Source organism: Candidatus Coatesbacteria bacterium, from assembly GCA_014728225.1.
Classification (GTDB): domain Bacteria; phylum RBG-13-66-14; class RBG-13-66-14; order RBG-13-66-14; family RBG-13-66-14; genus WJLX01.
This window is the reverse complement of the sequence record WJLX01000089.1, coordinates 1-41,823: the sequence shown is the minus strand read 5'-3', so window position 1 is coordinate 41,823 and position 41,823 is coordinate 1. Positions and strand designations below refer to the sequence as shown.

Genomic DNA, 41,823 nt, shown 5'->3' with positions numbered 1-41,823 from the left:
CTTGACATGCCTGTCGGGATTACTCTTTAAGCCATCTGCCACATCGCCTCCTTTACTTGTGGCATGATAGCATCCTGGTAACTCTCGTGACTACAAGATTATCACGATATATGATGATCCATAAGCGTTAAGGTATCCCATGAAGAAATTGCGGCAGCTAAGGCGCCCGGTCGTGCTCGCTGAACAAAACAGCTAAGCGGCCCGCGTCCAACCGTCTTCAAGGAACGACCACTCCACCCGGCCGCCGCGCCGCGGGACCCCGCGCCCCCCGCGACGCAACCCGCCCAGAAGCGGTTTAGCCGCCGGAACCGGCACGGTTTTTTCGGAGGCGCACCGCCGCCGCCGTCCGCCGGGGCGCCGAGATGCAAAAACCGTGCCGGTTCCGGCGGGCGACCGGGCGAGCACCGCTGACCCGAAAGGGGGTCCCGCGGCGCTGATGAGCGGTAGGCGAGCGCATACGGTCTCCCGACACCGGAACCGGGAACACCACCGCGCTCTCATCCGTAAGCAGATATACGATCGCCACCCGTGATAACAGACGACAACGCCAAACGGCCTCATACCTTTTTTCGTTTCGTCCCGCGCGCCAGTAGCTCAGTGGATAGAGCAACGGTCTCCGGAACCGTAGGTCAGAGGTTCAATCCCTCTCTGGCGCGCCACCTCATCACCCTTGTCCGGAACAGGATCGAACCACTGCGGTCGGGGGCCTCAAGCGAAGCCGCCTAGCACTGATCGAATCCCCATACCCTCCCCCACCCCGCAGGAAATCCGCTCCGACCGTCGCCCGTCGTTTACCGGCGCCGGTTTTCCCGGCAACCGCGGGGTGCCGCCATGCCCATGCTGATCGTTCGGATAGCCGTTATCGCCCTGATGGGCGGTGTGGCCGGCTACTACTTCAACTACATCTCCCCGGACACCCCCTTCGCCTACCTGATCGGCGGCGCCCTCGGCGTGGGCGCGGCCGTCATTTTTGTCACCCTCGAGATCTGGCTCGGCTCGCGTTCCCGGCGCCACGTCATCGCCGGAGCCATCGGCCTGGTCCTCGGTCTGGGCATCGCCGCCCTGCTCTCGACCCTACTGATCGTTCCCACCAACCCCGTCACCCACGCCATCATCACCCTGGGTCTATCCATCGCCTTCGTCTACCTCGGCGTGGTCCTGGTGGTTCGCAAGCTGCCCGAACACTGGTTCGAGAGGGCGGACCTCGAGCTCGGCACGGGCGGCACGAGGAAAATCCTCGACACCTCCGTGATCATCGACGGCCGCATCAGTGACCTGACCAAGTCCGGCTTCCTCGAAGGCAGCCTCGTCGTGCCCAAGTTCGTCCTCAACGAGCTGCAGTTGATCGCCGATTCCTCGGACACGCTCAAGCGCAACCGCGGCCGTCGCGGCCTGGACATCCTCAACGAGATGCAACAGGAACTCGGCGACCGGGTGGTCATCGAGCCCCGCGACTTCCCCGAGCTCGACGAGGTAGATTCCAAGCTCGTCAAGCTGGCCATGACCACGGGCGGCAAGATCGTCACCAACGACTACAACCTCAATAAAGTCGCCGGTCTCCAGGGCGTCGAAGTCCTCAACATCAACGAGCTTTCCAACGCCATCAAGCCCGTCTACATCGCCGGCGAGCGGATGCGGGTCAAGCTGATCAAAGAGGGCACCGAACCCGGTCAGGCCGTCGGCTATCTCGACGACGGCACCATGGTCGTCGTCGACCGCGGCAAGGACCACATCAATAAAGAGGTCGCCGTCGTGGTGACCAGTGTGCTGCAGACCTCGGCCGGCCGGATGATCTTCACCAAGCTCGAACGCTCCTGAAAGTCGGCGCCGCCCGCTCCGGCGTAAAAAACTAGGAAAAACCCACCTTGACTGTGGGTATTTAATCTGCTAGGAAAGGTTGTATCTTATGGATCGGGCGCGGCCCGATCATGCAACGACGTCGCATTCCCTCCCGTTACGAAAGGCCCGCATGGAGCTGGACCTGGAAAACCTCGGCGCCCGGGATCCCCTGCGTCGCCGTGTCGAGGAGCTCTCCGGCGAGCACCTGGCCGATTGCTACCAGTGCGGCTGCTGCACCGCCGGCTGTCCGACGGCCTACCAGATGGAGCACGGTCCCCACCGGGTGATCCGGCTGCTACAGCTCGGCGCCGGCGAGGAGCTTCTCGAACTCGACACCCCCTGGATCTGCGCCAGTTGCGAAACCTGCGCCACCCGCTGCCCCAAGGGCGTCTCCATCGCCGAGGTGATGGACGCCCTGCGGCAGATCGCCCGGATGCGCGGCGTCAGCCCGCCCAATCCCAACGCCCGGGTCTTCAACGACCGCTTCCTGGGTACCATGCGCCGCCATGGCCGGGTCTTCGAACTCGAGGTCGGCCTGTTCTACAACCTCTCCTCGGGTAACTTCTTCAACCATATCGCCCAGTTCCCCGCCCTGGTCTTCAGCGGCAAGATGAAACCGATCCCCGACCGGGCGCCCAAGAAGGCCCGGAAGCGGATGCGGCGGATCATGGACCGCGTGGCCGAGCTGGAGCGCGGCGGGGAGGTCGACCAGTGAAACTGGCCTACTACCCCGGTTGCACCGGCGCCGGTACCAGCCGGGAGTTCGAGAAGTCGACCCGCCTGGTTCTCGAGCGCCTGGGCGTCGAGCTCGAGGAGGTTCCGGAGTGGATCTGCTGCGGCGCCTCGCCGGCCCACCAACACTCCAAGCTGCTGGCGGCCGCGCTCAACGTCTACAACATGGCCCGGGCCGCCGAGATCGGCGACCGCGTCTTCACCACCTGCGCCATGTGCTACAGCCAGTTGGCCCGGGTCAACCACCTGCGCAGTAGCGAGCCCGAGCTGTTCGCCCGGGCCGCCCGGGCCGCCGAGGTCGACTACGACGGCGACGTCCGCGTCGTCCATCTGCTGGAGGTCCTGGCCGAGTTCGGCGACGATAAGCTGCGCGAGCGGGTGACCAAACCCCTCGAGGGGCTCAAGGTCGCCTGCTACTACGGCTGTCTGCTGACCCGGCCGGCCGAGTACGCCCGCGCCGGCGGCGACACCGAGAACCCGCGCTCGATGGACGCCCTCGTCGCCGCCCTCGGCGCCGAGCCCGTCGATTGGACCCACCGCACCGAATGCTGCGGCGCCTCCTTCACCTTCAGCCGCGAGGACGTGGTCAACCGCCTGTCCGGCAAGGTGCTGCGCGCCGCCCGTCGCGCCGACGCCGACTGTATCGCCGTGGCCTGTCCGATGTGCCAGCTCAACCTCGACCTGCACCAGCGCGGCGCCGCCCGGGAGCTCGAGCTCGAGCAACGCTTCAAACTGCCCGTGGTCTTCGTCACCCAGCTCATCGGCCTGGCCTTCGGCTTCAGCGGCCGAGAACTGGAGCTCAACCGCCACTACACCAAGACCAAGCCCGTGCTGAAGAAACTGGGCTAGGGGAGGCCGCCATGGATGTCCGTATTGGCCAGGGTCTTATTTTTGTGCTAGTTATGGTTACGGCTGCCTCGGCCGGGGAGTGCCTCTCCGATCCCGGCGTGGACTTCAGCGGGCGGGAACAGCTCCTCAACGACCGGGAGCCCGAACTCGCCAACCTCCCCCCCGAACCCGGGTATCCGGCATCGGCGGAAGACGGCTGGACCGGACGCTGTCTCGTCGGCGTTTTCGTCGCCGCCAACGGCGAGGTCATGCAGGTGCGGATCATCGAGAGCTCGGGCAACGACGAAGCCGACACCGCCGCCCTCGAAGCCGCCCGGGAGACCGAATGGAAGCCCGCCGTCGAGGACAACGCCTTCGTCGGCAAGGAGGTCGAGCTGCCCTTCACCTTCAACCCCTGACGCGATCGCGACGCGCACCCGCGGGAAGGCATCGCCCTCATCCCTACCGAACCCTATCCAAGGGGGTGCGTCATGCGAAACGGGGCCGAGGGAAGTCAAGCCCTGTCGTTCATCCTGGCCCTGGTCCTGCTGACGGCGATCGGCGCCGCGGCCGACGAGGACGAACTCGTCCGCCCGGCGATTCCATCGCCGACGATGGCCGGGACGGTCAGCCAGGCCTCCGATCCGCAACCCATCGGGGGATTGCCCAACCCCACCTATCCTGAGGCCGCCAAAGCCGAAGGCTGGGCGGGCGCCTGCAAGGTCCAGCTCAAGATCTCCGCCGAGGGCGAGATCCTCGAGATCACCCTCTTCGAGAGCTCGGGCCGCGAAGACGCCGACGCCGCCGCCCTCGAGGCTGCGGCCGCCACGGAGTGGAAGCCGGGCACCGACAGCGCCGGCAAACCGATCACCCAGCACGTCACCGTGACCTTCACCTTCGACCCGGGCGACTAAGCGCTCCGGCGACCGACAAGCGACCAAGACCTCCGTCGAGACCCCTCGACGACAGGGGTCGGATTACGCCCGGAACGCCCCGCGGCGTACGACCCCGGCGGGAGCCCGCCGGTCAAATCCGGCCCCCACACCGTTCAGCAAGGCAACTGCCTACGGCTCAACAATCCGGATAATCGAGCGGTTGACGTTTGGACAGAGCACCCGTTTTCAGCTTGGTTAACAACGATTAACAACGATCTTCCGGATTCAAACAACAATTGACTGAGAAAACGCCAGTAGGTGTCCAGCAGAGCGCCCGCTCGCTGTTGGGTAAGCAAAACAACCGTCCGGTTCAAAGAACTAGTGACTTTAGAAAACGCCAGTAGGTGTCCAGAAGAGCGCCCGCTCGCTGTTGGGTAAGCACAACGGCCGTCCGGTTCAAAGAACTAGTGACTGAGAAAACGCCAGTAGGTGTCCAGAAGAGCGCCCGTCAGCGTAACCTGCTGGCGGTCCAGCGTACTCACCTGGCCGGGGAGCGGACCTTCCTGGCCTACCTGCGTACGGCATTGGCCTTCGCCGGCGTCGGACTGACCCTGCTCAAGTTCTTCGCCGACGAGGTTTTCTTCGTCGTGCTGGGTTGGGTTTTCATCCCGGTGGGTCTTTTGCTGGCGGTTGTCGGCTTCCAGCGCAACCGCAAGGCCCATGAGATAAGCAAGGCGCTCTGCGAGCAGGATCCGGTCGAGTCCCGCGAGCTCCTGGGTTTCACCGACGACACCGAGGACGAGTAACCGCTAATCGGGAGAGCGACTCCATGTCCAAACGCATCGGCGTCTTCGTCTGCCACTGCGGCAAGAACATCGGCGACACCGTGAACTGCCCCGCCGTGGCCGAGGCGATGCGCTACCTGCCCGGCGTGGTCTACGCCGAAGACTACAAGTTCGTCTGCTCGGCCCCGGGCCAACAGCGGATCGCCGACGCCATCGCCGAGCACGAACTCGACGGCGTCGTCGTGGCGGCCTGCAGCCCGCACATGCACGAAAAGACCTTCCGGGCCACCGCCGAGGCCGCCGGCCTCAACCCCTACATGCTCGAGGTGGCCAACATCCGCGAGCACTGCTCCTGGGTCCACCACGACCAGGCCCTGGGCACACCCAAGGCCGTCGAGCTGGTACGGATGATGGTGGAGAAGACCAGACGCGACGAGCCCCTGGAACGCATCCGCGTCCCGGTGACCAAGCGGGCCCTGGTGCTGGGCGGGGGCATCGCCGGTATCCAGGCGGCCCTGGACATCGCCGCGGCCGACCGTGAGGTCGTGCTGGTCGAGCGCAGTCCCTCGATCGGCGGCCATATGTCCCAGCTCTCCGAGACCTTCCCCACCCTGGACTGCTCCCAATGCATCCTGACGCCGCGGATGGTCGAGGCGGCCAAGCACCCGCGGATCACCCTGCTCTCCTGGGCCGAGCTGGAGAAACTCGAGGGCTACGTCGGCAACTTCACCGCCACGGTGCGCCAGAAAGCCCGTTACGTCGACGCCGACAAGTGCACGGGCTGCGGCGCCTGCCAGGAAAAGTGCCCGGGACGGATGCCCAACCCCTTCGAGGCCGGGCTGGGTGAGTTCGCGGGTAAGTGGCGCGACGCCGGCGAGGTTACCAGGGGCGCCGTCACCAAGGCCGTCAACAGCCCCTTCCCCCAGGCCGTCCCCAACGTACCCGTCCTGCACCCCGAATACTGCCTCAAGTTCCAGAAGGGCACCTGCGGCGTCTGCGCCAAGATCTGCCCCACCGGGGCGATCGATTACGAGCAAACCGACGAACTGCTGGAGTTCGAGGTCGGCGCCGTCGTCGTCGCCACGGGCTACGACCTCTACAGCATCGGACAACAGCCCGAAAACTCCCCCTACACCGGCTACGGCGAGTACGGCTACGGCGTCGATCCGGACATCATCGACTCCCTGCAGTTCGAGCGCCTGGTCTCGGCCTCGGGACCGACGACGGGGCAGCTCAAGCGGCCCTCCGACGGTCGGACGCCGAAGACGATCGCCTTCCTGCAGTGCATCGGCAGCCGCTGTCCGGAGAAGGGGATCGAGTTCTGCAGCAAGATCTGCTGCATGTACAGCGCCAAGCACACCATGCTCTACAAACACGCCGTCCCCGAAGGCCAGGCCGTCGTCTTCTACATGGACGTCCGCGCCGGGGGCAAGCGCTACGACGAGTTCACCCGTCGGGCCGTCGAGGAAGACGGCGCCCTCTACCTCCGCGGTCGGGTCAGCCGGCTCTATCGCGAGGACGACAAGCTGATCCTGCTGGGCGCCGATACCCTCTCCGGCGAGCAGGTCCAGACCGCCGTCGACCTGGTCGTCGTCGCCCCCGCCGTCCTGCCCCAGGCCGACAGCCGGGAGCTGGCCCAGAAGCTCGGCGTGAGCTACGATCGCTACGGTTTCTACGTCGAGGCCCACCCCAAGCTGCGCCCCGTGGAAACCTCGACCGCCGGCATCCACCTCGCCGGGGCCTGCCAGGGGCCGATGGACATCCCCGAAGCCGTCGCCCAGGGCTCCGCCGCCGCCAGCAAGGTCCTGGGGCTGTTCGCCTTCGACGAGCTGGAGCGCGAACCCGTCGTCGCCCGGATCAACGAGACCTCCTGCATCGGCTGCTGGGACTGCCTGCGGGCCTGTCCCTACGACGCCATCAGCGAAAAGGACATCAACAACCGCGCCGGCGCCGTCCTGCGCCGGGTGGCCGAGGTCAACCCCGGACTGTGCCAGGGCTGCGGCCTGTGCAGCGCCGTCTGTCGCTCCAACAGCGCCCAACTGGCCGGCTTCAACGACAAGCAGCTCTACGCCGAACTCCAGGCGCTCTGAGGCCCAACCGGAGGTAACCCATGCAAAAACCTCTCACCTGTTGCGTGCTTCTCGGCGTTACCCTGACCGTAGGCTGCGCCGGTGACGACGCCGACGGGCTCGACGATGCCGCGGCGCTGATCGAGGAGCTCGAAGCCGCCGTCGCCCAGGTCGACGACCGCCCCCTCGAACAGATCGAAGTCGGCCGCCTCGAGGAGATCGACGCTGAACTCGGCGCCACGCCGGAACTCGACGACAAGTACGAACGGGCCAAGGCCCTCGTCGATCAAGTCAAGGCGGCCGAGGGCGAGGAATCACACTCCGACGCCGTCAACCGAGCCTACGGGCTGGGGATGAAGCTGGCCCTGCTGGAGCCGATCTTCAGCACAAAATAACCCGATGACTCCGACAGGTACCGCCGCCCCGCCCGAGAGCCTGGATAGCAGCCTCCGACAGCCCGCGAGGCCGTCGAAAACCAACAGCGCCGGAACTGGCACGGTTTTTGCGGAGGCGCAACGTTGTCGCCGCTCCAACGGGCGCCGAGATGCAAAAACCGTGCCAGTTCCGGCGCCGCGGCGGCCGACGGTTGCGAGCGGTTGTTTTCCAGGCTCTCGGGCCAGAGGGCCAGCGGCTCGCGGCGGGGCTTGATTACCAGCAGCGGCCGGTACTTACGCTCGTCCATGTAGAACGTCGGATTAACGAACCCCACCGGCGAGGGACCAAGTGAACGCAGAGACGAAGCAAGAGTCAATCGACCAGCAGGGAACCGATCCCGGCGTCTGGCAGCCGCGGATCGTGGCCGTGGTTTGCAACTGGTGCACCTATCTGGGGATGGACCTGGCGGGCACCAGTCGGCTGGAGTACGAGCCCGAGGTCCGGGTTATCAAGGTTCCGTGCACGGGTCGCGTAGATCCGCTGATGGTGGTCAAGGCTTATGAGAACGGGGCCGACGCGGTGCTGGTCTCGGGCTGCCACCCGGGCGACTGCCACTACACCAGCGGCAACTACCACGCCCGGCGGCGCTGGACGGTGCTGCGCGAGCTGCTGGACCTCCTGGGCCTGGACCTGCGGCGGCTGCACTTCAGTTGGGTCTCGGCGGCGGAGGGGGTCAAGTGGGTCGAGCTGATCGACGACATAACCGAGAAGACGCGGAAACTGGGTCCGTACAGTGAGTATCAATCCTTGGGCCGCTAGAGCCTTGACGAGGAGCCGATGAGCGACATCGACGCCCGACCGGTCTATTCACGCCTCTTCGACAAAGAGATCACCGGCGTCTTCACCGAGGCCCTGCGACGGGCGGGGAACAAGACGCGGATGGGCCTGTTCCTGGCCCGCACCCTGGGCCATCAGCGCCGGGCGGTCGAGCGCCGGGTCCACTGGGAGTCCGCCGGCGTCCACGTGCCGCCGTTGATCATCTGCAGCGTGACCAACCGTTGCAATCTGCGCTGTCCGGGATGCTACGCCGCGGCGCACCAGCGTCCCGGGCTTCCCGATCTGAGTATTGAGCGCTTGAGGAGCATCTTCCGCGAGGCGGCGGAGCTGGGCGTTTCAGTAATCTTCCTCGCCGGGGGCGAGCCCTTCCTGCGGGAGGGGGTTTTCGAGGCCGCCGGTGAACGGCCCGAGATCATCTTCCCCGTCTTCACCAACGGCTCGCTGCTCGACGACGGCTGGATCGAGCGTCTGGCGCGGCGGCGCAACATCATCCCCGCCCTCTCCCTCGAGGGTTTATGCGAGAAGACGGACGCCCGCCGCGGCGACGGAACCTACACCCGCACCCTGGAGCTGGTCAGGCGCCTGGCCGCCGCCGACGTCTTCTGCGCCGTTTCCCTGACTCTGACCCGGGACAACTTCGCCGAATGTACCGGCGACGCCTTCGCCGCCGAGCTGACTGAGGCCGGCTGCCGGCTGTTCTTCTACGTCGAGTACGTCCCGGTCAAGGCCGGCACGGAGGATCAGGTGCTGGGCGCTGAGCTGCGGACGCGGATGATCACGCGGCTGGCCGAGCTGCAGCGCGAGCACAAGGCGCTGTTCATCGCCTTCCCCGGCGACGAGGAACCCTATGAAGGCTGCTTGTCGGCGGGGCGGGGCTTCCTGCACATCGGCCCCGACGGCGGGCTGGAACCCTGTCCCTTCGCACCCTACTCCGACGTCGACCTGGGGAAGACGAGCCTGCGCGAGGCGCTGAAGTCCGAGTTCCTGGAGAAGGTCCGTACCGCCCACGACCGGATGACCGAGTCCGAGGGCGGCTGCGCCCTCTGGACCCACCGCGACTGGGTCCAGTCGTTGCTGCGGCCCGAGGTCGACGAAACCGAACGGGAGAGCGCGTGACGGCCCGCGTCGTCGTCGTCCACGGCGGACCGCGCCGCGGCGTCACCTGGGACCTGGTCCGGCATCTCGAGGAGCGCATGAACGAGCTGGGAGCGGTGGAGTTCGACTACCTGCACCTGGCCGATCACGACCTGCGCAGCTGTCGGGGCTGCTTCACCTGCTTCGTCCGTGGCGAGGAGCACTACCCGCTGGACGACGAACGCTCGGCGCTCGAGGAGCGTCTGCACGCGGCCGACGGCGTGGTCTTCGCCACTCCGAACTATGCCGGCGGGAGGCGGCGGGGCTGAAAACCTTCCTCGAACGCACGGCATTTCGCATGCACCGGCCGCGTTACTTCGAGCAATTCGCCGTCTTCGTGGTCACCTCGGGCGGGCCGGCGGGGATTAAACCACTCTGGCGGGGCTCGAATCCTTCACCGCGATGGGTTATCGCAAGACGGCCGTCCTGGCCCGGCCGCTGATCCATCCCGCCGCCCGCGACCTGCTGGAGGCGGCCGCGGATCGTCGCCGGACCTCCCGGGCCGTCGATAAGGCGGCGCGACGCTTCCTGCGGGCCCTGACGGAAAAACCGCCGCGGCGCGACGGCCTGGGCGACCTGATCCATTTCGCCGCCCTGAAGGGCACCCTGGTTTACGGCCGCAGCTACTTCGCCGCCGATTACCGCCACTACACCGAGCGCGGCTGGCTGAAACCCGGCATCGACTACTTCTGTCCGGGGCGCCTTGGACCGGGAAAGCGCCTGCTGGGACGCCTGTTCTACCGGCTGATCCGCCGCCTGACCCGCAGCGCCGTGATCGATAACGGTCACGATCACGCCGAGATCCTCCGCCTGGAAGCCGGGGAATACCCGTCGACCCACCGCAGACCGTCACGAGACGCATGAGCTTCATCTACGCCAGACCCAGCCTCTTCGGACGCCTGCGCCGCAAGGTGCGCCGGCTGCTCAAGGGGCGGCGCAAGGGGACAAAAGTGGAGAAGGAACTGCAACAAACGGCCCGCCGGCTGCTGGAAACCGGCGAGGCCGACGTCGTCATCGGCTACACCCTGACCCGGGACGGCACGGGCCGTCGCCCCGTCTTCGTCGACGAGCCCCACCGGGTCGAGGACCTCGTCTTCGACGAGCTCTGCCACCAGAACCTGACGACCTACCTGACCAAGCGCTACAAGCTGCTGCCTGCCCGCTGGAACCGTCCCGCATTGGTGGTCAAGGGCTGCGACGCCAAGGCCGCCGTCGGCCTGCTCCAGGAAGCCCAGCTCGACCGCGAAGGGGTGACCCTCGTCGGGGTGGCCTGCGAGGGCGTCGAACAAAACGGCGAGCGACCCCACAAGTGCGAGATCTGCGACGTCCACCTGCCGCGCCGCGTCGACATCGTCGTCGGCTCCACCGCGGAGCAAGAACCGGCGCGGGAGTATCGGGCCGGAGAAGAGGTCGCCCGGCTGAAGGAAAAAAGCCGCGAGGAGCGCTTCGCCTTCTGGCGCGAGCAGTTCGCCAAGTGCATCCGCTGCTACGCCTGCCGCTCGGTCTGTCCCTTGTGCTCCTGCGAGCGCTGCATCGCCGACGCCAACCAGCCCCAGTGGGTGCCCTCCAGTGCCCACGAGGTCGGCAACTGGAGCTGGAACATCGTCCGGGCCTTCCACCTGGCCGGACGCTGCATCGGCTGCGGCGAATGCGCCCGGGCCTGCCCCGTCGACATCCCCCTAGACCTGCTCAACCAGCACCTGCGCCAGGTGGTCAGCGAGCGCTTCGACTACGTCGCCGGCCTGGATCCCGAGGCCGTCCCGCCGCTGGTCACCTACCGCGAAGAGGACGCCGAGGAGTTCATCCGCTGACGAAGCGGGAGACCTTTGACGACGACCTTCCGTCAGGGGGCGGTCCACTGGATCCCGCGCCGCCGGAACCGGCACGGTTTTTGCGGAGGCGGATCGTCGCCGCCGTCCGCACCGCCGCCGAGCTGCAAAAACCGTGCCGGTTCCGGCTCGCCGATGACCGTTCGACGCCGGTGAACCGTAGTCAAAGGTCTCCCGCGGCGGGTCCGGTAACTCAACGAAGCCTTCAAAGCCTGACCGCCGTGCGCTATGCTCGTCTCGGAGGCGATGGCGTGGCGTCGGAGTATTCACACGAGCGACAATACGAAACAGGGGGTTTGGGATGGGGGATGTTTACAGTTGCCCGAACTGCGGACACGAGGTTGATCTCGACGAAGCGCATTGTCCCAACTGCGGGCATAATTTCGAGGATTCGTATTCGACCTCTGCGGATATCGGCCGGGTTTCGACCTCGCGGCGTCGCAGGGCGTCTTCGGGACAGAGCGGCGGCTGCCGCTCGGGGATCCTCAAGGCCGTCGTCTGGCTGGTGATCATCGCCGCGGCCGTTCTGGGGCTGGTCGAGGTGCTGAACATCCCCTTCGCCGACGGCGAGGAGCCCTGCTGGTCGCCCGACGGCCATTACCTGGCCTTCGTCCGCGAGGGCGAGATCTACATCGTCGACCGCGAGGGTGACAACGAGCGCTTCCTGACCGCGGGCCGCTTTCCCGACTGGTCGCCCGACGGCGGGCGGATCGCCTTCCACGACAGCGTCGACGGGGACAATGAGATCTTCGTCATCAACGTCGACGGCTCCGAGCGGCGCAAGCTGACCGATAACGAGCAGCACGACGAGTTTCCGCGCTGGATGGGCGACGGCGGGCACATCGTCTACGCCCACATGCCGCTGAGCGACAAGGAGATCCACTGGGTCGACGTCGACACGGGCGCCACCGAGCACCTCTCCTACGGCACCCCGCCCCTGGACGTCTCCCCCGACGGCAGAATGCTGGCCTACAACAAGGACGGCGTACTGGTGATCGAGCTGCTGTACAGCGAGTACGGACCAAACGCGATTTCAGCCTTTGACCGTGAACGGCGGGGAATACCCGAGCCGGACTGGCCGCTCAACACCGACAACGAGTGGGAGCTGCGCCGACGCTTCGACTTCCCCGGCCGCAGTTGGCCGCGCTGGGCCGAGGACAGCGACACTCTGGTCTACGTCCGCTCCGGCAAGGTCTACGTCGCCGACGGCTTCGAGGCCCACGGCCTGGACTTCTTCGACGATCCCATCGGCAGCCTGGAGAACGTCGAAATGGGCGGCCAGCCCTTCCTGGAAAAAAACGGCGAGACGGTGACCCTGGTCTCCTCGAGCTTCCTCGGTTTCTTCTCCGGTGTCTACCGCATCGAGGAGGACGACTACGAGTACAACACCTCGGGCTACGACTGGGGCGGCGAGGACGAGCCCGTCGACCTCAACGTCAATTACGACGGGGGTGGCCGATGAAGCAGGACGAGGAGCTGAAGCGGGAGATCGCCCGGGGCAGGGAGTTCCTCAAGGCCCACGACTGGCGTCGCTGGGAGGGGCTGCAGACCGATCAGCAGCGCGAGGTTCCGCTCCCGCCGTTCCAGAAGCCAATTCCCGCCGATGTCGATCCCGCGAACCTGCTCGAGCTGCCGGCGCCCGAGGAGCTCGAGCCGGGCTCGATGCCGCTGCGCGAGGCCGTCGAGAATCGACGCAGCCGGCGGCGGTTCAGTGACGCGGCCCTGACCCTCGAAGAACTGTCCTTCCTGCTCTGGGCCACCCAGGGCCTGCGCCGGGTGGTCAACGGCTGGAGCTTCCGCACCGTTCCCTCGGCCGGTTCGCGCCATCCTTGCGAAACCTACCTGCTGATCGAACGGGTCGAGGGGCTGACCAAGGGGCTCTATCGCTTCCTGCCGGCGGGCCACCGCCTGCTGCGGGTCAAGGAGGGGCCGGGGTTGCGACGGCGCGCCGTGTTGGCCCTGGTCGGCCAGGATTTCAACCCCGCGGCGACCTTCTTCTGGACCGCCGTCCCCTACCGGATGGAGTGGCGCTACGCGGCGGCCTCGGCCAAGATCATCGCCCTGGACGCCGGCCACGTCTGCCAGAATCTCTACCTGGCCTGCGAGGCCCTGGGCTGCGGCACCTGCGCCGTCGGGGCCTACGACCAGGCCCGGGCCGACGAACTCCTCGGCGTCGACGGCGAGGACGAATTCACCGTCTACGCCGCCCCCGTCGGCCGCCCGCTCGGGGAAGGCGACTAACAACGAAACGAACGGACAAGCCAATGATCGAACGCAAGCTCAGCAACCTCCGGGACCTGGTCGAGGCCCTGTTCGCCGCCGGTGTCCGCGTCGTCGGCCCGCGCAGCAAGGGCGCCCACGTCGTCTACGACGTGCTCGAGGACCCCGCTGACTACACCGCCGATTACATCAGCCCGGCCAACTCGCCCAAGGAGTTCCTCTTCCCGCGCAGCGAGCCGATCCTGGACTTCCGCTACGACGCCGCGAACACCGCGCTGGACGACCCCCTGGAGACCACGTACCCGGAGACGGTCATCCTCGGCGTGCGACCCTGCGACGCCCGGGGCCTGGCTTCGCTGACCGCCGTCTTCAGCGGCGAGTACCGCGACGAGTTCTACCTGCGCCGCCGCGCCGCCACGACCATCGTGGCCGTCAGTTGCCTGGAGTCCGACGCCGACTGTTTCTGCAGCGCCGCCGGTGGCGGGCCCGACGATCCCGCCGGGTCCGACCTGCTGCTGACGCCGTTGAAGAAGGGCCTCTACGCCGAGGCGGTTACCGACAAGGGCGCGGCGCTGCTTAAGCGGTTCGAGAACCTGTTCGCCGATGCGCCGGACCGCGCCGTGCGCGACCGCGCCACGGCCCACGTCCACCAGACCCTGCGCGCCGACCTCGACGGCCTGGCCGAACGGGCCCGGCAGCGCCTGGCCGATCCGGCCGCCTACGACGATCCCCGCTGGAGCGAGATCGCCTACCGCTGCCTGTCCTGCGGCGCCTGCACCTTCGCCTGCCCCACCTGCCACTGCTACGACATCGTCGACGAGGGCAAGCTCGGCTCCGGCCGGCGCAAGAAGAACTGGGACGCCTGCCAGTTCGATCACTACACCGCCCACGCCTCGGGCCATAACCCCCGACCGCGACAGCCCTTCCGCTGGCGCAACCGTTTCTTCTGCAAGTTCCGCCTGTACCCCGAACGCTGGGACGTCGCGGGCTGCGTGGGCTGCGGTCGCTGCATCCGCGTCTGCCCCGTGGGCCTTGACATCACCGAGGTTTTACCTTACACTTTGATAAAAGTTGTTTCAAGTTAAGCATTAAGAAGGGTGAAAACATGACAAACGCACCGAAAACTCTAAATGCAGTAATTGAAACATCTGTAAAAGTAAACTTAAGGCAAGTTGATTATTCTTTTAACGAAATGGCAGATATGTATAATGAAGCTGAACTCATAGTTAATCCAGAATTTCAAAGACTGTTTCGCTGGGATAAAGAAAAACAATCAAGATTTATAGAATCATTATTATTAGATATGCCATTGCCGCCTATATTTGTTATTGAAACAGAAGATTATAAATACGAGTTAATCGATGGTCTTCAAAGGATTTCTACGTTTTTACACTTTCGCTTTTACAACCCAAAAACGAGAAATCAAGATGATACGCTTAGATTAGAAGGATGTGATATAGTAACAGAATTAAATGGTAAAACGTATAGCGACCTACCAGCTGCATTACAGACGAGATTAAAGCGCAGACCTATACGTGTTCAGGTAATTAGAAAAGAAAGTGATAATACTTTAAAGTATCATATGTTCAAGCGTTTAAATACTGGAGGTGAAATACTCAGCGAGCAGGAGGTAAGAAATGCAACAATCAGACTATTAAATGATACATTTATTAATTTTATAAAATCATTAACAGATAATGATGATTTCAATACATGTGTTTCTATCGTATCTGACAATAAGAAAGAAAAAAAATACATAGACGAATTAGTGTTAAGATATTATGCATTTAAAAACTATCGAGATAATTATACTCATGCTATGGACCCATTTTTAACAAATTATCTTGAGTATGTTTCAGATCCATCTATAGAAGCAGCTTTTAATTATGAAGAAGAAGAAGATAATTTTAAGAGAACTTTTTATCTATTGAATGAACTTGCTGGTAAATATGCCTTTGCAGCTTATGAGGGCACAATTCTAACAAGACGTTTTAGATCCTTACAGTACGATTCAATATGCATAGGCATACAAAACCATCTTGATTATATTGAAAATAATATTACAAAAGCAAACGAGATATATAATAATATGAAAAAGGATGAAGAGTTTATAGAATTAACGACCGGGGGAGGATTAAACTATTTAGAACATCTTAAAAGACGTATTCAGTACGTTAATAAATACTTTATTGAAAATAAATAGGAGCACACATGTATCACGTAGATGCATATGAAGAGCTAGAAAATGAACATTTAAGAAGATTTGAAGAGTACACAAAAATAAAAAACATATTATATAAAGATAATACACACATCGAATATGTAAATAAATATTTGATCGTTATTCTTCAGGCATTTGTCGAGGGGTATGTAAAAATTGCATTTGAAATATATATAAAATATGTTAATCTAAACAGAATTAATGTGAATTGCATAAATAGATATTTATTAACACTTACATTATCAAAAGAACTAACAACGCTCTGTGATACAAACAAAAAAAGTAAGTTGTTCAAACGTAAGCTTCCTGAAGATAAAAAATTACATTTATTAGCAAGACAGTATAATTTCATAAATGAATATGAAAATATACAGAATCATACAGTTGAAATTAGAAGTGAAGATGTTACAGGTTTTAATTTGTTATTTCCTAATTCTATAAAGCGAGCTCTTTTTTTATTAGGTCTTGACTATGATTGGATCGATGAATACAAATGTATACTCTACAAGATTATCAATAAGAGAAATGATATTGCTCATGAAATGATGGGTGATGAAGTCGAAGCTAATGAATACAATGATTTAGAGTCTAATATTTTTAAAATAATGGAAGAAATTAAGCTATTAATATATCTTTCCCTTAAAAACGAAAGATATATTGATGATTCCTGACAACATCTACCGTCCCCGGCTGGCCGAGATCACCTCGATCACACCGGAGACGCCGGACATCCAGACCTACCGGCTGCGCTTCGTCGAAGATGACTACCGGGAGTCCTTCAGCTTCCAGACCGGGCAGTTCGGCCTCTACTCCAGCTTCGGCGAGGGCGAAAGCACCTTTTGCATCGCCAGCTCGCCCACCCGCACGGGCTACATCGAGTGCACCTTCCGCGAGGTCGGCCGGGTCACCGGCGGCCTGGCCCGTTCCAACGTCGGCGACGTCGTCGGCTTCCGCGGGCCCTACGGCAACCGCTTCCCCGTCGACGAGATGCGGGGCGGCGACGTGCAGCTCGTCGGCGGCGGCATCGGCCTGGCTCCCCTGCGCAGCTTGATCTGGTACCTGCTCGACAACCGTGACGACTACGGCGCCCTGAGCATCGTCTACGGCGCCCGCTCCACCGCCGACCTGGTCTACAAGCGCGAGCTGAAGGAATGGGCCGCCCGCGGCGACGTCGACGTCGCCCTGACCGTCGATCCCGGCGGCGAGACACCGGACTGGGAGGGCGAGATCGGCTTCGTCCCCACGGTGCTGGAGAACCATCTGCTCGAGGGCGACAACACCTGGCTGGTCACCTGCGGACCGCCGATCATGATCAAGTTCGTCTTCCAGGCCCTGACCGAGGCCGGCTACGACCCCAACCGCGTCGTCACCACCCTCGAGAACCGGATGAAGTGCGGCCTGGGCAAGTGCGGGCGCTGCAACGTCGGCGAACGCTTCGTCTGCCTGGACGGCCCCGTCTTCACCCAGGCCGAGGTCGAGGCCCTGCCCGCGGATCTTTAAAAACCCCCCGCCGCCCCGATTACGCTTAACGGCCCCGCCCCGGGGCCGTTTGCTTATCCCGTACTGGCTCCCAGCCTCGGACAAAGAAAAATAACAAATGCCGACGATGGTCTGTTGCCTCGCTGTCCACGGGTATGGGAGAATGCCAATCGGTCACTCGATGTTCCGGCTGAGAAAAGACAGGAGGGGGATCATGGGCGACAGTCCGCTGTGCAAAGCAATGAAGCAACTGGGGTTCTCGCTGGTCAAGCAGCCCCGGAGGATCGAGCTGCTCCGTCTGCTCGAAAGGGACGGCGATGCGCTCTTCGAGCTGCACGATCTACCGGATATCTCACCGGATATCGGGGTCTGCGATCTGGCGCCCGATGGGCTGGACAATATCTCCGATCTATTCGCTGGGAAGCGGAGCAAACGTTTTGGTGGTGAAGCGGCCGTTGCGGCCTTCGAAAACCGGCTCATGAGTCTGGGGGTCATGAACCCGACAATCAAAGCGGAAGCATCGAAGGTTAAGAGTGTTGAATTCTACTTCACCAATGTCCAACGCCAAGCGGTCCTCCCGGGCAAGGTCAAGGCTTGCCTACACCGTGTCAACTTCGAATCATGGTTCATCGACGACTACTTGAACACGAAGCTGTACTTGATCACGGCGGTACTCCAGTCCAACGGCTTCGCCATCGCCACCGCGGAGAGCTCCACTCTCGATCTCGATGTCTTCGGCTGTGCCGGGTTGCACGCCGAAAGCAGCGCCGCAGGCCTATACACCTTCTCCAACCCAAAACAGTGGAAGGTCTTCGCCGTTCAGGCCCACCCCGCGGTGCTGCGCAAGGACAACGGTCACAGAATGGAGCTACAGCTGAGTGATGCCGTCCCGGGTGAGGTAAAAGCCCTTGGACCACCTATCGTCGGAGAAGTGGAGCTGCCCTTCGAGGTCGAGATCCGACCCAAGGGCGAGTAGTCGAGACAGCGTGCCGGATGAAAACGGCGCCCACTGGGGCGCCGTTGTTTCCACTTCGCATTCGGGCAGGTTAGAAAAACCGTTCCATTCTGGAAGTCGGTTCGACTCATACGGTGGGGCGTTTATTCGTTCTTTTCGTGGAAGATATAGTGCCGCTTGCGGTCGATGCTCAGCAGGTCGCGGTTCTTGAGTTCGTTGACGAAACGGCAGACCGTTTCCCGGCTGCAACCGGCCATGTCGGCCAGCTCCTGATGGGTCAGCTGGATGGTCAGCTTCGTCCCCGCGGGATGGGGCACGCCGTAGTAGTCGCGCAGGCGGATGAACAGGGACTCGATCTTCTCCCGGCTGGTCTTGAAGGTCAGGTCCTCGATCTGAGAATCGGCGTCGCGCAGCCTTTGTGACAAGACCTTGATGATCTTGATCGCCAGGCTGGGCATCTGCTCCAGCAAGGGGATGAAGTCGTCCTTGTGCAGGGTCAGGCTGGAGACGTCGGACATGGCCTCGACGGTGGCGCTGCGGGGCATGCGGTCGAGGACGGCCAGCTCGCCGAAGAAACTGCCGTTGGAGAGGATATCGAGAATCTTCTCCCGTCCGTCCAAGCTGCGGCGGGTGACCTTGACCTGACCGATCTCGATGACGAAGAACTCGTCGCCCTTCTCCCCTTCGGTGATGATGATATCGCCCTTGTTGAAGCGTTTGCGTTTCAACAGATAGTAGATCCGATCGATTTCACCTTCGTCGAGGGCGGAAAACAGCGGGATTTGTTTAAGGTCGAATTCGGTATTCATCGTACCGCCTTGTCACGGGTGACATCTGTTCAGTCAGAGGTGGCCACAGCTGGTTCATCTTGATTCTATACCTTTTTCATATTTATATCTAATTCACCGTGCGCTGCAACACAGAGCCGACCATTTTTTACGATCGTGTAACCAGTTAGTCGTCCCGCAGCCAGCGGATTGTTGAAAATTCTCAGGGATCGTAGCCAACACCTGCCTGGAGCCCTCATCCCCTAACATAGGCACGTCAGTGCTCCGGGAGACCGCTGAACAGCAACGGCCCGGATCGCGGCCACCGATACTGCGCCCCCCGGAACCGGCACGGTTTTTGCGGAGGCGAACCGTTGAACAACGCTCCAACGGTCGCCGAGATGCAAAAACCGTGCCGGTTCCGGGGGGCTGTGGGGGCAGGGCTGACAATGTCGGTATCGCTGTTCAGCGGTCTCCCGTAGCGGGCGCCGACTCGAGAGCGGCGCAGAGTGTGCGCAGATCGCAGCGTCGGCAGCCTTCGGGGGGATACTGGGCCAGGACATCGGCAAAGGGGGTGGCGGCCAGCTCGGCGGCGCGTTCTAGTAAAGCGGCGGCACGGGCTTTGACCCCGGCGGGTTCGAGGGGCAGGAGACCGCCTCCCGGGGCGGAGAACAGCAGGCCGACCCGGTTCAGGGTGCGTTGGTAGAGCTTCTCTACGGCCAGGGCGTACACGCCTAGTTGGATATCGTAGCCTTGCTGGGTGGTCAGCTCGTCCATCGAGGTACCGTCGAGGGCGTTGGACTTGAAGTCGTAGATTTCGAGGTATTTAGACGTTGCGACTAGGCAGTCGATATAGCCCAGCACCAGGCAGCCGTGCAGTTCCAGGCGCAGGGGCATCTCGAAGGTCGGTTCGAGGGAGCGGATGTGCCGCCAGTCCTCGAGGCCGGTCAGGCGGTTCAGGTGACGGGTCAGGGCGCCGGCCCATTCCGGCGGGGCGTCGAACTCCGGGCCGTCGTTGTCTTCGAGCCTTCCCTGGCGCTCCCAGGCGCTGAGCAGTTCCACGATCCGCTCCTCCGGCAGGTCTGCGCCGCCGCTGAACTCCAGCAACCGATGCAGGGCGGTGCCGAAGGCCGCTCCGTGCTGCATTTCGCTCGCCACTTTTTCCCGGGAGTGCAGCTCGGCGGCGCTCCCTGTCGACAGGCGCAGCAGACGGTGGAGGTAGAACCCCAGCTCGCAGTCGGCCAGCTCGGCGAGGGCCGAGGGCGAGACCGGCGGTGGATCGGCGACGGACAGGGGGTGTACGAGGTCCAGCTTGACGCGGCTTTCGTCGAAGGCCTCCCGGGACGCGGTGATCGGAGTGGGTAGCTGGAGTCGCCGCCGGCGGGCGACGGGGGTTCCGTGGCGCAGCTTCACCTCGTCGCCGGTTCCCGGTTCGAAGAGACAGCCCATCCAGGCCGCGGGTTTGCCGCCGGCGTACTCACCGGTCAGGTTGGCCGTCTGGCCGAGCTTGGACTGGAGGAGCAGCAGGTGATCACGGGTCCGGGTGCAGGCGACGTAGAACAGGCGTTTCTCCTCCAGGACGACGGCGCGGTCGGCGGCCCGGCCGAGGGCTTCGCCGAGGGCGGTCCACTTGAGCTTGAAGGGGGCGGCGTTGTCGCGCACCTGAACGACCAGGCGGCGCTCGCCGGCAGGGTCCGATTCCAGACGGGCTCTACCGTCACTTCCGATCCGCGGCGCCTTTCCGAGAAAGGGCAGCAGGACTACGGGGAATTCGAGCCCCTTGGCGGCGTGCATGGTCATGAGGACCACGGGGGCGTAGGGGGGTGGCGGGGCGTCGAACTCCCCGGAGTTTTCATTGTCGCGCAGCCACTCCAGGGTCGCCGCCGGTCCGGTCAATTCACCGGTGCGTTCCCGGGCGGCAATCAGTTCGACAAGCTGCTGCAGGCAGCGCCAGGATTCACCCCGGCCCCGGGCGCGCAGCCCGGCCTCCAGGCCGGTATCGCGCATTATCTGGTTGATCAGGCGGGAGGTTCCGCCGACGGCGGCGGCCCGGCGCCAGGAGCGCCAGCGCTGGTGGAAGTCGACCCAGGACGGTCCCAGTTCGGCGGTTTGGTCGCTGAGCACCAGGCCGATCCAGGAACGGTCGCGCTCGCGGGCCAGGTTGCGCAGCCTCAGCAGATCATTGTAGTCGAAGCCGCCGCAGGGCGACAGCAGCAGGGCGGCCAGGGAGACGCCGTCCCGGGGGTCTGTCAGTGCGCCGAGGGCGGCGCGCAGCCAGCCGGCCTCGGGGCCGTTGAACAGTCCACCCCGTCCCAGGGCGTAATCGTCGCCGCGACCGAGCAGGTCCAGGGCGCCGGCGAGCAGGGCCAGGCGGCCGTGGGTCCGGGCCAAGACTCCGACGAGGGGTCGGCGTCGCTCGTGGACCGCGTCGTCGGGGTAATCCGCCAGGGCGGGGATCCCGTCCAGACGACCGGCCAGCAGGTCGTCGACGGCCCGGGCGGCCAGCAGGGCCTCCTTGAGGCTCTGGTCGTTTTTGAAGGGTGTGGCGGGCTCCAGCAGTTCGACGGAGCCGCCGGCGCGATCCTCTCGGGCCGCCGCCATCAACTGGGGCTCCACAGCGGTGGAGCTGTGCGGCCGGGCGCTCAGCAGCTCACGATCGGCGCCGAAGAGGGCTTCGAAGAACGGATTGACGAACTTCAGCATCGCCTCGCGGGAGCGGTAATTGTCCTTGAGCTTGCAGCCCAGGCCGTCGTGGGCGACGAGTTCGGCCTCGGCGCGACGGAAGACGGTGTTATCACCGCCGCGGAAGCCGTAGATGGCCTGCTTGCGATCGCCGACGATGAACAGGGTCCGGGAGCCGTCGGCGATCTCGTCCTCCGCGGGCAGCCCCAGGGCGCGGATGATCTCCCACTGGCGCGGATCGGTATCCTGGAACTCGTCGACGAGGAAGTGACGGAAGCGCCGACGCAGGCTGCGCACCAGGGCGGGGCGCTCGGCAAGCCCGGCGGCGGCGCGGTCGAGGAGGTCGTCGTAATCGGCAATGCGACGGGCGACCTTGAGCCGCTCGTACTCGGCGGTAACCTCGTCGAGCCAGGCGAACAAGACGGCGGTCAGCTCGTAGGCCCGCTCCTCGTCCTCGAGGGTCGGCGGGGCTTCGGGCAGGCCGGCGGACGCCTTTCTGATCTCGCTGAAGATGTTGCAATCGTGGAGCTTATTCTTGTTTATCCCCGGCGGGCTCTTGCAAGCCCGCAGACGCTCCAGCTCCGCCGTCGTCAGCGCCGTCGGATCGGTGAGCATCCGCCGCAGGCTCTCCCGTATGGCCCGCAGGGCCTGCAGAGCGCTCTCGCCGTTGAGCTCCTTGTCGGCCAGCAGTCCGACGACGGCCTCGTCGGCCAGCAGCTCGTCGATCAAGCCGCGGGGATCCGGAGGCAGCTTGATTAAGAAGCGGGAATAGACCGCCGTCAGGGAGCGGTGGTAGAGCCGCTTGAGCTCCGCGGGGCCGAGATGGTGGTTGTCACGAGCCTCGGCCAACTCCCAGCGACGGTTCAGCAGCTGCGCAGTAGTCCGGCGGATATCGTAGAGGGAGTAACCGGCCTTGCGCAACCTGGCCAGGTTGCTGGTCAGGGGCTCGCTGGCCGCCACGGCGCGCTCGACGGCCGCCCGGCGCACCCGGTCGGCCTCGAGCTGGTCCAGGATACCGAAGTCGGGGCGGTCGGGGATCAAGGTCGGTTCGACGGCCAGCAGATACTGGCAGAAAGAATGGATGGTGCCGATATGGCCTTCGGTGAGTCGCTCCCGGGCCCGCAGTAGACGCCGGCGCTCCACCTCGTCCAGGGCCATGTCCTCCAGCAACCGCCGGTGGAAGGCCTCGGCCAGGGCCTCGTCGATGCGGCGGCGCAGTTCGGCGGCGGCCTTGCGCGAGAAGGTCGCGGCAACGATGGCGGCGGGCTCGACACCCTGGCGTAGTAGGCGCAGGTAGCGGGCGGTCAGCACCCGGGTCTTGCCCGAACCGGCCCCGGCGGAGACGATCACCGAGCGGCCGATGTCGGCGGCCGGCGCCTGTTCCTCGCTCAACCGGTAGGATTTACCCTTGCTCATCGTCGCCGCCCCCAGTGTTCTCGCCGCCGTCCCGCCCGGCCAGCAAGCGGGCCAGGCGTTGGTGACGATTGTCTTCGCCGCAGGCCGCCGTGAAGGGGCACCGGCGGCAATCGTTGTCATTGAGCTTCTCCGGCGGATGGAAGCGGCCGTCCATGATCGACGACCAGAGCTCCTCGGCGCTCCGGCGAACGTAGTCCAGCATGGCGCGCGAGAAAGCGTAATCGAAGGTCCAGGATCGCTTGCTCTTTCCTACGGCGACCTTCTCGTGCAGCCCACCGCACTTGGGTTGTTCCTGGGCGGGGTCGTCCAGGGGCAGGTGGCGGAACTTCTCGGCCAGGCGGATCTCGGCGGCGCGGACGCGGGCGGGTGGTCGCTCCAGGGACTGCAGCGCCGCCAGGGCGTAGAGTGGCAGTTGTAAATCGCGCAGCCCGGCGGCCCCCTTGCCGAGGTCGTTGGGGCTGTGGGACGAGCGTCCGGTCTTGTAGTCGTAGACGGACAGCAGGCCGTCGTCCTCGTCGAGATCCACCCGGTCGATCTTGCCGCGCAGGCGCAGATCGCCCAGCACCAGGGAACCGCCGGCGGCGCCGCCGAAGAACCATTCCACCCGGGCGGGCAGTGTGCCGATCAGGCGGCGCTGGAGGAACAGGGCCCCCTTGAGCACGCCGAAGGGTGGTCCGGCCTCGGGCCGCTCCAGACCCTCGACCAGCTCCAGCCGCTGAGCGTCCAGGGCGGCGGAGGCATCGCTCAGGCCTTCGCGAATCCGCCGGCGCGGTTCGTCGCGCTCGTCGAGCCAGCCGACCTCGACGAAGGCCCGGGCGGCGCAGTCCAGCATCCGCTCGCAGGCCGTCGCCCAGTTCGCTCCTCCGAGGGGCTCCCGCCAGGGCTCGTTCAAACCCGCTACACCGCGTCGGCCGCTGAAGAACAGCTCCAAGGCCCGATGGGCCACGCTGCCGATGACGTCGGCCTCGGCCTCTGCGGTGACCTCGGGCAGCTCGCGCACCCGCAGGATCTGCTCGAAGAAGAAGCGTCGCGGGCAATGCAGATAGACCTCCAGTCCACTTACCGACAACTCGCCGCTCTCGTCACCGGGGGGATGGGTCTCCAGCGCAGCGGGATCGACCAGTCCGTCAACGGGACCGGGCTCGAGGTCGGTCGCCGCGGCGAGAAGCTCGGCGGTGCGCCGGGCGCCGCGACTCCGAAGCCCGTCGACGGCGGGATGAGCGGGGTGATGGGCGATCAATTCGGCGGGCGAGGTGGGATGACGGGCGGTGTCGTCGCCTCGGCGTTCCGCAACGCCCAACAGCTTGACCAGGTCGTTGAAAGGCGCCGCCGGCTCGCTCTCGCCGTCGGCGGTCCAGCGTGGATGGCTGAGTAGCAAGCCCTCGGCGCGCCACAATAACCGGGCCAACAGGTAGCGGGATTGATCCCCGAGGTCGGGCTCGTCAATCGACTCGAGCCCGGACAACAGCCCGCCGCGCTCACGCAGCGGGAAATCCTCGTTGGTCAGCCCGAGGAGAAAGACCTTCCGGGGCCGCCAACCCGCCGTCTGCTTCAACCCGAGGATGGTCAGCGAGCGGTCGGGACCGGGGACGCGGACCGAACGGGCGGCCAGCTCGGCCTCCAGCAGGCGACGCAACCGGCCGACACCGCTCAGGGGGCGGCCCAGCCGATCACGGGCGAAGCGGGCCAGCTCACCGACGGCCGTCAGCGCGGCCTCGAGCTCGTTGAGGGAGCGGACGACGGCCTCGGTCCGGCGGCGTTCGGTGATCGCCCGCTCCGCCGTCACCCCCGCCGTCGCCCGCCGCAACTGGTCGAGAAGGTTACGGGTCAGCTCGGCCCGGAAACCACGGGCCTCGAGTTCGAGACGCAGCCCCGCCAGCAGCTCGCCCAGCTCGAGTTGCGGATCCCGCAGCCGTTCCAGGCGCTCCAACTCGCCGACGACGGCGACCAGTTCGGCCAGGCGCCGACGGAGGCGCTCGACCTCGTCCGGTCGCTCGAAAACGCCATCCGCGCCCCGCCGATCCAGCACCCGACGGCGCAGCTCGTTGAGCACCGGCAGCAGCCAGGCCTGGACCAGGCGCTCTCCGACGTCCAGACGGCCCTCCCAGCCCCGGGGCAAGCCGCTGACCCCGGCGCGACGGGCCAGGTAATCGAAGGCCCCGGGCTCGAGGGCGCCCTCGAGCTCCGCCGCGCTCCAGAACTCGGCGGGTTCGCGATCCGAGGGCGCCGGCGGCAGGTACTGCTGAAAACGGGCCAGGCGCCGCCGTACCTCGTCCCGCTCCGGCAACCGCGGCGGCCGGACGGCGGGATGGCTCCAGTAGGCGTGGAGTTCCGCCCGACCCGGGCGCGCCAGCACATCGAGCAGGGCCAGCACGACCTGGCTCGGCACCCCGGCGAACAACGGCTCGCCACCGGGCAAGCTGAAGGGGATGCCCCGGGAGGCCAGCTCGGCGGCCAGCAGGGCGACGTAAGGTCCCAAATCCGGCGCCACGATCGCGAAGCCCTCCAGCGGCTCTCCGGCGACGACGCGGCGCTTGATCTCCCGCGCCGCGGCGACCACCTCGTCCCGCCGATCCAGCGCCCGGCGCAACCGCAGCTCCGGATAAGCGCCGTTCGGGCGCTCTCCGCCGTCGAACAGCCAGCTCACCAGTTCCTCGCGGCGCAGCGGCCCCTCCTCGGCTTCGACCGCGAACCCCGGCGACGCGAACAGCTCCCGGCTGCGCCCTAGATAGGCCGTCGACGATGACGCCGGCAGGGCGAATTCGGCCCCCGGCACGACGCGCACCCCACAGCCCTCGGACAGAGCCTCCAGCAGCTCCCGTCGGGCCGGGGCCAGGTGATCCGGCTCGACCAGCACGAGGTTCGGCGGCGCCTCGAGCTCCCCGGCGCGCAGCAGCTTCGCCAACCGGCGCTGACGCTCGAAGGGCTCCTCCAGCCCCAGACGGGTGAACTCGGCCCGACGCAGCTCGAGCAGCCGCGCCAGGTCCCGGCGCTTGGCCGAACCACCGGGAACCTTTCCCGACTCGTCCAGGCGGCGCAAGGCCTCGGCCAACGGCGCGGCGACGGCCTCGACCGCCGCTTCGCCCTCGGCGACGAAGGCGTCGAAGTAGCTCAGCTCGGCGGCGTGCCCGCGCAGCAGCCCGGCCAGAACCAACACCGGCTCGCCGCGACGGACCAGCCGACGATGCCCGGACAGTCCGCCGTCCAAACGCTCGACCAGCTCGTCCAACCCGAGCACCCGCAGCCCCGGCCGGGCTCTCCCCGCCGTCGCCAGCTCGTCGATCAACCGGCGGCGGACCGCGCTCGAACCGGTGACCAGCCAGCATTCACCCTCGAGTTCGTCGTCTTCGATCATCTTACCCCATCGGGAGTGTGAACGAGTCAGGAGAGTTCCTACCGTTTCGCGACCGCGCCGCGAGACCTCCGCCTCATCAACGCAACCCGCGGCAACCCGCGCGACCCGCGGCAACCCGCGCGACCCGGCGCCGGAACCGGCACGGTTTTTGCGGAGGCCGACCGTTGCCGCAGCCCCAACGGTCGCCGAGATGCAAAAACCGTGCCGGTTGCGGCGACCGGGTGGTCGGCGACGACCTCCGGGGTCTCGCGGCGCAGACTCACCTCGGTGTTTATTATGCCGGCCCGCTCCGACGGACGGGGTCAGCCCGAGCGCGGCAGGTTGAACAGAGCCGGCAGGCGCCGGCGGTGTTGTCTGTATTGAGGATAGCGGCCGAGCATCCGCCGATCCTTGAGCGGAACGCTGACGAAGACGAACAGGGCGGTCATGAGCAGCGGTCCGGGGAGGGTCCACCACCAGGCCGTCGGCGCCGCCGCCGGGACGAACAGCCACAGTCCCCACCAGAAGGCGACCTCGCCGGTGTAATTGGGATGGCGCACCCAGCCCCAGAGCCCGTCGGTCAGTAGACCAGCGGCGTCTTCGTCGGCAAGGTGACGCCGCAACTGCTCGTCGGCGACGGTCTCCAGCACGACGGCCCCCAGGGTGACCAGGGCGGCGACGGCGTCGAGAATACCGCAGGGACGGCTGGACGTCAGTACGGGGTATAGAGGAACCAGGGCGGTGAAGACCACCACGGTGGGCAACAGGTGGATAGCCCCCAGCGAGACCGGCCAGTAGCAACGGGCGCTGAAGGCGCGAATGTCCCGGTAGCGCCAGTCCTCGTCGCCCAGGCCCCGCCAGCGGCGCAGCCAGTTGGCCGTCAGCCGCAGGCCCCAGAGGGCGACCAGACCGACAACGAGCCAGCGGCGCAGGGGGTCGGCCCCCGGGTGCTCCAGAGTCCACCAGAGGACCGCGGCGATCGGCAGCAGGCTCCAGTAGGGATCGTAGACACTGGAGTTGTCGGCGACGACACTGAATACAAAAACGACGAGGGTGGCGGTCAGGTCGGCCAGGGCCAGCCGCCAGAGGGGGTGCAGTTCGGCGGCGGCCCCGGCGGTGAGCCGGGCCGCGGCCCCCGCGAGCAGATAGGCCAGACCGATATAGAGCAAGCTGAGGCTGCGATCGGAGCGCAAGCGTTCGAGCATGGAACTATTCTAGCAGAGTGGCCGGTCGGGTCCAAGCTCCCGCGTCGAGGGCGGGTGATTCGACGTTCCGCAGTCGCCACGGGCGGCACGGCGTGTTAAAATCAGCCGTCAGGTCCGCTATCTCTTTTCCCGCCGCCGTTTCCGTCGGAGGAATCCGCTTGCTGAAAAACTGGCGCTTCTGGCTCGGTCTGGTCGTCTCCGGCGGCCTGCTCTGGTGGTTCTTCTCCGACATCGACCTCGAGGCCATGGTCGACGGCTTCCGTATGGCCGACTACGGCGTACTGCTGTGGTGGATCGTCCCCCTGTCCGTCAGTTACATCGGGCGGATCTGGCGCTGGAAGCTGCTGCTGGATTCCATCCATCCGGTGAGTTTCGCTAACGCCGCCAGCGGGACGATGATCGGCTTCATGGCCAACGGAGTACTGCCCCTGCGCGCGGGGGAGCTGATCCGCCCCCTCGTCGTCAGCAAGAACACGGGCTACAAATACTCCAGCGCCCTGGCCACGGTGATCTTCGTCCGTATCCTCGACGGTCTGGTGATCATGGGGATCTTCATTCTGGTGGTGTTCTTGATCCCCTTCGGCGGGATGCTCAAGACGGGGCTGGCCATCGGCGTCGGTCTGGTGTACGTCCTGGGCTGCGTGGCCATCGTCGTGCTCTACTACCGGCGCGAGGCCACGGCGCGGTTGCTCAGTCTGCCGGCACGGCTGTTCGGCGTCAAGGCCCGGGAAAAGGTGCGCGAGTTTTTCATCCAGTTCGGCGACGGGCTGCACATCTTCAACCACAAGGGACGGCTCTGGGGGGCCATCGGACTGTCTATCGGCATCTGGAGCCTGGCGGCGCTGTCCTACGTTCCGATCATCGAGGCCATGCCCTTCGCCCGGGCCCTGCCGCCGGCGGGCTTCGACGTCGTCATCCCCTGGTACACCAGTCTGGTGACGATGGCCTACGTTTGCCTGGGGGTGGTCTTCCCCTCGGCGCCGGGTTTTATCGGCATCTTCGAGTCCTTCGGCGCCCTGGGTCTGCTGACCGCCGCCCCGGCCATCGGCGCCCTCTACGGCGAGACGGCGGCCAAGGGCATGGCGGGGGCCTTCGCCGTCCTGCTCCACGTCACCCAGGTGGTGCCCTATATCCTCATCGGGGCGGTGTTCCTGGTCCGTGAGGGTCTCAGCCTGGGCGAACTATCCCGCCGCGGCCGCAAGCGCGAAGCCGAGGTCGAGGACGGCGGTTTGGCGGCCGTCGAGGAGGACACCCCGGACGGCGAGACATGAGCGCCGAATCTCCGCTACGCGGAGTACCGTTGACTTTGGCGGCCTGGCCGGACCTGGAGCGTCTTTTCGCCCGCGGTCACCGCTTCGCCGGCTGCTGGTGCATGTACTGGCGCATAAAGCGGCGGACATTCGAGGAGCAATACGGCGCAGGCAACCGCTAAGCCCTGAAAGCCCTGGTCGAATCCGGTGTCGTACCCGGAATACTTGCCTATGAGCGGGACGAGGCCGTCGGCTGGTGCTCCGTCGCCCCGCGGGAAGATTTCCCCGTCCTCGACCGTTCCCCTGTACTCCGACGGATCGACGACACCCCGGTCTGGTCGCTCACATGCTGCTTCATCGCCCGGGAATGGCGCGGCGGGGGCCTTTTCGCCCCGCTGGCGGAACTGGCGGTGGATTACACCCGGGAGCGACGAGCGCGGGTCGTCGAAGCCTACCCCGCCCTGCCCGCAAGCGCAGACCGCAGCGACGCTTCACTCTACATGGGCCTGTATCCGAGCCTGTTGCGCCTGGGTTTCGTCGAGGTCGCCCGCCCCTCGCCCAGGCGGGCCGTCCTGCGCCGTCATCTAACCGCCGACGCCACCTAGTCCGTGCGACACGTCCGCTTCAGCTAAAGAGGATCCCGATGGCCGAACGAACGCTACGCGAGGGTACCCGGCGCATCGTCCTCGGCGGTCTGCCCATCGGCGGCGGGGCGCCGGTCAGCGTGCAGTCGATGACCAACACCCCGACCCACGAGCTGGCCGCCACGCTGGAGCAGATCGAGCGTCTGGCCGCCGTCGGCTGCGAGCTGGTCCGCGTCGCCGTGCCCGACCGCCGGGCGGCCCGGGCCCTGCCCGAACTCGTCAGCGTCTGTCCCCTGCCCCTGGTGGCCGACATCCACTTCTCCGCCGAGTTGGCCCTGGCCGCCGTCGACGCCGGTGTCGACGGACTGCGGCTCAACCCGGGCAACCTGCGCGACGCGGGCGAGATCCGCCGGGTGGCCGCCGCCGCCGAGGGCGCCGGCATCCCGATCCGCGTCGGTGTCAACGCCGGCTCCCTCGATACGGAACTCGAGGCCCGCCATGGCGGACCGACGGCCGCCGCGATGGTCGAGAGCGCCCTGGGAGAAGTGAAATTGCTGGAAGACGCGGGATTGCGCCAGATAAAAATCAGCGCCAAGGCCTCCGACGTCCGGCTGACCATCGCCGCCTACCGCCTGCTGGCCGAAGGGACGGACCACCCCCTGCACCTCGGCGTCACCGAAGCCGGGGCCCGCACCGCCGGACTGGTCAAGAGCGCCCTGGGCATCGGCGCCCTGCTGCTCGAGGGCCTGGGCGACACCATCCGGGTCAGCCTGACCGCAGACCCGGTCGACGAGGTCCGCGCCGCCTGGCACATCCTGGGCGCCTGCGGCCTGCGCCGGCGCGGCGTCGAGATCATCAGCTGCCCGACCTGCGGCCGCTGCGCCTACGACCTCGAGGGCCTGGTGGTCGAGATGGAGCGCCGCCTGGCCGACATCGAGCAGCCCCTGACCGTGGCGGTGATGGGCTGCGTGGTCAACGGTCCCGGCGAGGCCCGTCACGCCGACGCCGGGGTGGCCGGCGGCCGGGAACGCGGCGACCTGTTCCTGCGCGGCGAGATCGTCGAGAAGAACGTCCCGGCCGCCGAGCTGGCCGAGCGTTTCGAGGCTCTGGTGCGCAGTCTGCTGGAGTGATTTTCGGCGAGCGACGACAGTCGCCGCGAAAGCTTATCGGCGGTTTTATGAAGCGGGAGGGCGGGGGGTTGAGAACCCCGCCCTTGGCGCGCCAACGCCGAACCGCCCCCGGTTGCCATGCGCGGCAGCCCGCGGGCGGGTTTATAATCCAGCCCCTACAGCGGATCGCAGCAAGACAGCAACCGCTATCCGATTGCCCTGTAGGGCGGGGTCTCCGACCCCGCCATTTTTCCGTCAACGCCGACCCCCCCGGTTACCGTTCGCGGCGCCCCGCTTCATCTCTGGTGGGCGGTATGAAAACCGGGCGACCCGCTGCAGCCGCCCGGTCAGTTTCATCCTGGAGAACTCCACCTAATCGGCCTCGTAGAAGCCCTCCTGATAGGGCACCTCGAGGAAGGCGCAGAGCTGCTTGGCCACCCCTTTCGTATCCAGGCCGTATTTTTTCAGCAGCTCGTCGGGCTCGCCGGACTCGGCGAAGACGTCGCGCACGCCGATGATCTTCTGCGGCGTGGGGGCGTGCTCGGCCAGCACCTCGGCCACGGCGCCGCCCAGACCGCCGTAGATGTTGTGCTCCTCGACGGTGGCCACTCGGCCGCAGCGCTCGGCGAAGTCGATAACGGTCTCCACGTCCAGGGGCTTGATCGTCGAGACGTTGAGCACGGCGGCCTCCACGCCGTGGAGCTTCTTGACGATCTCGGCGGCCCGCAGGGCGTAGTAGACCATGTGCCCGGTGGCGAAGACAGCCAGGTCGCCCCCTGCGCGGTAGGCGTCGATGCGGCCGTGGACGAAGGGGGTGCGCTCCGTGGTCACCACGGGCTGGGGCACCCGGCCCATGCGGATGTAGACCGGACCGTCGACATCGACGGTGCCGCGGAGGATCGGCCCGACCTGGGCGGCGTCGGCGGCGCTGACCAGGCTCAGGTTGGGCAGACTGCGCAACAGGGCGATGTCGGAGATGGCAAAGTGGGTCGAGCCGTCGGGCCCGACGGTGATCCCGCCGTAGGGGCCGCCGAAGCGGACCTTGAGGTTGGGATAGCAGACGCTGACCCGGATCTGATCCCAGGCCCGCCCGGAGAGGAAAACCCCGAAGCTGTTGGCGTAGGGCAGCTTGCCCGCCAGGGCCAGCCCGGCCGCCGTGCCCACCAGGTCCTGCTCGCTGATGCCGACGTCGAAGAAGCGCCGGGACACCGACCGGTCTTCGGCGTCGCGGATGCGCTTGCCCTCGGTGGAGTTGGCCAGATCGGCGTCCAGGCAGACGACCGCGGGCCGTTCTTGGGCCAGATCGAGCAGCGCCGCGCCGTAGGCCTTCTTGCAGGCCCGCCAGGTATTCTTGTCGGCGGCTTCCCCAAGGGGCCGCAACTGCATAGCGGGATTGAGCGTCATTCGGCCCCACCCCCCTTCGCCGAGGATTGCAGGTATTTCAGGCAGCAGCGCTCCTCGTAGGGCTCGCAGCCGGCCAGCTCGTGAATGGCCTTGCGGAACAGCTCCTCATCGGGGGCCTTGCCGTGCCAGCCGGCGACGTCCTCCATGAAGCTGACCCCCTGGCCCTTGTGGGTGTGGGCGATCAGGCAGACCGGCCGTTCGCTGTTTTCCGCCGCGGCGAAGGCCTCGCGCAGCTTGGGCAGGCTGTGGCCGTCGCACTCCAGGACCTCGAAGCCGAAGGACTCCCACTTCTCGTCCAGGGGCTCGAGGGCCATCACCTCCTCGGTGTCGCCGTCGATCTGCAACCCGTTGCGGTCGACGATGGCCGTCAGGTTGTTGAGCCTGTAGTGGGCCGCCGTCATCGCCGCCTCCCAGACCTGACCCTCGTCGAGCTCACCGTCGCCCAGCATGCAGTAGACCCGGCGGGATGAGCCGTCGAGCCTGGACGCCAGGGCCAGGCCGTTGGCGATCGACAGCCCCTGGCCCAGGGAGCCGGTGCTGGCGTCGACGCCGGGGATGTGCACCGAAGGGTGACCCTGCAGCAGGTGATCGATCTTGCGCAGGCTGCAGAGCTCCCGGGGCGGGAAGTAACCCGCGTGGGCCAGCATGGCGTAGAGCACCGGACAGGCGTGGCCCTTGGAGAGGACGAAGCAGTCGCGCTCCGGATGCTCCGGGGCGGCCGGATCGTGACGCATGACCTGGGTGTAGAGCAGAGCGATGATCTCGACGGCCGACAGGGAACCGCCCGGGTGTCCGGAACCCGCGCGGTGCGTCATGCAGACGATCTCGCAGCGCAACAGGCGGGCCAGCTCCTCGACCTTGGCGTTGTCGGCGTAGGCGGGATCGGGAAAGGGGAACTCGGGCAACGGCGGGCTCCTTTGGCGCGGTGGTGATCGGCGGGCGGGGCGCTGCTGACAACGGGATAATATTGCCACGGGTTCCGACGTTTTTCAACCACCGCCGACGTGGTGCCCGGGGGAAAAGCCTCCAACAGAAGCCCATCATCCCTGCCGCGGTTAACGAGAGGAAGTGCTGGGTGAGAACCCCGACAACTGAACGGCAGCTGTAGCCCCGGCCGCTTGATCAGGCCTCGCACGCGCATCAGAAGCATTCAGTCGCGAGTGGATGGGCAATCTCTCAACGTCACGAAGGCTGATCGGCTGATCGAAGACCAGCAGGCAGCAGTGTTTCAACCGGCCGTGGCCGTTTTGGGTGAACAGTGGTCTCAACGTAATGGTTAGTGGTTGCTCAGTTTTTACGTTCATCGGGGAGGTCAGCCGCCCCGGACAAGCCGAACCAGGATCGCCCGGGTCGAACCGTTCAACTACTGACACAACAACACTGGACAATCGGAATGGCTTTAAAGTGCTGATCGCCTTTGTCGGAATTGATAAAGGGATACCTTAACGCTCATGGGTCGTCATATGTGTGATTGTCTTGTAGTCATGAGAGTTACCAGGATGCTTTCATGCCACAAGTAAAGGAGGCGCTGTGGCCGCCGGCTCAAAGAGTAATCCTGACAGGCACGTCAAGTGTGCGAAGTGTAACTATCGCTATCACAACAGGTTAGGTGACGGGCGGCGGATGTGCGAGCGCCTTAGAACAGCGCGAGTTGATCGCCGTGCTGTTGTGGCTTGAAGCAACCGCAGCCGGGAAGGCCAAGAGGGTCGGCGTCCATCCCAGTACGGTCGCCAAGTACTAGCGTATCATTGGCGAGCGTATCGCCGCCGATCGGGAGGCCGAGCTGGGCTCGAGCTTCTACTACGACGGCTGGAAGGCCTATTACAAGCTGTCTCATTCAACGGCTTCCATCACAAGAGGATCAATCACCAGGAAGAGTTCGCCAACGGAAAGAATCATATCAACGGCCTCGAGAGCTTCCGGGGCTACGCCAAACACCGCCTAATATCCGACCACGGCGTCTTAAAGCGCACCTTCAGGCTCTTTATCAGGGAAGAGTCGTTCAGCTTCAACCAAAGAAACGATCCCGGCATGCTAGATTACCCCAACAGCATCCTGATTGGTCCATGATCGTGTGTGATCCCTAAAAAAAACTAGCGTTCCCTTACTGGATTACCTTAACTAAGGTTGTCAGCTAGTTTGTCCGTCCTGCGTGCTTCCAGCGGCGGCGGGCCCATGATGATCCACGCCCGCCGGCTCAAGCCCCCCACCGCCTATGGTAGAATTGACGGGACCGACAACCGGGGAAAGAAAGAATGGACAACCTCCGCGCCACCACCGTACTGTGCGTCCGCCGCGGCGAGCGGGTGGCCCTGGCCGGCGACGGCCAGGTGACCTTCAACGACACCGTGCTCAAGGGTGGCGCCGTCAAGGTGCGCACCCTCAACAAGGGTCGCGTGCTGGCCGGTTTCGCCGGCGGCGTGGCCGACGCTTTGACCCTGTTCGAGAAGTTCGAGACCATGATCACCGACTATCCGGGCAGCCTGGCCAAGGCGGCCTTCGAGCTGGCCAAGCAGTGGCGTACGGACAAATACCTGCGACGGCTGGAGGCCCTGCTGTTGGTGGCCGATCGTGAGGAGACCCTCCTCGTCTCCGGCTCCGGCGAGGTCATCAAGCCCGATGGCCCGACGGCGGCGGTGGGCTCCGGCGCCGGTTACGCCCGGGCCGCGGCCCGCGCCCTCCTCGAACACACCGACCTCGACGCCGTCGCGGTGGCGGAAAAGTCCCTGCGGATCGCCGCCGACATCTGCATCTACACCAACGACCACATCACCGTGCTGGAGCTGGAGGCCTGACGATGCGTCGTCTCCCCGTCGTCCTGCTGGCCTGCGCCGTCGTCGTCGCCGCGCAAACCCCCGAACCCGCCGGCGAGGTGATCATGGGCGAAGTGGTCTTCGCCGCCGGACCCGAGCTGGCGGTTTTCAACGACGGCCCGGCGACGGTCGTCGAGGGCACCCTCGAGAACCTCGACGGCCTGGTGGTGCGGCAGAGCGGCAGCGCCCTGGTCCTCGAGCTGCCGGCGGCCTTCACCCCCGACGGCCTGAGCACCCACCCCGGCGTCGGCTTCGTCGACCGCCTCCTGTTGCGCCCCCGGCGCCGGGGGGCGGGCTACGAGGTGCGCGTCCTGCTCTGGCCCGGGGAATACCGCTACCGCGCCGAGCGCCACGGCGACGCCTTCCGCCTCACCCTCAGCGACGTCTACGGCTCCGACCCCGCCGAGCTGATCCCCGACGCCAACTTCGAGCGCCTGCGTATCCGCCGCGTCGTCGTCGATCCCGGCCACGGCGGTGAGCACATCGGCACCGGCTCCTGGAGCGGCCGCCACGTCGAGAAGCACGAGGTCCTGCCGCTCTGCCTCTTCCTGGCCCAGATGCTCGAACGCCACCTGGGCCTCGAGGTCATCCTGACCCGCACCGCCGACAGCACCATCGGCCTGGACGGCCGCACGCTGATGGCCAACCGCGCCGACGCCGACCTGTTCATCTCCATCCACCTCAACGGCCACTCCAACACCCACGCCCACGGCGCCGAGACCTTCTACCTGGCCCAGGCCCAGACCACGGAGGCCCGCGCCCTGGCCCAGCTCGAGAACGCCGACTTCGCCCTCGACCCAGACCTGCCCCCCGAGGCCGCCGGCGACGAACTGTCCCTGATCCTCGGCTCGCTGATCCAGAACGAGTACCTCGAAGAGAGCCAGCGCCTGGCCACCTGCGTCCAGCAATCGATGCTCGAGTACCTGGGCTGCTACGACCGCGGCGTCAAGCAGGCCAACTTCCACGTCATGCGCGAGGCCCGCATGCCCTCGATCCTTGTCGAGGTAGGCTTCTTGACCAACGAGAGCGAGGAGGCCCTGCTCAGCGACCCCGCCTACCAGCACGAGGCCGCTTACGCCATCTACCGGGGGATAGCGCGGTTCAAGGAGGAGTACGAGCGGGGGCTGATGGAGTGAGGGCGGTCTGGAACAACCTTTTCAGCAAACGGGGCGGGGAGATGGGTAACTCCATCGGTCCCCGTTTTTCCTTGGGATCGCCTACCCTGCTCGGACCAGGTTGTGATTGTATTCCGCTGATAACACAGGTGTAGCAGCTGATAAGCCTGCACTTATCAGCAATTAAAATGCGGCGGCTGCCGGGGGCGCGCTCGGTGGATAGCTTACCTTGCCTGGTAGCTTGCAGGTAACGATGATCCGATTGCTACTCGACTCATAACCGCCTCATTATCAAGTAACAAGACCGTGCATTAATGCAGCGGTATCAAAGACGGACGCACCCGGGCAGCGAATACCCGCTAGGCGAGTCTTTCAATACCGGCCATGATTTGGTCCGAACAAGTTCCATAATGCCTTTTCCTTTCCGGCAAGCATTGACGCAATGCGTCAGTAGGATATCTGATAATAAAAACACCTCATATGAAAGGGGATCCGATGCGATATGATGCTGGTAACGTCGGGGATCTGATCAAGCACGAATGGCTGCTGCGCTGTCTGGATTGGCTGCCGCGAGGCGGCTGTTTCTACGATCCCTTCGCGGGTCAACCTGAGTACGAGGCTGCGCAAGCGGTCGGAGAACGATTACTGGCGGCGCCCGCCGATCTGCTTCTGCGGGAGGCGCAATCCGATGCGTTGTCTCGGGGCCGGTATCTGGGGAGCACGGGTCTAGCCGAACGCCTCATACCGAAATCCAGCATTCATTGCTTCGATGAGGATGCCAACAAGCGCGACGCATTACAACAAGCCGGCTATACAATCGTGACTCCCATAGACAACGATGGCTACAGAGCGCTTGCAGGGATACCAACACAACAGCCCCCACCCCAACTGCTTCTGTTGGACCCCTATAATCTACTTGGAGTTTTACAAGGAGAAAGGCAAGGAGAAAGGCCGGATGCTTTCTGGTCTGATCTAGCCACTTGGCCAAGAGCCGTTCTGCTCTTTATCCTGAATAAATACCCCGACAATTCAACCGCTGCGCTGTACGCCGCACGACTGAGAGAGCTTGGCGGGAAGCGCCCTGTGGCTGGATGCCTTGTGCCCCCAATCTCCAACAGCGGTATCAAGGGCGAGCGGAAGAGCTTCGTCGAGATGCTCTACCTGCCCGAGAAAAGCATCACACCCTATTCCTTCAATGTACGCTGTCGCTCTCTGGCGCGGGGCGCGGATGCCGTCGCCGAGACGCTGAGGCTGGCTTTTGCCCGAGTGCAAGTGCCCACCTACAGCCGGGAGCGAGTCGAGTTCTGTGAGAGATAGGTGAGCCGCCGGTTCACCTGGGGCGGACCCGGGGGATGAAGCCCCTGCGGTCCGCCGGGAATACCCTTCAGTGGCGGCGGGGGGCGGAGCCCCCGCCCTACGTGTAAGCAACCTCTTTGTTATCCGGGCTTTGTTATCCGGGCCGGGAGGGAGAGCGGTTCTGGTTCACCTGGGGCGGACCCGGGGGATGAATCCCCTGCGGTCCGCCGGGAATACCCTTCAGTGGCGGCGGGGGGCTAATACCAGCCTCCCTTTGTTTAAAGCTAAACTGTAGTAGGAAGGGGGGCTAATACCAGCCCCCCTTGGTTGCGGGGGCAGGACTCGAACCTGCGACCTTTGGGTTATGAGCCCAACGAGCTACCGCACTGCTCCACCCCGCGATGGCGTGAGGAAAAGGTAGCACGGAAGGGGGGTTTTGTCAAGGTGTTAGTGGGTTGCGGTCTCGGATTCCACGTCGTTGGAACCGGGGCCTTCGGTGGGTGTGGGCGGTTGTGGGGGACCCTCGATGGTGAAGCTCAGGTCCTGTTCCAGGGTTTCGTTTTGGTCCTGGACCCGGTTGGTGACCATCAGCTTCAGGTCGTAGTCGCCTGGGAGGTAGACGTCGGGGTTGAGTTCGATGGCGTGGTTGAGCTTGAGGGGCAGCTCGGCGTCGCTGACGTGTTCGATCTGCGGGTAGGCGTCGTAGGGCTCGCCGTCCCGGGTGACGTCGAGGTTGACGTAGACATCGTACTCGCCGGTGTCGGGATCGAGGGTGGGGTTGGCGACTTCGTAGGACAGGTTGAGCAGGTCGCCAAGCTGATAGGCTTCCTTGTCGAGGGTGGGTTCGACGAGGGAGTAGGTTTCTCCCTCGTCGGTGGTTTCGGCTTCTTCCTCGCAGGCGGCGACCAGCAGCAGGGCGCAGAGGACGGCGAGGGTGAGGCTTGACAGGTGTTTCATCATCAAAATCCCTTCTAGCGTCGCCGGCGTCGACCACCGCCGCCGCTACCGCCGCGGCGGTTGTCGCCGCGACTTTTTTCCTTGCTCTCGTCGTAGCCTTCGGGCTTGTCGAGGAGCTGCTTGCGGGTCAGGTTGAGCCGGCCCTGGCTGTCGATCTCCTTGACCATGACCTTCATCTCGTCGCCGACCTTGCAGACGTCCTCGACCTTGTCGGTGTGGCCCCAGTCGAGCTCGGAGATGTGGACGAGGCCTTCCTTGCCGGGGAGGATCTCGACGAAGGCGCCGAAGTTCATCAGCCGGGTGACCTTACCGTCGTAGATTTCGCCGGGCTCGGGGTCCTTGACGATGGCGTTGATGCGCGTCAGGGCGGCCTCGATGGTTTCCAGGTCGGGGCTGGCGACGAGGACGGTGCCGTCGTCCTCGATGTCGATGGAGGCTCCGGTCTCCTCGGTGATGGCGCGGATGACCTTGCCCCCGGGGCCGATCAGGTCGCGTATCTTGTCCTTGGGGATGGTCAGGGTGTGGATACGCGGGGCGAAGGGGCTGAGCTCCTCGCGCTGGGCGGCGAGGACTTCGTTCATCTTTTCCAGGATGTGCAGCCGGGCCTCGCGGGCCTGAGAGAGGGCTTTGGTGAGCACCTCGGCGGGCAGGGCGTCGAGCTTGATGTCCATCTGGACGGCGGTGACGCCCTCGCTGGTGCCGGCGATCTTGAAGTCCATATCGCCGACGTGGTCCTCGTCGCCGAGGATGTCGGTCAGGACGTTGAAGTCGTCGCCGTCCTTGACCAGCCCCATGGCCACGCCGGCCACGGGGGCCTTGAGCGGCACGCCGGCGTCCATCATCGCCAGGGAGCCGCCGCAGACGGTGGCCATCGACGATGAGCCGTTGGATTCGGTGATGTCGGAGAGGACGCGGATGGTGTAGGGGAAGTCCTCTTTGGCGGGGATGACGGACTTGAGGGCGCGCTTGGCCAGCATGCCGTGGCCGATCTCGCGCCGTCCGGGACCGCGCAGGAAGCGGACCTCGCCGACGGAGTAGGGCAGGAAGTTGTAGTGGAGCATGAAGCTGGACCAGTACTCGCCGGTCAGCTCCTCGATCTTCTGCTCGTCGGAGGGGGTCCCCAGGGTGACGGTGACCAGGGCCTGGGTTTCGCCGCGGGTGAACAGCACAGAGCCGTGGGTCCGGGGCAGCACGGGGGCTTCGATGCTAATCGGCCGGACTTCGTTCAATCCGCGGCCGTCGATGCGGGTCTTCTTTTCGGCGATGGTGCGGCGGATGACCCCGCGCTCGGCCTCGCGACACAGGTTCTTGGCCAGCTTGAGTTTGCTCTCGAGTTCCTCGTCGCCCTCCAGTTTCTCGGCCAGCTCGTCGCGCACCTCTTCGGTGACGGCGCAGATGGCGTCGTGGCGCTCGAGTTTGTCCTTGTGGTCGAGGACGGCCCGTTCCATCTTATCGCCGAGGAGTTCGAGGACCGTGGTCCGGAAATCTTCGTCGATCTCAGGGGCCGGGAAGACCAGTTTGGGTTTGCCGAGGGTCTCGACCATCTCGCGGATGCCGCCGACGATGCGAACGATGCACTCATGGGCCTGATTGAGACCCTCGACGAGTTTATCTTCGGGGAACTCGCGGGCGTGGCCCTCGACCATCACCAGGGCCTCGGAGCAGCCGCTGACGACGAGATCGAGGAGGGACTCCTCCATCTCTTCCTCGGTGGGGTTGAAGATGAATTCGTCGTCGATGTAGCCGAGGCGGACGGCGCCGAGGATGTGCTCGTGGGGGATGTTGGAGAGGGCCAGGGCGGCGAAGGCGCCGTTCATGGCCACCACGTTGGCTTCCTGGTTGGGGTCCGCCGAGAAGGCGGTGCCGATGAGCTGGACCTCGCGGTTGAGGTTCTTGGGCAACTGGGGACGGACGGAGCGGTCGATCATGCGGCTGTTGAGGACCTCGGTGGTGCCGGGTCGGCCCTCGCGCTTGAAGAACCCGCCGGGGATCTTGCCGGCGGCGCTGCGCCGCTCGCGGTAATCGACGACGAGGGGCACGAAGCCCAGGTCGGGTTTCTCGCGGTCGTCGATGCAGGCCGTGGACAGGACGTAGGTGTCGCCGTAGGAAGCCATCACGGCTCCGTCGGCCTGCTTGGCGATCTTGCCGGTCTCCAGGATCAGGTTCTCCTTGCCGACCGGGATTTCTTTGCGGACGATCATGTATGCGTCTCTCTTTCTCTGTCTCGTTCTCTTTTGATGGCGGGGCGCGAACGCGCCCCCGGGGCGCCTGTCGGGCGCCCTCTTGGCTTTGCTTGTCGTGCTACTTGCGCAAGCCTAGTTCGGCGATGAGCTTCTTGTAACGCTCCTCGTCGTTGTTCTTGAGATACTTGAGCAGCCGACGGCGCTTGGAAACGAGCTTGAGCAGGCCGCGGCGGCCGTGGTGGTCCTTGGTGTGGGTGCGGAAGTGCTCGGTCAGGTCCTTGATGCGGGCGGTCAGCAGGGCGACCTGAACCTCGGTGGAGCCGGTGTCGTCGGCGTCCTGACCAAACTTGGCGATGATCTCCTGCTTGCGTTCCTTGGCGAGGGGCATCTTCTCCTCCCGGACGGATGGTAAAGGGTTGGAGGCCGGACTCAGCGTTCGCGCCGGGTGCGGGTGGCCTCGATATCGTGGGCGAGAATGCTGAAGCGCTGATAGACGCTCATCTGGCCTTCCTCGACGCAGAGATTGGCCAGACGAACGGCGGCGTCCTTGGTGATCAGGGCCGTCAAGCGCTCTTCGCTCTCCAGCTCCTGATAGTTGCGGACGAAACGGTCGTAGGCCAGGGTGTCGAAGGTGTCGAAGAGCGGCAGGGCTGCTTCGAGACCCTCACGCTGGTAGATGAGGACACCCTGGAGGAAGATGCCGGCGGGCTCGGCGGGATAGTCCGCGGTGAACTCGGCGGCGACGCCCTCGACGGTTTCCAGGTCACCCTCCTCGAGGGCGGCGACGGCCTCGAAGTAGAGCTCGTTGACGGCCTCGTGGTAGGCGTCCTCGCCGCAGGCGGTGATCAGGACGAGGGCGCACAAAGCGCAATACAGAGCCGAGGGGATCGGTGTAGTTTTCATCGTCAGTAAGGGTCGGTGTTCGCCTGTGGGCCGCGGTAAACAAAACGACCCCGGGCGGGGCCGGATCATCCGACGCGGGTGTGCGGGCGGAGGGCGGCATGGCTGCCGTTTCCGCTGCTGGTCAACCTCCGAGGTGCGGCGTTGCGAAGGAGGCCCCGACGTCGGGCTCTAGATCAGCCCCTGAGCTTTATCTCCAAAGGGGTGTGGCTGAGGTCTGCCGGGTTGGTCAGCGTCGTCGCCAGGTGCCGGTGAAGCAAGGGGTTTCAACCGCCCGATCACAACTCAGCTCCGGCGCTACTAGACCGAGTTGGTGCTCAGTCCGGGGGCTTCTCTGCCGCCCGGCGACTCAGCCCCGACATGCCCGGCCCCGACATGCCCGGCCCCGACATACTCGGCCCCGACATACTCGGCCCCGACATACTCAGCCCCCTTTGGGGTGGGCCGGATCCGGGTGCCGCAGGGGACGCCCGCCACGGATCCAGCGCGGAGGGTAGGTTAGCTCAATGGGGGAGGTTAAGTCAAGAAAAAGAAATGGGGGCGGTGAACATGGGTGGGATCGCGGAACCGTTGGAAAACGACCAGCTAAACCGGGCGGCCTATCCGGGTGGTCAGGCAGCGTCGCGGGGG

Annotated in this window: 36 protein-coding genes and 2 tRNA genes; 27 read left to right on the top strand and 11 right to left on the bottom strand. The window is 64.7% G+C overall.

Annotation, left to right across the window (positions count from 1 at the left end; genetic code table 11):
• The first annotated feature begins 583 nt into the window (after window positions 1-583).
• The 21 genes from GF399_06325 (at window position 584) to GF399_06225 (ending at window position 18,199) form a co-directional block, all read left to right on the top strand.
• Window positions 584-659: transfer RNA gene (locus GF399_06325), tRNA-Arg, on the top strand.
• A 172-nt stretch (window positions 660-831) separates the two neighbouring features.
• Complete coding sequence (locus GF399_06320; protein MBD3399930.1) at window positions 832-1,818, top strand: hypothetical protein; 987 nt, start codon at window positions 832-834, stop codon at window positions 1,816-1,818.
• A gap of 88 nt (window positions 1,819-1,906) precedes the next feature.
• The gene (locus GF399_06315) at window positions 1,907-2,554 is read left to right on the top strand and encodes a heterodisulfide reductase subunit C (protein MBD3399929.1); all 648 of its coding nucleotides are present in this window, start codon (window positions 1,907-1,909) and stop codon (window positions 2,552-2,554) included.
• Window positions 2,551-3,420 (top strand): heterodisulfide reductase subunit B, encoded by an 870-nt coding sequence (locus tag GF399_06310; protein MBD3399928.1) that lies wholly within the window; start codon window positions 2,551-2,553, stop codon window positions 3,418-3,420. The genes GF399_06315 and GF399_06310 overlap by 4 nt, the downstream gene beginning before the upstream one ends.
• 11 nt (window positions 3,421-3,431) lie before the next feature.
• The gene (locus GF399_06305; GenBank protein MBD3399927.1) at window positions 3,432-3,818 is read left to right on the top strand and encodes a TonB family protein; all 387 of its coding nucleotides are present in this window, start codon (window positions 3,432-3,434) and stop codon (window positions 3,816-3,818) included.
• A gap of 72 nt (window positions 3,819-3,890) precedes the next feature.
• Window positions 3,891-4,313 carry a TonB family protein gene (locus GF399_06300; protein MBD3399926.1) on the top strand — a complete coding sequence of 141 codons (423 nt, stop codon included), beginning with the start codon at window positions 3,891-3,893 and terminating at the stop codon, window positions 4,311-4,313.
• Between the two features lie 428 nt (window positions 4,314-4,741).
• Entirely contained in the window at window positions 4,742-5,080 is a 339-nt protein-coding gene (locus tag GF399_06295; GenBank protein MBD3399925.1) for a DUF202 domain-containing protein, read from the top strand.
• Window positions 5,081-5,103: 23 nt separating this feature from the next.
• Window positions 5,104-7,149 carry a 4Fe-4S dicluster domain-containing protein gene (locus GF399_06290; GenBank protein MBD3399924.1) on the top strand — a complete coding sequence of 682 codons (2,046 nt, stop codon included), beginning with the start codon at window positions 5,104-5,106 and terminating at the stop codon, window positions 7,147-7,149.
• Window positions 7,150-7,169: 20 nt separating this feature from the next.
• Window positions 7,170-7,523 carry a hypothetical protein gene (locus GF399_06285; GenBank protein MBD3399923.1) on the top strand — a complete coding sequence of 118 codons (354 nt, stop codon included), beginning with the start codon at window positions 7,170-7,172 and terminating at the stop codon, window positions 7,521-7,523.
• A gap of 436 nt (window positions 7,524-7,959) precedes the next feature.
• On the top strand, window positions 7,960-8,322 hold the full coding sequence (locus GF399_06280; protein ID MBD3399922.1) for a hydrogenase iron-sulfur subunit: 363 nt from the start codon (window positions 7,960-7,962) through the stop codon (window positions 8,320-8,322).
• A gap of 18 nt (window positions 8,323-8,340) precedes the next feature.
• Window positions 8,341-9,456 (top strand): radical SAM protein, encoded by a 1,116-nt coding sequence (locus GF399_06275; GenBank protein MBD3399921.1) that lies wholly within the window; start codon window positions 8,341-8,343, stop codon window positions 9,454-9,456.
• Complete coding sequence (locus GF399_06270; GenBank protein MBD3399920.1) at window positions 9,195-9,743, top strand: hypothetical protein; 549 nt, start codon at window positions 9,195-9,197, stop codon at window positions 9,741-9,743. Before GF399_06275 ends, GF399_06270 begins: the two co-directional genes overlap by 262 nt.
• A 133-nt stretch (window positions 9,744-9,876) precedes the next feature.
• Complete coding sequence (locus tag GF399_06265; GenBank protein ID MBD3399919.1) at window positions 9,877-10,338, top strand: hypothetical protein; 462 nt, start codon at window positions 9,877-9,879, stop codon at window positions 10,336-10,338.
• Complete coding sequence (locus tag GF399_06260; GenBank protein MBD3399918.1) at window positions 10,335-11,285, top strand: Fe-S oxidoreductase; 951 nt, start codon at window positions 10,335-10,337, stop codon at window positions 11,283-11,285. The genes GF399_06265 and GF399_06260 overlap by 4 nt, the downstream gene beginning before the upstream one ends.
• 319 nt (window positions 11,286-11,604) lie before the next feature.
• The gene (locus tag GF399_06255; protein MBD3399917.1) at window positions 11,605-12,765 is read left to right on the top strand and encodes a hypothetical protein; all 1,161 of its coding nucleotides are present in this window, start codon (window positions 11,605-11,607) and stop codon (window positions 12,763-12,765) included.
• Window positions 12,762-13,544, top strand: a complete 783-nt coding sequence (locus tag GF399_06250; protein MBD3399916.1) for a SagB/ThcOx family dehydrogenase — start codon at window positions 12,762-12,764, stop codon at window positions 13,542-13,544. The genes GF399_06255 and GF399_06250 overlap by 4 nt, the downstream gene beginning before the upstream one ends.
• A 23-nt stretch (window positions 13,545-13,567) precedes the next feature.
• Window positions 13,568-14,608, top strand: a complete 1,041-nt coding sequence (locus tag GF399_06245) for a heterodisulfide reductase subunit A (protein ID MBD3399915.1) — start codon at window positions 13,568-13,570, stop codon at window positions 14,606-14,608.
• Between the two features lie 20 nt (window positions 14,609-14,628).
• Complete coding sequence (locus tag GF399_06240) at window positions 14,629-15,726, top strand: DUF262 domain-containing protein (protein MBD3399914.1); 1,098 nt, start codon at window positions 14,629-14,631, stop codon at window positions 15,724-15,726.
• Between the two features lie 8 nt (window positions 15,727-15,734).
• Window positions 15,735-16,415, top strand: coding sequence for a hypothetical protein (locus tag GF399_06235; GenBank protein ID MBD3399913.1), 681 nt, complete (start codon window positions 15,735-15,737; stop codon window positions 16,413-16,415).
• A complete protein-coding gene (locus GF399_06230; protein MBD3399912.1) occupies window positions 16,405-17,244 on the top strand; it encodes a heterodisulfide reductase subunit F in 840 nt (279 codons plus the stop codon). Before GF399_06235 ends, GF399_06230 begins: the two co-directional genes overlap by 11 nt.
• A gap of 193 nt (window positions 17,245-17,437) precedes the next feature.
• Window positions 17,438-18,199 carry a hypothetical protein gene (locus GF399_06225; GenBank protein MBD3399911.1) on the top strand — a complete coding sequence of 254 codons (762 nt, stop codon included), beginning with the start codon at window positions 17,438-17,440 and terminating at the stop codon, window positions 18,197-18,199.
• Window positions 18,200-18,321: 122 nt separating this feature from the next.
• Here GF399_06225 and GF399_06220 read toward each other — a convergent pair whose 3' ends face one another.
• The 4 genes from GF399_06220 to GF399_06205 all read right to left on the bottom strand — a co-directional run bounded on the left by GF399_06220 (window position 18,322) and on the right by GF399_06205 (window position 27,582).
• Window positions 18,322-18,987 (bottom strand): cyclic nucleotide-binding domain-containing protein, encoded by a 666-nt coding sequence (locus GF399_06220; protein ID MBD3399910.1) that lies wholly within the window; start codon window positions 18,985-18,987, stop codon window positions 18,322-18,324.
• 423 nt (window positions 18,988-19,410) lie between these two features.
• A complete protein-coding gene (locus GF399_06215) occupies window positions 19,411-23,163 on the bottom strand; it encodes an AAA family ATPase (GenBank protein ID MBD3399909.1) in 3,753 nt (1,250 codons plus the stop codon).
• Window positions 23,030-26,398 carry a hypothetical protein gene (locus GF399_06210; protein MBD3399908.1) on the bottom strand — a complete coding sequence of 1,123 codons (3,369 nt, stop codon included), beginning with the start codon at window positions 26,396-26,398 and terminating at the stop codon, window positions 23,030-23,032. Before GF399_06210 ends, GF399_06215 begins: the two co-directional genes overlap by 134 nt.
• Before the next feature lie 302 nt (window positions 26,399-26,700).
• On the bottom strand, window positions 26,701-27,582 hold the full coding sequence (locus GF399_06205) for a DUF1295 domain-containing protein (protein ID MBD3399907.1): 882 nt from the start codon (window positions 27,580-27,582) through the stop codon (window positions 26,701-26,703).
• Window positions 27,583-27,599: 17 nt separating this feature from the next.
• Between GF399_06205 and GF399_06200 the strand changes: the two genes are divergently transcribed.
• The 3 genes from GF399_06200 to ispG all read left to right on the top strand — a co-directional run bounded on the left by GF399_06200 (window position 27,600) and on the right by ispG (window position 30,546).
• Window positions 27,600-28,853 (top strand): hypothetical protein, encoded by a 1,254-nt coding sequence (locus tag GF399_06200; GenBank protein ID MBD3399906.1) that lies wholly within the window; start codon window positions 27,600-27,602, stop codon window positions 28,851-28,853.
• A gap of 389 nt (window positions 28,854-29,242) precedes the next feature.
• Window positions 29,243-29,437, top strand: a complete 195-nt coding sequence (locus GF399_06195; protein ID MBD3399905.1) for a hypothetical protein — start codon at window positions 29,243-29,245, stop codon at window positions 29,435-29,437.
• A gap of 38 nt (window positions 29,438-29,475) precedes the next feature.
• On the top strand, window positions 29,476-30,546 hold the full coding sequence (gene ispG / locus GF399_06190) for a flavodoxin-dependent (E)-4-hydroxy-3-methylbut-2-enyl-diphosphate synthase (GenBank protein ID MBD3399904.1): 1,071 nt from the start codon (window positions 29,476-29,478) through the stop codon (window positions 30,544-30,546).
• Between the two features lie 351 nt (window positions 30,547-30,897).
• Here the strand turns inward: ispG and GF399_06185 are convergent, their stop codons facing one another.
• Together GF399_06185 and GF399_06180 are read right to left on the bottom strand one after the other, a co-directional pair.
• Window positions 30,898-31,911 carry a transketolase family protein gene (locus tag GF399_06185; protein MBD3399903.1) on the bottom strand — a complete coding sequence of 338 codons (1,014 nt, stop codon included), beginning with the start codon at window positions 31,909-31,911 and terminating at the stop codon, window positions 30,898-30,900.
• Between the two features lie 14 nt (window positions 31,912-31,925).
• Window positions 31,926-32,834 carry a transketolase gene (locus tag GF399_06180; GenBank protein MBD3399902.1) on the bottom strand — a complete coding sequence of 303 codons (909 nt, stop codon included), beginning with the start codon at window positions 32,832-32,834 and terminating at the stop codon, window positions 31,926-31,928.
• Between the two features lie 1,350 nt (window positions 32,835-34,184).
• On the opposite strand from GF399_06180, the gene hslV reads away from it, so the two are divergent.
• From hslV to GF399_06165, 3 genes are all read left to right on the top strand, one after another.
• Window positions 34,185-34,724 (top strand): ATP-dependent protease subunit HslV, encoded by a 540-nt coding sequence (gene hslV, locus GF399_06175; GenBank protein MBD3399901.1) that lies wholly within the window; start codon window positions 34,185-34,187, stop codon window positions 34,722-34,724.
• A gap of 2 nt (window positions 34,725-34,726) precedes the next feature.
• Window positions 34,727-35,878 (top strand): hypothetical protein, encoded by a 1,152-nt coding sequence (locus tag GF399_06170; protein ID MBD3399900.1) that lies wholly within the window; start codon window positions 34,727-34,729, stop codon window positions 35,876-35,878.
• Between the two features lie 474 nt (window positions 35,879-36,352).
• Window positions 36,353-37,174: a hypothetical protein gene (locus GF399_06165; protein ID MBD3399899.1), complete on the top strand. Its 822-nt coding sequence runs from the start codon at window positions 36,353-36,355 to the stop codon at window positions 37,172-37,174.
• A gap of 303 nt (window positions 37,175-37,477) precedes the next feature.
• Here GF399_06165 and GF399_06160 read toward each other — a convergent pair.
• The 5 genes from GF399_06160 to GF399_06140 form a co-directional block, all read right to left on the bottom strand.
• Window positions 37,478-37,554, bottom strand: a tRNA-Met gene (locus tag GF399_06160).
• Window positions 37,555-37,600: 46 nt separating this feature from the next.
• Window positions 37,601-38,110: a hypothetical protein gene (locus GF399_06155; protein MBD3399898.1), complete on the bottom strand. Its 510-nt coding sequence runs from the start codon at window positions 38,108-38,110 to the stop codon at window positions 37,601-37,603.
• A gap of 14 nt (window positions 38,111-38,124) precedes the next feature.
• On the bottom strand, window positions 38,125-40,311 hold the full coding sequence (pnp, locus tag GF399_06150; protein MBD3399897.1) for a polyribonucleotide nucleotidyltransferase: 2,187 nt from the start codon (window positions 40,309-40,311) through the stop codon (window positions 38,125-38,127).
• 100 nt (window positions 40,312-40,411) lie between these two features.
• On the bottom strand, window positions 40,412-40,681 hold the full coding sequence (gene rpsO, locus GF399_06145) for a 30S ribosomal protein S15 (GenBank protein MBD3399896.1): 270 nt from the start codon (window positions 40,679-40,681) through the stop codon (window positions 40,412-40,414).
• 41 nt (window positions 40,682-40,722) lie between these two features.
• Window positions 40,723-41,196, bottom strand: coding sequence for a hypothetical protein (locus tag GF399_06140; protein MBD3399895.1), 474 nt, complete (start codon window positions 41,194-41,196; stop codon window positions 40,723-40,725).
• Between the last annotated feature and the right edge of the window lie 627 nt (window positions 41,197-41,823).

Coding starts and splice junctions, on each gene's coding strand:
- GF399_06320 (MBD3399930.1), top strand. CDS start 832: ATGCCCATGCTGATCGTTCGGATAGCCGTTATCGCCCTGATGGGCGGT.
- GF399_06315 (MBD3399929.1), top strand. CDS start 1,907: ATGGATCGGGCGCGGCCCGATCATGCAACGACGTCGCATTCCCTCCCG.
- GF399_06305 (MBD3399927.1), top strand. CDS start 3,432: ATGGATGTCCGTATTGGCCAGGGTCTTATTTTTGTGCTAGTTATGGTT.
- GF399_06300 (MBD3399926.1), top strand. CDS start 3,891: ATGCGAAACGGGGCCGAGGGAAGTCAAGCCCTGTCGTTCATCCTGGCC.
- GF399_06290 (MBD3399924.1), top strand. CDS start 5,104: ATGTCCAAACGCATCGGCGTCTTCGTCTGCCACTGCGGCAAGAACATC.
- GF399_06285 (MBD3399923.1), top strand. CDS start 7,170: ATGCAAAAACCTCTCACCTGTTGCGTGCTTCTCGGCGTTACCCTGACC.
- GF399_06280 (MBD3399922.1), top strand. CDS start 7,960: ATGGACCTGGCGGGCACCAGTCGGCTGGAGTACGAGCCCGAGGTCCGG.
- GF399_06275 (MBD3399921.1), top strand. CDS start 8,341: ATGAGCGACATCGACGCCCGACCGGTCTATTCACGCCTCTTCGACAAA.
- GF399_06265 (MBD3399919.1), top strand. CDS start 9,877: ATGGGTTATCGCAAGACGGCCGTCCTGGCCCGGCCGCTGATCCATCCC.
- GF399_06260 (MBD3399918.1), top strand. CDS start 10,335: ATGAGCTTCATCTACGCCAGACCCAGCCTCTTCGGACGCCTGCGCCGC.
- GF399_06255 (MBD3399917.1), top strand. CDS start 11,605: ATGGGGGATGTTTACAGTTGCCCGAACTGCGGACACGAGGTTGATCTC.
- GF399_06250 (MBD3399916.1), top strand. CDS start 12,762: ATGAAGCAGGACGAGGAGCTGAAGCGGGAGATCGCCCGGGGCAGGGAG.
- GF399_06245 (MBD3399915.1), top strand. CDS start 13,568: ATGATCGAACGCAAGCTCAGCAACCTCCGGGACCTGGTCGAGGCCCTG.
- GF399_06240 (MBD3399914.1), top strand. CDS start 14,629: ATGACAAACGCACCGAAAACTCTAAATGCAGTAATTGAAACATCTGTA.
- GF399_06235 (MBD3399913.1), top strand. CDS start 15,735: ATGTATCACGTAGATGCATATGAAGAGCTAGAAAATGAACATTTAAGA.
- GF399_06230 (MBD3399912.1), top strand. CDS start 16,405: ATGATTCCTGACAACATCTACCGTCCCCGGCTGGCCGAGATCACCTCG.
- GF399_06225 (MBD3399911.1), top strand. CDS start 17,438: ATGGGCGACAGTCCGCTGTGCAAAGCAATGAAGCAACTGGGGTTCTCG.
- GF399_06220 (MBD3399910.1), bottom strand. CDS start 18,987: ATGAATACCGAATTCGACCTTAAACAAATCCCGCTGTTTTCCGCCCTC.
- GF399_06215 (MBD3399909.1), bottom strand. CDS start 23,163: ATGACAACGATTGCCGCCGGTGCCCCTTCACGGCGGCCTGCGGCGAAG.
- GF399_06210 (MBD3399908.1), bottom strand. CDS start 26,398: ATGATCGAAGACGACGAACTCGAGGGTGAATGCTGGCTGGTCACCGGT.
- GF399_06205 (MBD3399907.1), bottom strand. CDS start 27,582: ATGCTCGAACGCTTGCGCTCCGATCGCAGCCTCAGCTTGCTCTATATC.
- ispG (MBD3399904.1), top strand. CDS start 29,476: ATGGCCGAACGAACGCTACGCGAGGGTACCCGGCGCATCGTCCTCGGC.
- GF399_06185 (MBD3399903.1), bottom strand. CDS start 31,911: ATGCAGTTGCGGCCCCTTGGGGAAGCCGCCGACAAGAATACCTGGCGG.
- hslV (MBD3399901.1), top strand. CDS start 34,185: ATGGACAACCTCCGCGCCACCACCGTACTGTGCGTCCGCCGCGGCGAG.
- GF399_06170 (MBD3399900.1), top strand. CDS start 34,727: ATGCGTCGTCTCCCCGTCGTCCTGCTGGCCTGCGCCGTCGTCGTCGCC.
- GF399_06165 (MBD3399899.1), top strand. CDS start 36,353: ATGCGATATGATGCTGGTAACGTCGGGGATCTGATCAAGCACGAATGG.
- GF399_06155 (MBD3399898.1), bottom strand. CDS start 38,110: ATGAAACACCTGTCAAGCCTCACCCTCGCCGTCCTCTGCGCCCTGCTG.
- pnp (MBD3399897.1), bottom strand. CDS start 40,311: ATGATCGTCCGCAAAGAAATCCCGGTCGGCAAGGAGAACCTGATCCTG.
- rpsO (MBD3399896.1), bottom strand. CDS start 40,681: ATGCCCCTCGCCAAGGAACGCAAGCAGGAGATCATCGCCAAGTTTGGT.
- GF399_06140 (MBD3399895.1), bottom strand. CDS start 41,196: ATGAAAACTACACCGATCCCCTCGGCTCTGTATTGCGCTTTGTGCGCC.